This is a genomic window from Glaciimonas immobilis (assembly GCF_011947285.1).
Classification (GTDB): domain Bacteria; phylum Pseudomonadota; class Gammaproteobacteria; order Burkholderiales; family Burkholderiaceae_D; genus Glaciimonas; species Glaciimonas immobilis.
On record NZ_JAAOZT010000012.1, the window covers coordinates 1 to 57,671 of the forward strand.

Annotated in this window: 51 protein-coding genes, 2 tRNA genes and 1 pseudogene (1 of these 54 running past the window's edge); 13 read left to right on the top strand and 41 right to left on the bottom strand. The window is 50.3% G+C overall.

Translation table 11 applies throughout. The features are described 5' to 3' along the window. Positions 1-156: 156 nt before the first annotated feature. Positions 157-233: transfer RNA gene (locus HAV38_RS17125), tRNA-Met, on the bottom strand. Between the two features lie 172 nt (positions 234-405). Further along, positions 406-482 (bottom strand) — tRNA-Met (locus HAV38_RS17130). Between the two features lie 222 nt (positions 483-704). Here HAV38_RS17130 and HAV38_RS17135 point away from each other — a divergent pair. Then, positions 705-1,277, top strand: coding sequence for an NUDIX hydrolase (locus tag HAV38_RS17135; protein ID WP_168056616.1), 573 nt, complete (start codon positions 705-707; stop codon positions 1,275-1,277). Positions 1,278-1,432: 155 nt separating this feature from the next. On the opposite strand, the gene HAV38_RS17140 is transcribed toward HAV38_RS17135, so the two are convergent. Further along, positions 1,433-3,748 carry a putative bifunctional diguanylate cyclase/phosphodiesterase gene (locus tag HAV38_RS17140; RefSeq protein ID WP_168056617.1) on the bottom strand — a complete coding sequence of 772 codons (2,316 nt, stop codon included), beginning with the start codon at positions 3,746-3,748 and terminating at the stop codon, positions 1,433-1,435. A 623-nt stretch (positions 3,749-4,371) separates the two neighbouring features. On the opposite strand from HAV38_RS17140, the gene aat reads away from it, so the two are divergent. The 3 genes from aat to HAV38_RS17155 all read left to right on the top strand — a co-directional run bounded on the left by aat (position 4,372) and on the right by HAV38_RS17155 (position 7,288). Beyond that, positions 4,372-5,097 (top strand): leucyl/phenylalanyl-tRNA--protein transferase, encoded by a 726-nt coding sequence (gene aat, locus HAV38_RS17145; RefSeq protein WP_168056618.1) that lies wholly within the window; start codon positions 4,372-4,374, stop codon positions 5,095-5,097. A gap of 161 nt (positions 5,098-5,258) precedes the next feature. Beyond that, a complete protein-coding gene (locus tag HAV38_RS17150; RefSeq protein WP_168056619.1) occupies positions 5,259-5,984 on the top strand; it encodes an arginyltransferase in 726 nt (241 codons plus the stop codon). A gap of 254 nt (positions 5,985-6,238) precedes the next feature. Then, the gene (locus HAV38_RS17155; protein ID WP_168056620.1) at positions 6,239-7,288 is read left to right on the top strand and encodes a quinone-dependent dihydroorotate dehydrogenase; all 1,050 of its coding nucleotides are present in this window, start codon (positions 6,239-6,241) and stop codon (positions 7,286-7,288) included. A gap of 96 nt (positions 7,289-7,384) precedes the next feature. Here the strand turns inward: HAV38_RS17155 and phnE are convergent, their stop codons facing one another. The 6 genes from phnE to mnmH all read right to left on the bottom strand — a co-directional run bounded on the left by phnE (position 7,385) and on the right by mnmH (position 13,232). Continuing rightward, entirely contained in the window at positions 7,385-8,203 is an 819-nt protein-coding gene (gene phnE, locus HAV38_RS17160) for a phosphonate ABC transporter, permease protein PhnE (protein WP_168056925.1), read from the bottom strand. A 29-nt stretch (positions 8,204-8,232) separates the two neighbouring features. Then, the gene (locus HAV38_RS17165; RefSeq protein WP_245182416.1) at positions 8,233-9,087 is read right to left on the bottom strand and encodes a PhnE/PtxC family ABC transporter permease; all 855 of its coding nucleotides are present in this window, start codon (positions 9,085-9,087) and stop codon (positions 8,233-8,235) included. Positions 9,088-9,090: 3 nt separating this feature from the next. After that, positions 9,091-9,981: a phosphonate ABC transporter ATP-binding protein gene (locus tag HAV38_RS17170; protein ID WP_168056621.1), complete on the bottom strand. Its 891-nt coding sequence runs from the start codon at positions 9,979-9,981 to the stop codon at positions 9,091-9,093. Between the two features lie 25 nt (positions 9,982-10,006). After that, the gene (locus HAV38_RS17175) at positions 10,007-10,885 is read right to left on the bottom strand and encodes a putative selenate ABC transporter substrate-binding protein (protein ID WP_168056622.1); all 879 of its coding nucleotides are present in this window, start codon (positions 10,883-10,885) and stop codon (positions 10,007-10,009) included. A 103-nt stretch (positions 10,886-10,988) separates the two neighbouring features. Beyond that, a complete protein-coding gene (gene selD, locus HAV38_RS17180) occupies positions 10,989-12,101 on the bottom strand; it encodes a selenide, water dikinase SelD (RefSeq protein ID WP_168056623.1) in 1,113 nt (370 codons plus the stop codon). A gap of 69 nt (positions 12,102-12,170) precedes the next feature. Then, entirely contained in the window at positions 12,171-13,232 is a 1,062-nt protein-coding gene (gene mnmH, locus HAV38_RS17185) for a tRNA 2-selenouridine(34) synthase MnmH (protein ID WP_168056624.1), read from the bottom strand. 521 nt (positions 13,233-13,753) lie between these two features. Here mnmH and HAV38_RS17190 point away from each other — a divergent pair. Further along, entirely contained in the window at positions 13,754-14,314 is a 561-nt protein-coding gene (locus tag HAV38_RS17190; protein ID WP_245182418.1) for a DUF1439 domain-containing protein, read from the top strand. A gap of 203 nt (positions 14,315-14,517) precedes the next feature. Beyond that, positions 14,518-15,165: a DsbA family oxidoreductase gene (locus tag HAV38_RS17195; RefSeq protein ID WP_168056626.1), complete on the top strand. Its 648-nt coding sequence runs from the start codon at positions 14,518-14,520 to the stop codon at positions 15,163-15,165. 172 nt (positions 15,166-15,337) lie between these two features. Here HAV38_RS17195 and HAV38_RS17200 read toward each other — a convergent pair whose 3' ends face one another. From HAV38_RS17200 to HAV38_RS17210, 3 genes are all read right to left on the bottom strand, one after another. Further along, positions 15,338-16,753, bottom strand: coding sequence for an efflux transporter outer membrane subunit (locus tag HAV38_RS17200; RefSeq protein WP_168056627.1), 1,416 nt, complete (start codon positions 16,751-16,753; stop codon positions 15,338-15,340). Next, positions 16,753-19,929, bottom strand: a complete 3,177-nt coding sequence (locus HAV38_RS17205) for an efflux RND transporter permease subunit (protein ID WP_168056628.1) — start codon at positions 19,927-19,929, stop codon at positions 16,753-16,755. The genes HAV38_RS17200 and HAV38_RS17205 overlap by 1 nt, the downstream gene beginning before the upstream one ends. A 297-nt stretch (positions 19,930-20,226) precedes the next feature. Next, positions 20,227-21,432 carry an efflux RND transporter periplasmic adaptor subunit gene (locus tag HAV38_RS17210; protein WP_245182419.1) on the bottom strand — a complete coding sequence of 402 codons (1,206 nt, stop codon included), beginning with the start codon at positions 21,430-21,432 and terminating at the stop codon, positions 20,227-20,229. 383 nt (positions 21,433-21,815) lie between these two features. Here HAV38_RS17210 and HAV38_RS17215 point away from each other — a divergent pair, with 383 nt between their 5' ends. Then, complete coding sequence (locus tag HAV38_RS17215; RefSeq protein WP_168056630.1) at positions 21,816-23,252, top strand: ATP-binding protein; 1,437 nt, start codon at positions 21,816-21,818, stop codon at positions 23,250-23,252. 6 nt (positions 23,253-23,258) lie between these two features. After that, complete coding sequence (locus HAV38_RS17220) at positions 23,259-24,014, top strand: response regulator (protein WP_209216791.1); 756 nt, start codon at positions 23,259-23,261, stop codon at positions 24,012-24,014. A gap of 301 nt (positions 24,015-24,315) precedes the next feature. On the opposite strand, the gene HAV38_RS17225 is transcribed toward HAV38_RS17220, so the two are convergent. Both HAV38_RS17225 and HAV38_RS17230 read right to left on the bottom strand, forming a co-directional pair. Then, positions 24,316-24,786, bottom strand: a complete 471-nt coding sequence (locus tag HAV38_RS17225; RefSeq protein WP_245182420.1) for a ProQ/FINO family protein — start codon at positions 24,784-24,786, stop codon at positions 24,316-24,318. Positions 24,787-24,872: 86 nt separating this feature from the next. Continuing rightward, complete coding sequence (locus HAV38_RS17230) at positions 24,873-25,475, bottom strand: 3'-5' exonuclease (protein WP_168056632.1); 603 nt, start codon at positions 25,473-25,475, stop codon at positions 24,873-24,875. A 1,069-nt stretch (positions 25,476-26,544) separates the two neighbouring features. On the opposite strand from HAV38_RS17230, the gene HAV38_RS17235 reads away from it, so the two are divergent. Beyond that, complete coding sequence (locus tag HAV38_RS17235; RefSeq protein WP_168056633.1) at positions 26,545-27,636, top strand: glycosyltransferase family 4 protein; 1,092 nt, start codon at positions 26,545-26,547, stop codon at positions 27,634-27,636. A 160-nt stretch (positions 27,637-27,796) separates the two neighbouring features. Here the strand turns inward: HAV38_RS17235 and HAV38_RS17240 are convergent, their stop codons facing one another. The 3 genes and pseudogenes from HAV38_RS17240 to HAV38_RS22330 form a co-directional block, all read right to left on the bottom strand. Continuing rightward, positions 27,797-27,994: a hypothetical protein gene (locus HAV38_RS17240; RefSeq protein WP_168056634.1), complete on the bottom strand. Its 198-nt coding sequence runs from the start codon at positions 27,992-27,994 to the stop codon at positions 27,797-27,799. A 175-nt stretch (positions 27,995-28,169) separates the two neighbouring features. Next, positions 28,170-29,192, bottom strand: coding sequence for an MFS transporter (locus HAV38_RS17245; protein WP_425338702.1), 1,023 nt, complete (start codon positions 29,190-29,192; stop codon positions 28,170-28,172). Continuing rightward, positions 29,193-29,689: pseudogene (locus tag HAV38_RS22330) on the bottom strand (MFS transporter); the annotation flags it as partial. Positions 29,690-29,810: 121 nt separating this feature from the next. On the opposite strand from HAV38_RS22330, the gene HAV38_RS17255 reads away from it, so the two are divergent. Then, positions 29,811-30,056 carry a sensor histidine kinase gene (locus HAV38_RS17255; RefSeq protein ID WP_168056637.1) on the top strand — a complete coding sequence of 82 codons (246 nt, stop codon included), beginning with the start codon at positions 29,811-29,813 and terminating at the stop codon, positions 30,054-30,056. A 508-nt stretch (positions 30,057-30,564) separates the two neighbouring features. Here HAV38_RS17255 and HAV38_RS17260 read toward each other — a convergent pair. The 4 genes from HAV38_RS17260 to cysT form a co-directional block, all read right to left on the bottom strand. After that, positions 30,565-31,497, bottom strand: a complete 933-nt coding sequence (locus HAV38_RS17260) for a CysB family HTH-type transcriptional regulator (RefSeq protein ID WP_168056638.1) — start codon at positions 31,495-31,497, stop codon at positions 30,565-30,567. Continuing rightward, the gene (locus HAV38_RS17265) at positions 31,494-32,582 is read right to left on the bottom strand and encodes a sulfate/molybdate ABC transporter ATP-binding protein (RefSeq protein ID WP_168056639.1); all 1,089 of its coding nucleotides are present in this window, start codon (positions 32,580-32,582) and stop codon (positions 31,494-31,496) included. The genes HAV38_RS17260 and HAV38_RS17265 overlap by 4 nt, the downstream gene beginning before the upstream one ends. 27 nt (positions 32,583-32,609) lie before the next feature. Continuing rightward, positions 32,610-33,536 carry a sulfate ABC transporter permease subunit CysW gene (gene cysW, locus HAV38_RS17270; RefSeq protein WP_168056640.1) on the bottom strand — a complete coding sequence of 309 codons (927 nt, stop codon included), beginning with the start codon at positions 33,534-33,536 and terminating at the stop codon, positions 32,610-32,612. Positions 33,537-33,617: 81 nt separating this feature from the next. Next, a complete protein-coding gene (gene cysT / locus HAV38_RS17275) occupies positions 33,618-34,493 on the bottom strand; it encodes a sulfate ABC transporter permease subunit CysT (protein ID WP_168056641.1) in 876 nt (291 codons plus the stop codon). A 115-nt stretch (positions 34,494-34,608) separates the two neighbouring features. Between cysT and HAV38_RS17280 the strand changes: the two genes are divergently transcribed. Next, a complete protein-coding gene (locus HAV38_RS17280; RefSeq protein ID WP_168056642.1) occupies positions 34,609-34,836 on the top strand; it encodes a hypothetical protein in 228 nt (75 codons plus the stop codon). Here HAV38_RS17280 and HAV38_RS17285 read toward each other — a convergent pair. The 13 genes from HAV38_RS17285 to HAV38_RS17345 all read right to left on the bottom strand — a co-directional run bounded on the left by HAV38_RS17285 (position 34,817) and on the right by HAV38_RS17345 (position 46,553). Beyond that, positions 34,817-35,431, bottom strand: a complete 615-nt coding sequence (locus tag HAV38_RS17285; protein WP_168056643.1) for an RBBP9/YdeN family alpha/beta hydrolase — start codon at positions 35,429-35,431, stop codon at positions 34,817-34,819. The genes HAV38_RS17280 and HAV38_RS17285 overlap by 20 nt on opposite strands. 12 nt (positions 35,432-35,443) lie before the next feature. Further along, entirely contained in the window at positions 35,444-36,487 is a 1,044-nt protein-coding gene (locus HAV38_RS17290; protein ID WP_168056644.1) for an EAL domain-containing protein, read from the bottom strand. 30 nt (positions 36,488-36,517) lie between these two features. Then, positions 36,518-36,733 carry a TOBE domain-containing protein gene (locus HAV38_RS17295; protein ID WP_108442330.1) on the bottom strand — a complete coding sequence of 72 codons (216 nt, stop codon included), beginning with the start codon at positions 36,731-36,733 and terminating at the stop codon, positions 36,518-36,520. A 120-nt stretch (positions 36,734-36,853) separates the two neighbouring features. Next, the gene (locus tag HAV38_RS17300; protein ID WP_168056645.1) at positions 36,854-37,072 is read right to left on the bottom strand and encodes a TOBE domain-containing protein; all 219 of its coding nucleotides are present in this window, start codon (positions 37,070-37,072) and stop codon (positions 36,854-36,856) included. A 70-nt stretch (positions 37,073-37,142) separates the two neighbouring features. After that, positions 37,143-38,021 carry an ATP-binding cassette domain-containing protein gene (locus HAV38_RS17305; RefSeq protein WP_168056928.1) on the bottom strand — a complete coding sequence of 293 codons (879 nt, stop codon included), beginning with the start codon at positions 38,019-38,021 and terminating at the stop codon, positions 37,143-37,145. Between the two features lie 56 nt (positions 38,022-38,077). Beyond that, positions 38,078-38,956, bottom strand: a complete 879-nt coding sequence (gene ssuC / locus HAV38_RS17310) for an aliphatic sulfonate ABC transporter permease SsuC (protein ID WP_168056646.1) — start codon at positions 38,954-38,956, stop codon at positions 38,078-38,080. Positions 38,957-39,022: 66 nt separating this feature from the next. After that, entirely contained in the window at positions 39,023-40,171 is a 1,149-nt protein-coding gene (gene ssuD, locus HAV38_RS17315) for an FMNH2-dependent alkanesulfonate monooxygenase (protein WP_168056647.1), read from the bottom strand. 74 nt (positions 40,172-40,245) lie between these two features. Next, positions 40,246-41,238 (bottom strand): sulfonate ABC transporter substrate-binding protein, encoded by a 993-nt coding sequence (locus tag HAV38_RS17320; RefSeq protein WP_168056648.1) that lies wholly within the window; start codon positions 41,236-41,238, stop codon positions 40,246-40,248. Positions 41,239-41,386: 148 nt separating this feature from the next. Further along, positions 41,387-41,977: an NADPH-dependent FMN reductase gene (gene ssuE, locus HAV38_RS17325; RefSeq protein WP_168056649.1), complete on the bottom strand. Its 591-nt coding sequence runs from the start codon at positions 41,975-41,977 to the stop codon at positions 41,387-41,389. A 107-nt stretch (positions 41,978-42,084) separates the two neighbouring features. Next, the gene (locus HAV38_RS17330; RefSeq protein ID WP_168056650.1) at positions 42,085-43,110 is read right to left on the bottom strand and encodes a sulfate ABC transporter substrate-binding protein; all 1,026 of its coding nucleotides are present in this window, start codon (positions 43,108-43,110) and stop codon (positions 42,085-42,087) included. A 141-nt stretch (positions 43,111-43,251) separates the two neighbouring features. Continuing rightward, complete coding sequence (locus HAV38_RS17335; RefSeq protein ID WP_245182449.1) at positions 43,252-43,653, bottom strand: diacylglycerol kinase; 402 nt, start codon at positions 43,651-43,653, stop codon at positions 43,252-43,254. A gap of 288 nt (positions 43,654-43,941) precedes the next feature. After that, positions 43,942-44,691, bottom strand: a complete 750-nt coding sequence (locus tag HAV38_RS17340; protein ID WP_168056652.1) for an ROK family protein — start codon at positions 44,689-44,691, stop codon at positions 43,942-43,944. Between the two features lie 38 nt (positions 44,692-44,729). Beyond that, on the bottom strand, positions 44,730-46,553 hold the full coding sequence (locus HAV38_RS17345; RefSeq protein WP_168056653.1) for a glycoside hydrolase family 15 protein: 1,824 nt from the start codon (positions 46,551-46,553) through the stop codon (positions 44,730-44,732). A 463-nt stretch (positions 46,554-47,016) separates the two neighbouring features. On the opposite strand from HAV38_RS17345, the gene HAV38_RS17350 reads away from it, so the two are divergent. Continuing rightward, the gene (locus HAV38_RS17350) at positions 47,017-47,811 is read left to right on the top strand and encodes an IclR family transcriptional regulator (protein WP_168056929.1); all 795 of its coding nucleotides are present in this window, start codon (positions 47,017-47,019) and stop codon (positions 47,809-47,811) included. A 30-nt stretch (positions 47,812-47,841) separates the two neighbouring features. On the opposite strand, the gene HAV38_RS17355 is transcribed toward HAV38_RS17350, so the two are convergent. From HAV38_RS17355 to HAV38_RS17375, 5 genes are all read right to left on the bottom strand, one after another. Then, entirely contained in the window at positions 47,842-49,605 is a 1,764-nt protein-coding gene (locus HAV38_RS17355; RefSeq protein WP_168056654.1) for a cation:proton antiporter, read from the bottom strand. A gap of 315 nt (positions 49,606-49,920) precedes the next feature. Continuing rightward, a complete protein-coding gene (locus tag HAV38_RS17360; RefSeq protein WP_168056930.1) occupies positions 49,921-51,213 on the bottom strand; it encodes a cation:proton antiporter in 1,293 nt (430 codons plus the stop codon). 459 nt (positions 51,214-51,672) lie between these two features. After that, entirely contained in the window at positions 51,673-53,079 is a 1,407-nt protein-coding gene (locus HAV38_RS17365; RefSeq protein WP_260326440.1) for an MFS transporter, read from the bottom strand. Positions 53,080-53,289: 210 nt separating this feature from the next. Next, the gene (gene pbpG, locus HAV38_RS17370) at positions 53,290-54,495 is read right to left on the bottom strand and encodes a D-alanyl-D-alanine endopeptidase (RefSeq protein ID WP_168056655.1); all 1,206 of its coding nucleotides are present in this window, start codon (positions 54,493-54,495) and stop codon (positions 53,290-53,292) included. Positions 54,496-54,684: 189 nt separating this feature from the next. Then, positions 54,685-55,488, bottom strand: coding sequence for a class I SAM-dependent methyltransferase (locus HAV38_RS17375; RefSeq protein ID WP_168056656.1), 804 nt, complete (start codon positions 55,486-55,488; stop codon positions 54,685-54,687). A gap of 200 nt (positions 55,489-55,688) precedes the next feature. Here HAV38_RS17375 and HAV38_RS17380 point away from each other — a divergent pair, with 200 nt between their 5' ends. Then, a complete protein-coding gene (locus tag HAV38_RS17380; RefSeq protein ID WP_168056657.1) occupies positions 55,689-56,471 on the top strand; it encodes a helix-turn-helix transcriptional regulator in 783 nt (260 codons plus the stop codon). Between the two features lie 94 nt (positions 56,472-56,565). On the opposite strand, the gene HAV38_RS17385 is transcribed toward HAV38_RS17380, so the two are convergent. Together HAV38_RS17385 and HAV38_RS17390 are read right to left on the bottom strand one after the other, a co-directional pair. Beyond that, entirely contained in the window at positions 56,566-57,537 is a 972-nt protein-coding gene (locus HAV38_RS17385) for a DMT family transporter (RefSeq protein WP_446423269.1), read from the bottom strand. 11 nt (positions 57,538-57,548) lie between these two features. Beyond that, on the bottom strand, positions 57,549-57,671 hold the 3' portion of the coding sequence (locus HAV38_RS17390; RefSeq protein ID WP_245182422.1) for a histone deacetylase family protein. Its footprint extends 834 nt past the window's final position; 123 of the gene's 957 nt are visible here — the last part of the coding sequence; the start codon falls outside the window, past its right edge; it ends in the stop codon at positions 57,549-57,551.

A 57,671-nucleotide genomic window follows, 5' to 3' on the forward strand; every position in this document is an offset into this window, starting at 1 on the left:
TTACGTCGACTCCCCAGCGACATTGTGCGTTACTACCACCCTTACACTGCCTGGTAAATGCGTATTGCATTTCTAGGTAGGTTAGATGCGCCCGATGCTGAGACAAATTTTCGTAAATCCTGACAACATCAGGATATTTTCTGATATTTTTGCTACTGGTTGCGGGGGCAGGATTTGAACCTACGACCTTCGGGTTATGAGCCCGACGAGCTGCCAGACTGCTCCACCCCGCGTCTGTATTTTTTAGAACTTACGTCGACTCCCCAGCGACATTGTGCGTTACTACCACCCTTACACTGCCTGGTAAATGCGTGTTGCATTTCTAGGTAGGTTAGACGCGCCCGATGCTGGGAAAAATTTTCGTGAATCGCTACAACATCAGGATATTCTCTGATATTTTAAATCTGGTTGCGGGGGCAGGATTTGAACCTACGACCTTCGGGTTATGAGCCCGACGAGCTGCCAGACTGCTCCACCCCGCGTCTGAGGAAAAAGAGTATATAGCGGATTAATTAAAAAAGCAACCGGTATGGATGAAAAGCGCATTTACATTGCGCAGTGATACACTTCACTCTCATGTAGAATCGTCTATCAAACGAAGATATTCTGTTTCAGTACTAATTCTATAATACCAGTTCCCTTCAACCTTTCATGCGCGATGGTGTGCTTTCAAAACGTTGCGCTCAGACCTTAATTCACCGCCTATGAAATACTGCTCCGAATGCGCCCACCCCGTGGCTTTGCAAATCCCCGCGGACGACACGCGCCAACGCTTTGTCTGTGACAATTGTGGAACAATTCACTATCAAAATCCCAAGATGGTGGTTGGCTCTATCCCCGTATGGGAGCATCAGGGCGAAGTCAGCATCTTGCTCTGCAAACGTGCAATAGAGCCTCGTCTTGGCTTCTGGACGCTACCGGCTGGCTTCATGGAAAACGATGAAACCACGGAGGACGCCGCACGCCGCGAGACCGAGGAGGAAGCTGGCGCCAAAATAAAATTACATACGCTATTTTCCATGATCAATGTGCCGCACGTGCATCAGGTACACTTGTTTTATCGTGCGACGCTGCTTGATCTCGATTACGTGGCCGGTATCGAAAGTCTTGAGGTGGAGATGTTCACTGAAGCGCAAATACCGTGGGAAGATATTGCGTTTCCAACGGTTACCTACACGCTAAAATCTTTTTTTGCAGACCTCAAACGAGTGCAAAAAGAGGGTGGCCAGTTTTCACTGCACACCAACGATATTTACAAGCCGATGCGCAGCAAATAAGTTGTAATGAAATTTTATCGGGTGTGGCGAACTGAAAAGCTAGCAACAGCCACCTTTACTCTCTGCTAACTTTTTAATGATGGCAGGAGAAATATATACATGAACAATCCCATCAACGTATCATGCCGCAATGGGGTCCCCCTCCGATTTAGCCGCTACTCCAGCGGATTGTAGCTAGCAATCAATACATCCAGCGGCACTGGGCGACTCAAGATAAAACCCTGAATAAGACTACAACCGTGTTGCCGCAAAAAGGTTAGTTGCTCCTCGGTTTCCACGCCCTCGGCAATGACGCTTAAGTTCATATGACGCCCAAGCTCAATCATTGCACGCACGATCGCCCTGTCCTCGGTCAAGTCCGGCAAACCGTGAACAAAAGAGCGGTCGATTTTGATCGACGAAATAGGTAACCTTTTGAGGCGCGCCAGCGACGAATAACCGACGCCGAAATCGTCCAGACTGATCCCTACACCAAGCTCACGCAAAGCGCGCATCACAGGAATCACTTTATCCGGTTGATGCATTAACATGCCCTCTGTGAGTTCCAGGCAAAGATGATGGGTCGCGATGCCAAACTCGTCTAGAACGACGCTTAACTCATCCGGCAAATCGGTGCTGGTAAATTCCGGCGCGGCCATGTTCACATGCATCTGGAGGTCGCTAAAACCGGCCCGATGCAAGTGAGCAAGATCGTGACAAGCCTGGCGCAACACCCAGCGCCCGATATTAACAATGAGCGCACTTTGCTCTGCAATTGGAATGAAAATATCGGGCCGCACCACCTCACCGCTGGCGCGGCGCCACCGAATAAGCGCTTCAACCGATTGCATGTGGTGCTCGTCACCTTGGAATATAGGCTGGTATTCAAGAAAGAAAGCATTGTCGACAAGCGCCTGACGCAACTCTGCCTCCATCGTCATGCGCTGTGCGACATCGGACTGCTGCGCCGCAAGCGTGTGCGACGTACTGTTCGAAAAAAAACTGAGCGCATTTCGCCCACTTTTTTTAATACGATACATAGCCGCGTCCGCGCTACGTAACAACTCCGGACTGCTCACGCCATTATCGGGGAACACACTGATGCCTACGCTGGCCGACACCGTCATATCGTTGCCATCGAATTTAAACGGCGTACGCGCCGCGGTCAGCACGTCCCCCGCCACCGTCGACAACATGTCTCCAAGCGGCAGCGTCGACAGCCCCGGGATTAGCAAAATCGCAAACTCGTCACCACCGAGTCGACCAACGTAACTTCCAGCTGGCACCAGCGCCTGCAAGCGTTGTGCAAATTCATGCAGCACGACATTACCCGCCTCATGACCAAATGCATCATTGACGGGTTTGAAGCGATCCAGATCAATAAATATCAGACCAAAAGATTTACCGGCTACGGTGGATTCTTCACATGTATTATCGAGCAGGCGATAAAAATACGTTCGGTTGGCTAACTCGGTCAAACCATCAATCTGCGCTAAATGCCGGATGGTTTCTTCCTGTTCCAGGCGTTGTGCGGTCTGGGCAATCAGGACGCCGATTGTTGCAGAGAGAAAAGGTAACTGCGCTTCGCGCTGACGTGCAAGTTTGCTATAAAATTCCAGTACCCCGGGGCTATGCCGTTGACCGCCCTCCGTCACATAAACGACTGGAAAAACATAACCTGACTGCAACCCGGATTTGGCAGCATCTTTGGACCGGAGAAATCCTGGCGTGGCCTCCATATTTTCAATCCAGCTGGCTTCGCCATTTTGCCACACTTTACCAATCGCACCCACGCCGGCCTCCATCCTCTCCCGACAACTTTCTTCTGTGAACGCATCAAGAGGATATGCAGGATCATGCCAGTAATTTTTACAAATAAGCGCGGCAGATTGCGCCTGATCGGATTCCAGTCCCCAGTACGCTCCCCACTCCCATCCTAAATTTTCACAGACAAGCTTAATCACTTTTGTGACGGCTGTTCCGAGCGTATCCGTACTGAGCAAAAATTGGGTGGTCTCGAAGCTCAGGCGTTCACGGATAGCTGCATGCCTGGAGGCTGTCATCTCCATAAGCAAACCACTCCGCAATATTTGCTGTCCCGATAATTGAGGTGACGACAACAGCCGAAACCAGCGCATCCCGTCGATTTTGCGTATGACGCGAAACTCATTCTCAATCGACTGTCCGCCTGTAGTCGCGGCTTGCAACGCAGCGCGCAACAAAGGTAAGTCATCCGATAACACATGCACAAAACAGCTTTCTAACGCAGGATACCAGCCTGCTTCTACCCCGAGCATGATAGCGGCATTTGCGGAGAGGACCAATTGACCAGAATCGACGTGGAACCACCAACGTCCGAACGAGGCAGCCTGTTCGCTAAAATCTGTTGCAAGCGCCTGAACAAGGACCGGTTGCAATAATGGCGTGACTGGGTAATTCTGCGAACTGTCCACGAAATCGCTCGATAGGGCCGAGGGAGAGGAATCATGCATAAAGGCTCGTCTCAATGTCTTGGATAAAGTAAATGTAATGTTGCATTGCAACTTTGAGGCCACCGATAACTTCTCAAAAGCGAGAAATTTCGCCCTTGAATCGCATTAGATCGCTGAAAACGCACCTTCCTGGTGCGTCAGAAGTAATTTAATCCCGTTCTAGCGCAACTCAAATCTAAAACGTGCGCGCACGGTAAACGTCATTATTATGGCAAAATCGTCTTAGCCTTATTTACGATGCACCGGGCGAGCGCCAGTGGGTAAAAATAGCGCGGAGAAACCGGAATGGTCCTGAGACCATGAGGATTTTAGGACCCCCCTACCCACCCATCACGTCTTCGCAGCAAGAGCGTGAACGAATTCTCGGGAAGTTACTCCCCGTTTCGCATCTCTGCCGACTAAATGTGGGTCGCTTAAAGCACTACCAACAGCTTGTATTTTTTTACGCCAAATTAACACACTATTAACATGACATCAACGCGCCACTACCCCTATATTACGACACAGGCTGGGAGCGCCTAGCACTGCAAACAATACAGATTAATTATGAGAAACATATCACAAAAGGCTCTCAAGCACACTAATATACGCGGTATTGAGGCGCGATCGACGAGGCTGTTGCAATGATTCCATGGTTAGAAATTGATACGCCATTTCCCGATGTATCGGAAGCGTTAAGCGAGGCTGACGGCGCCCCCGGGCTTTTGGCGGCGGGTGCAAATTTATCTCCCCAGCGTTTGCTGAATGCATATAGGCATGGGATATTTCCCTGGTTCTCTGAAAACCAGCCTATTTTATGGTGGAGTACAGATCCTCGTATGGTGCTGCAAACGGATCGGTTTAAGATATCCCCCAGTTTACGGAAGACCCTAAAAAAAATTCATCGCAGCACCTGCGAGCGGCGCTGGCAGATTCGCTTTGATTTTGCTTTTGAGCAGGTTATGCGCGCCTGCGCAGCGCCACGGCGCGACAGTCAGGGAACATGGATTTCAGAGCAAATCGTTGAGGGTTATCGCGCGCTTCATCATTTGGGATACGCTCACTCTGCCGAAGTATGGCTGGACGGCAAACTGGTCGGTGGTGCGTATGGCGTTAGTATTGGTCGTATGTTTTATGGCGAATCGATGTTCGCCCGCGTTCCCGACGCGTCTAAAATAGCATTGGCCTATCTCGTACATTTTCTACGCCAAAACGGTGTCAGGATGATTGACTGTCAGCAAGAAACCCCTCATCTTGCATCACTTGGCGCGACGCCGATTTCTCGCGACGCGTTCATGCATCATTTGCAGGAAGCAATCCAGTACCCGCAAATCCGTAACTGGCGGCCAATGAGTTTGTTCACTGATTAAAACGCTACCGAAAAGCAAACACAAACAATCCAAAAAGGAGCGTGTTTGGCAAAAGCTTAGTAAAATCGATCATACGATGAAAGAATTGGTGAGCTGGTTCATCTGGAGCAGCGTCGCCTTCACGGTGTAAATTAGCGTTATCGAAGAGGTCAGGATACGATATGACACACTTACAAGATTTGCCATTTTCAACCCTGCAATTTTATGCCACCGCGCCCTACGCCTGTAGTTATCTGGACGGTCGGCAGGCGCGTTCGCTGGTGGCGACACCATCTCATCTGATCAACGCAGATGTTTATTCCGAGCTGGTGAAAAATGGTTTTCGTCGCAGTGGTATTTTTACTTATCGCCCGTGTTGCGATGGCTGTCGTGCCTGCACGCCGGTGCGGACGCTGGTCAATACATTTACTCCCAATCGCAGCCAACGCCGCGCCTGGGAAAAGCATCGCCATCTGACCGGCCTGGTGACTAACCTCGCCTATGTGCACGAGCATTACGCGTTGTATCTGCGCTATCAAATTTCTCGCCATGCGGGCGGCGGGATGGATCAGGACAGCAGAGATCAATATGCACAGTTTTTGTTGCAAAGCAAAGTCAACACCCGTTTGGTTGAATTCAGAGAGCACGATGGTACCTTGCGAATGGTCAGTATCATCGACGTCCTTAATGATGGCCTGTCGTCGGTATACACGTTCTACGATCCTGATATTGCCGGTGCGTCATACGGTACTTACAACATTTTGTGGCAAATCAAACAGGCCCAACAACTGGCGATGCCTTACGTATATTTAGGCTATTGGATCAAGGACAGCCCCAAAATGGCTTACAAAATTAACTTCAGGCCATTGGAAGCGCTACAGGAAAACAAGTGGCGTGCGTTAGAATAGTCGATTACGCCAAATATTAAAATTTCCCCGCATAATTTACGCATAAGTCGGCTAATGAATTAGCCGTCGGTATCTGCGACTTTTAGCAACTACCAGGTTAGCGGAATGACCAAATAACTAAATAGGGCAATTATTGCCGCCTTCTGCAGTGCAGTTCCGCCGCTCTTTTTAGTTATGTGAGTGTTACTCTGTTACTCAAGTTACTCAACGCAGCCCTCCGACGCACACTACAAATTCCACACTACTCAACTATCGTGCCTTCAAAATTCCTGTATTCCCTTGCCCGTCCCGCCCTATTCTCCCTCGACGCCGAAGCAGCGCACCATCTGACCATGACCGGATTACGCCGCATTGACTCACTGGGATTCACCGCGCTGATAACAAAACCAGCCCCTGATCCAAGGATAGTGATGGGCATTACCTTCCCCAACCCGGTCGGATTAGCCGCTGGTCTTGACAAGGATGGCGCCTCTATTGATGCATTGGCGGCTTTGGGATTCGGTTCAATTGAAATCGGTACCGTGACCCCAAAAGGCCAGCCCGGCAATCCGCGTCCGCGCATGTTTCGGCTGCCAGCGGCCAATGCCATTATCAATCGTATGGGATTTAATAATGGCGGCGTTGATGCTTTTGTCAAAAACGTGCAATCGTCGAAATTCTATCAAGAAGGCACCGGCGTGCTCGGCCTGAATATCGGAAAAAATGCAGCAACGCCGATTGAAAATGCTGCAGACGATTATTTGCATTGCCTTGAAAAAGTCTATCCTTATGCAAGTTATGTCACCGTCAATATTTCTTCTCCCAACACCAAAAACCTGCGGCAATTACAAGGTGCGTCCGAGCTTGATGCGCTATTAGCGCAACTCAAGGACGCCCAGCAAAGATTGGCAGATCAGCATAAACGGTATGTCCCCGTGGCATTAAAAATCGCACCGGATATCGATGCAGAGCAAATTAAAACAATCGCCGCTGCCTTGTTGCGACACAAGATGGACGGCGTCATCGCGACCAACACCACCATCACGCGCGATGCTGTCAAGGGGCTGCCACATGAAAACGAAGCTGGCGGTTTGTCCGGTGCGCCGGTGTTTGAGTTATCCAATGCCGTAGTACGTCAACTGCGCGCAGAGCTAGGCGATAGCGTGCCGATCATTGGCGTCGGTGGCATTTTGAGCGGCGCAGATGCACAAACAAAAATGGCGGCTGGCGCAGCATTAGTCCAGCTTTATAGCGGACTAATCTATCGCGGACCGGCACTCATACGGGAATGCGCCAACGCGCTTCGGAAAAGACCACTGAGATAACAGGCGTCTCGGAATAAGGATAGGCATAATTTGCCATAAGGGTACCAAATTGGCACTAGAAGCGAACAAGTGTGCGTCATACATGCCGGGATGGGCCTATCGCGTCATAGCGCGCCGCAGGATGAAGCTGATGCCGTCGACCGCTGCGACCATGACCAGCATCGCAACAATAACGCTAGCGGCCTGATGCATCTGAAACAGGGACAGATGGTACTTCAGCATCTGTCCCAGACCGCCAGCACCAACGACGCCCAGTATCGCTGCAGCACGAATATTATTTTCCCACCGATACAATGTATACGACATCATTTGCGGCAACGTCTGCGGCAAAGTGGTATATAAAAACGCCGGCAAAGCGCGTACGCCATTGGTCCGCAACGTGGACTCGGGTAGCGGCGAAGTATTTTCATAGGCATCAGCGAACAACCGCCCCAACACGCCGGACGTATGCGCCGCTAACGCCATCGTGCCAGCGAATGGTCCCAGACCTGCCGCGATCAGCAGAATCGACGCCCACACCAGTTCAGGAATGGAGCGCAAGACATTCAGCAACGTTCTGGTGCCAGCCCGTGCAATAGTGCCGAAGCGACCACTGGCCACCAACCCTAGTGCGACACCGGCAAAGGCCGCCAGGACTGTCCCCAGCGCCGACATCGACAATGTTTCCGCCGTGCCCAGCGCGATCTTACGCAAAAAAGGCACACTGATATCCGGTGGCGCAAACCCGTGCAAAAATTCACCGGTCGTCCGTAGCGCCTCTTGCGTAAAAAACGCACTCCACATCAATGAAAGAGAAAGAAAACTTGCTGCAACCAAGCCCAGCAAGCCACACAACAATGCAACGGTTGAAAACCGCCAACGCGGTGCTAACGGTAACTGAGGTACTTGCGGCGGGTCAGGCAACCGGACCGACATAGAGGACGTAGATTGATCGATCGCTATTTTCACTCCAGCCTCCCGCGCAACATTTTACTGACCGCATCCGCACTCGCAACCAACAATACAAATACTAATAACATGGTCGACAACTCGGCGCCCGCCATCATCTTCATCGATTCGTCAATACGCTGACCGAGACCGCCCGCACCGACAAAGCCCATTACTACCGAGCCACGGATGGCGCATTCCCAGCGATAAACAGTGTACGACACCAATTCCGCTGCGCACTCCGGCAGCGCGCCATATACCAATGCGGTCAAACGCCCGCTGCCGTTCTTTAGCAAGGTGTCGGTCGCATGCGAATCGGATGACTCCAAAATTTCTGCATACACCTTCCCCAGCATCCCGCAATAAGTCAATGCGATGGCGATCACACCGGCGGTTGGGCCTAAACCAACGATCCGCACCATTAACAAAGCCCACACCAGTTCGGGCACGCTACGCAACAATACCAACAGCCAGCGCACTAGCTGTCGGACCGATTGGGCCAGCCAACCCATGCGGCCCGTGCCTATGCGAGATATCGATAAGTGCGCGGTGATCAGCACCGTCATGGGTATCGCCGCCAGCATCGCCAGCGTCATGCCGACCGTGGCCATGGCGACGGTTTCCCATGTGGCACTGGCAACCATTCTCAGGAAGGCGAGAGAGTGTGCAGGAGGAACAAAACTAGAGAGAAATGTGCCGGTCGCATTCAGACTTTGAGCGTCCAGCAAGGTCCAGGGTTTGAATTCGCTGAGGACCAACATCGGCCATAAAAGCAAAAGTGCGACGATGGTGAGCATGATCCGGCCACGCCAGGCAGGGTCCCGATATCGATCAGTATGCACTAAAGGTACCATCACGGAATGTGGGCGCATAACTTAGCAACGCGGAACTAATGCGCCCGGCACCAGCGCTGGTGCTGGTCTTGGTGCCGATGCATCACTTGGGTCCGTCGCAAAATATTCGTTATCCTGCGCAGCGCCGGTGTCGTTTGAATAATTTAAGTCATCGATCGTTCTATTGTGGTTGCGATACAGTGCATCAATCATGGCATCGGTCACATCATCGCGCGCAGCATCAAACATAATACGGCCGTCCCGCAGCCCTACAATCCGGGGAAAATGAGACCGTGCCAAAGTAACCTGATGCAAACTACAGATGAGCGTGGCGCCCCGCCCGGTGGCTTCCTGTTGCAGTACCGCCAAAGTGTGCAATGCCAACGCAGGATCCAGCGCAGAGAGCGGTTCATCCACCAACAACAAATCCGCCTGACTAATCAACAAGCGGGCGATCCCACAGCGCTGGCGCTCACCCCCGGATAAACGATCCACGCGCGCGTACAATTTATCCTGCAACTGGACTTTGGCCAGTGCATTGAAAGCGGCAACCGGGTCAACCGGCTTGACCAATGATTTTAACGCCTGCCAAAACCCCCACCCCGGTAATAACCCTGCCAGTACCGCGCTGACCACACGTTGGCGTGGCGGCAATGGTGGCGTTTGCGGTGCCAAAAAAAGCCGGGCGCGCATTGCATGCCGGGCGGCACTACTCAAATCCCACGGGTCGTTGTCAAATAAAGATATGCTGCCCTGATCGGGTTTCAGGGCGCAGGCCAGTGTGTGTAGCAATGTCGTCTTGCCCGCGCCGGATGGCCCGATCAGGGCGATTTGCTCTCCCTGATCAACGGTCAACGTCAAATCTCGCAACGCCAGCGCAGCATCAATAGCGCCGGGGTGACGGACGGACAGATTAAGTAAGGTAAGCGTCATGTTAAAAATGTTGACCGAGTACGGATTATCTCAACAAACCGGCATTGCGCGCCGCACTTTCAATCGAAGTATAGTTTTCCGCTTTGGTCGTGATAAACCGCGTGGTCCGCTGCAAATCGAGAATTTCTTTGTCTTGCGGATTATCTTTATTTAACGCCAAAAATGCGTCCGTGATCTTCTTGCGCAACACTGGATTCATATCCGAACGGACGCTCCAGTTATAGTCGTAATAACCCGGCGTGGTATAAAACACGCGCACGACTTTTGGATCAACCTTGCCTTCGGCAATCAGCTTTTCCCATACCGAGATATTCAAAGCACCAGCGTCCACTTTGCCCCCTGTGACGGCAGCGACGGTGGCATCGTGCGCGCCCGAAAAGGCGATACGCTTCATGTCGACGTCAGGATTAACGTGTGCGGCCAGCAAATAAAAGCGTGGCATCAAATGGCCGGATGTGGAGGATTCAGAGCCGAAAGTGAAATTTTTACCTTTCAAATCCTCCAGTTTGTTGATCGATTTATTGGTTGTAACAAACACTGACTCAAATTTTTGATCTTCTTCGCGCTGAACAATAGGAATGACTTTGCCGCCGCTACGCGCATTTGCCTGTACGAAGGTAAAGCCCCCAAACCAAACCATGTCCAGCTTGTTGTTGATCAGGCCTTCGACCGACGCGGCATAGTCGGTCACGGGCGTGAACTCAATTTTCATGTTCAGCTTTTTCTCAAGATAAGCGCCTAGCGGCTTAAACTTGCGCTGCAACTCGGTCGGTGCCTCGTCCGGAATCGCCGATACGCGCAACACTTGCTGTGCGTACACCAGACCGGTGGCGCTCAGCGAGAGTGCAGCCAACGCGGTTGCTAATAACGATTTCATACCGGACAGAGAATAAAGTCGAGTCATAATGCGGCCTTAGGCTGTAAAGTAATGTTTATATAAAACAGTGAAAACAATCAGGTATTTTATTCAGCAACTTTGCGAGGGTGCGCTGCACCGGGTGCCAAAGTCACGGCATTACGTTTATACCGATAACGTTTGCTTGCGCGTCGTCCTTTTCACCCATTTCGCCCACCACTGCAGCAGCGGCAAAACCTTCGCGCTGGAATAGTGCCAACACTGCATCAACCGTATCAGGTGCGCAGGCAACCAATAATCCGCCGGATGTTTGCGGGTCCGACAATAGCGCTTTTTGCACCGCAGTGATGCCTTCAGTTAACGCCACTTCATGACCGTAGCCATCCCAGTTGCGTCCTGAAGCACCCGTGATATAACCTTGTTCAGCCAGACGCTGCACATCAGGCAGCAAAGGAATCTGTTGCATGTTCAGCGTTGCGGTCAGTTTGGCGGCACGCGCCAGTTCCAGCAAGTGTCCCAATAACCCAAACCCGGTGACATCGGTCAGCGCGTGAACGCCATCCAGCTCCGCCAGCAGTTTACCCGGCTTATTCAGTTTGGTGGTGTTCTCGATCAGCGCCGCGTAACCTTGAGCATCCAACGCGTCTTTTTTTAGGGCCGCTGACAAGATCCCGACACCAATGGGTTTGCCCAGAATAATCTTGTCACCCGCCTTGGCCCCGGCATTGCGTTTAATTTTGGATGGGTGCACCAATCCCAGTACCACCAGGCCATAAATCGGCTCTACCGAGTCAATCGTGTGGCCGCCAGCAATAGGGATGCCAGCCTCGGCACAAATCGACTCGCCGCCTTTAAGAATGCGCCCGATCACTTCTATCGGCAATTTATCAATCGGCATGCCGACCAATGCCAGCGCCATAATAGGCGTCCCGCCCATCGCATACACGTCGGAAATTGCATTAGTGGCCGCGATACGTCCAAAATCATAAGGATCATCCACGATCGGCATAAAAAAATCAGTGGTTGCAATCAACGCTTGCTGGTCGTTCAATTTGTAGACCGCAGCATCGTCGGCGGTTTCAATGCCGACCATTAACTCCTTCGGCACCGCAAACCCCGTAGAATTTTTCAAAATCTCCGCGAGTACGCCAGGTGCAATCTTGCACCCACAACCGCCGCCGTGGGAGAAAGAGGTCAACTTGACCGGCGACGTGGTCGTGGGTCCACTGCTCGGGGCGGCGCTATCAACAATTTGATCGGTCATGTCAATCCTCCAATAAAGTAACTAAGTAAATATAGATGGATTTGCTGCAACGTGTCCGCAAAGGGATCGTCATACCGGACGATGCAACGCGCGCGCCGCTGCCTCAAACGCCTCATCGGAAATATCGGGTAACTCCAGCACTTGCGCATCACCGAATTGCGCGAAATTACGTTTGATCGACTGCAAGTAGGCCGGATCATAGTGCTTAACCAATAACGCCTCAACCAATTCTTCCATATTGCCATCAAGCGCCATTTTTTGCCAACGCGCTATCGTATCCCGCCCGTGTAGCGCAGTCAGACAACTTAACTGCGTATTTAACAAAGCTGGGTCGGTGACAAAATGCAGATAGTCGTCCATCAGCAATTGAACCCGATCCGGCTGTGCCAGCGCAAGCGCAATGCAGGACGAACCGCGCATATTATTCATCAACGCGTCTGGAACCCGCAGATTGCCAACCTTTTTACTTTCCGACTCCGCAAAAACAGGATAGGCCGGATCAAAATGTTGCAATAAGTGCCAAATACTACTCTCAAAAGCTTTTTGCGAGGGTTGTGATGTCGTCGGCAGGTTGCCGAGCACCGAACCACGATGTGCAGCTAATTGCTCCAGATCAAGTACCTGCGCGCCTTGCGACGCCAGCACCTGCAACAAACGGCTTTTCCCGCTGCCGGTGGGACCACACACCACGTTATAGGTAAAACGTGCCGCGTGCTCCGCCAGACTTGCGCTGACATGACGGCGGTACTCCTTATATCCGCCGTCCAACTGGACCACCGGCCAACCGATTTTTGCGAGAATATGCGCCATCGCACCACTTCTGTTACCGCCACGCCAGCAATAAATCAACGGCTTCCAATCCTTGGGCTTATCAATAAATAACGTCTCAATGTGCGTAGCGATGTTGCGGGCAATCAATGCAGCACCTAATTTTTTGGCCTCAAAGACATTTACCTGCTTGTACATGGTACCCACTTGCACTCTTTCGGCATCAGTCAGCACCGGACAATTAACAGCGCCGGGAATGTGATCCTCGGCAAATTCGCCCGGGCTGCGGGCATCAATAATTGCATCGAAATCCTCCAGTTGCGGCAGGATATCGGCAAAAGACAGTAGCGCTGGATACTTCATGTTGCGGCTTTTTCGGAAAGCGAGGATCGGGAGTTAAAATTATCTGGCATGGCTTGGTGTGAGAACAAATCGTCACTAAAAATAAATAAACTATTGCACAATTGCAACGACTAGCATGATTGTATTATGTAACAGCTTTATGTCCGCTGCGCAAAGCCTGCAGTATATATAAAATTAGTTGCATAAAATTAGTTGCATAAAATTAGTTGCATGAGATTAGTTGCATAGAATTAGTTGCCTGAACTTTACTGGCATAAACGCATGAGGCTCTCTGGTAGGAAGTGGTTTTCCAGTACAAGTCTATCAATGATCATTTGCGGGGAGGCATTAAATACTGAACTGGCAGACGACGTTGATTGTCTATAACTTGCCGAACGGCCAAAGAGCAAAGAGTCCGCTGGCCATATTAATGCAACGCACAGATTACCTAATAATAGATTGCGCAATTACCAACCAGTCTCAAAAATCATCCCGAAAGCGACATCGCCATGCAATCAAGACGACGTAGACTGATTAAAGCCATGCTATCCACATGCCTTACCGGCGTGACGCTCATCAGTCTGACAGCCAGCAAAACCGCGGCGAGCGCGGGATATAACGTATGGACTAACGACTACACATTACCATTGCCGGTTTTACAACGGGCGATAGAACAGCAATTTCCTGCGACCTTACAATACGCGCAGATATTTGAAATTTACTTGAGCCATCCACGTTTGGCGATGAATGTTGCCGAGAATCGCATCGTGACGGTCCTTAATTTAAAGGTTATCAGCAATCTTCTGCTGGCGACACCTATCACTGGCACGCTAACACTCAGCAGTCGCCTCAAATACGATCCGCCAACCCGCGCAATTCGACTGGACGCACCGCGCGTAGATCGGGTGGACGTCGGCAGCGTCGGCGCACAATATTCGCAACAATTAAATGCCATCGGCGCAGTCGTGGCCGAGCAAGTGTTAAACAATTATCCAATCTACACGTTCAAGCCCGACGAGTTGCGTTTAGGCCAAAAAACCTTTGAACCCGGAACCATCACCATGCAGGCAGACAGCATTGTAGTGCAGGTCAAAGAAACCTGAGCGCTGCAACTTCAAGCGACATTTCAATCGGACCCATCTATTGCATTCCATAAAAATGGCACCCATATAAACTGGTAAAGAGGTAAAAGCGACGGTGGGGACGGCCAATCCGGACGGCCAGTTTGGACAGCCAACATGGCTAGCATCAATATTAGCGATCTACGCACCGCGCAAAACGACACCTATAACTCAAGGAGCGCGATATGACAACACCAATGAAAATAGACTTTGTATCCGATGTTTCGTGCCCATGGTGCGTGATCGGATTGAATTCTCTGCAAGAAGCGCTGACCAGCATCGGGCCCGAGATCGCCGCCGAACTGCATTTTCAGCCTTTCGAGCTAAATCCGGACATGCCACCCGAAGGCCAGGACATAGGCGAGCACCTATCCGAAAAATACGGTTCAACCCCGGAGCAACGGGAGCAAAGCGGCAATATGATCCGCGAGCGCGGGGCAAAAGGCGGCTTTGTCTTTAATATGGACAAGCGTAGTCGCATCTACAACACCTTCGATGCGCATCGTTTACTGCACTGGGCCGAGTTGGAAGGAAAGCAAATCGCCCTCAAGCGTGCGCTGTTTGATGCCTATTTTACCGAAGGAAAAAATCCGGGCGATCATCACGTCCTGATAGCGCTAGCGGAATCAGTGGGACTCGATAGCAATAAAGCCAGAGAAATTTTATCGTCCGATACGTTCGCGAAAGAAGTCCGGGCCCAGGAGCGCCGTTATCTCGACAGCGGGATCCACTCTGTACCGGCGGTGATTATCAATGACCGCTTCCTGATTCAAGGCGGGCAGCCAACAGAAGAGTTTGAACGGGTGTTACGAGAAATCGCCGCTACCGTGTGATTTTTGGGCATGGCGGAAATAGACTTGCTTGAGAACCGGAGCGAGCGCCGTGAAGACAAGGCGCACGGAGCGCAGCAACCGGCATGTACTTTAGACCATGAGGATTGCGAGCACCGCAGAATTGAAATTCTGCGGCAGTATTCATGCCGCGCAGTAGGTTCTGAAGGAAGTCTCATTGCCACCCGCCTCCCATTGCCCGATACAAAGTAACCCGGTTGACTTGTTCAATCAGTCGCAACGCAATCAGATCCAGCTGCGCGCTGTATAACGAACGCTGTGATACCAACGTATTCAGGTAGCTGTCAATGCCGTTGCGATAGCGTGCATCTGACAGTTGATAGCTTTTGGTGCTGGCATCGGTGAGCCGCTGTTGCGCTGCTAGTCGGCCTAGCAACGTGCCGCGTTCGGTCAGTGCATCATCGACATCCTTGAATGCCGCCTGAATAGTTTTTTCATAGTTAGCAACATCAATATCGCGCATAATTTCCGCAACCGCCAAGCTTGCTTTGTTACTGCCTGCATTGAAAATTGGCAACGTGATCGCTGGCATAAACAACCAGCTACCGCTTCCGGCCGCAAACAATCCGGAAAGACTACTACTAATGGTGCCGCCTTGCGCGGTCAGTGAAATACTAGGAAAAAATGCCGCCCTTGCCGCGCCGATATTGGCGTTAGCGGCGATCAGCGTGTGTTCCGCCGCCAGCACATCTGGCCGACGCAGGAGAAGATTAGAGGGTAATTCTGCGGGCGAGGATAACAGCATCGTTGCGCTATCGGGAATAGTATCCGGTAATAACGTAGCCGACACCGATGCGCCGACCAGCAGGTTCAAACGGCTGGCATCCTGTGCGACCAAATTGATATAGGCCCACTCGGCAGCTAACGCGGCCTCTACGCTGGTATGCGCCTCTGCCAAATCCAGCCCTGAGCGCACCCCAATAGCGTGGCTGCCTTTGATTAACGCGTAGGAGCGCTGCTGATTTTTGAGCGTAGCACGGGTCAATGCCAACCGTTCATTATCGGCGGCGAGTGTTAACCAGGCATTAGCTACTTCTGCCACCAAACTAATCTGCGTGCTGCGCCGGGTTTCGATATTGTACTGATAGGTTTCAAGCGCTGCCGTGCTTAAATTCTGCAGACGTCCGAAAAAATCCAACTCGTAACTACTGATACCTACATTAACATTATGTTCGCGTGCAATTGTAGGACTACCTTTGCGCGCAACAGTGCTACCGACATTACTAGTCAACGCGGGATAGCGCTCAGCATCCTCAAGCTGATATTGGGCACGTGCTTTCTGGATGTTCAATGCCGCGATCCGCAGATCCCGATTATTTTCTAACGCCAGCGCGAGCACTTCCTGCAAACGCTTATCCAGAAAGAATTGTTGCCACTCTACGCTGCTAGCCATATCTTGTAGCGCTGATTTCTGGCCGTCATCCACCAGAACGGCATGCGACCAGACAGGTGAAACCGGCGCAACTGGCTGCGCATAATCCGGGGCCAAATTGACGCAGGCTCCCAGAGACAATGCCAGCACGATGGGCAAGACCCTGAATGCGATTGGGGATGTGGGAGTGCTGGACATCAAATACCTTCCTGTTGCATTATGGATTCGGTTTCGTGCTGATTTGTGCGCCGCTTTTGGTTCCAACCCGCGTATTGATGAGCGGCTTTACTAATCAGAAAATAAAACAGTGGAACGAAGAAAATACCAAAGATAGTTGCGGCAATCATGCCACCCAACACGCCCGTGCCAATTGCACGACGACTGGCAGAACCGGCACCACTGGCAATTGCTAGCGGCAGTACGCCAAACATAAAGGCTAAGGATGTCATTAAAATTGGACGCAAACGCAAATACACCGCCTCCAGCGTCGCTTCTAATAAAGACTTACCGGCTTCATGTAATTGCTTGGCAAACTCAACAATCAAAATCGCATTCTTAGCGGACAAGCCCACCGTTGTCAGTAAGCCCACCTGAAAATACACATCATTGGACAGGCCCAGAAATCCAGTGAACCATACCGTGCCCGCCACGCCTAACGGCACCACCATAATCACCGCAAACGGTACGGTCCAGCTTTCATATAGCGCCGCTAAACAAAGGAAGACAAACAAGATCGACAGTGCGTACAACAACGGGGCCTGTGCGCCCGACATTCGCTCTTGATAAGATGCGCCGGTCCACTCGATGGAAATGCCGGCTGGCATTTTCTTCATGATATTGTCGACTTCCTGCATCGCTGCGCCGGAACTGACACCCTCCGCAGGCTGACCGATGATTTCAAATGATGACACGCCGTTATAGCGTTCCAATAACGATGGACCATGGGTCCAGCGACTGCTGGCAAATGACGAAAACGGCACCATCTGACCCATCGCATTACGCACATACCAATGACTCAGGTCAGCTGGTTGCATACGGAATGGCGCGTCGCCTTGCACATACACGCGCTTGACGCGACCGTTATTAAGAAAGTCATTAACGTAAGTCCCGCCCATCGCGGTCGATAGCGTGCTGTTAATATCGTCGACGTTGAGATTCAATGCATTGGCTTTACTATCGTCGATATCGATCCGAAATTGTGGCGTATCGTCCAACCCGTTGGTACGAACACCGGTAATTTGATTGCTGGTTTGGGCCATGCTAATGAATTGATTGCGCGCCGCTATCAACGCATCATGGCCGACGCCGCCCACATCTTTTAATACAAAATTGAAACCGGAACTTTGCCCTAACCCACGCACAGCAGCCGGTGACACGACAAAAATGTTCGCTTCACGGATTTTTTTCAAATCGATATTAGCGCGCTCAGCAATCGCCGCCGCGCTGCGCGAAGTGGCGGTGCGTTTGTCCCAGTCTTGCAGTTTGATAAAAGCGCGGGCGCTATTTTGGCTATTACCACCGGATCCGGCACCGTTGATGGTCAATAGCGATTCAATTACTTCCGGCTGTTTAAGAAAATACTGTTGCACGGTGCGCATGACAGCGGCAGTCTGCTGGTCCGTAGCGCCAACCGGCAGCTTTATCTGCGCCATCAATACACCTTGATCTTCGTTGGGTAAAAATGAAGTAGGCAAACGCAGAAAGCACACCGCCATGACACCGACGATCAGAATATATAACAATAAACTGCGACGACCGCGTGACAAGAAACCGGCTACACCGGATTGATAGCGCCTGGCATTGCGTTCAAAAAAGCGATTGAACCAACCAAAGAAACCGCGCTGGCGCTCCTGATCTGTTGTTGGTGTATGCGGTTTCAGCAAAGTGGCACACAACGCTGGCGTCAACGTCAATGCGACCAGCACGGACAAACCCATCGCAGAAATAATCGTGATCGAAAATTGACGGTAAATAACGCCTGTAGAACCGCTAAAGAAAGCCATCGGAATAAATACCCCGGATAAAACAATCGCAATCCCTACCAGCGCACCAGTGATTTCGGTCATCGATTTGCGGGTCGCTTCACGTGGGCTAAGGTGCTCTTCCTGCATCAAGCGCTCGACGTTTTCCACCACCACAATCGCATCGTCAACTAACAAGCCGATTGCCAGTACCAGGCCGAACATCGTCAGCGTGTTAATGGAATAACCAAACAACGACAAAATGCCGAAAGTACCAAGCAGCACTACCGGCACCGTAACTGCCGGAATAAACGTTGCACGTATACTCTGCAAGAACAGATACATAATCAACACCACCAGAACGATCGCCTCCAGCAACGTCTTGATGACTTCCCTGATGGATACTTTGATAAAAGGCGTCGTATCGTAACTGATCGCGCTTTTAAGCTTCAAAGCAGCCGGAAAGTATGGCTCCAATTCCTTTATCTTGGAAAGTACCGCCTCGGATGTCGCCACCGCATTTGCGCCTGAAGCCAGTTGTATCGCGATCGCTGCTGACGGCTTTCCATTTTGCTGGGAAGTGATGTTATAGCTTTCACCCCCGAGTTCCACGCGTGCGACATCAGCAAGCGTTACCACCGCGCCGTCGCTGGCAGACTTCACTATCACCTGACGGAATTGTTCGACCGTACTCAGCTTGCTGCGTGCGGTGATGGTGGCGTTAAGTTCTTGTCCTGGTACCGCAGGCAAATTCCCCAACTGCCCTGCCGAGACTTCTGTGTTCTGCGCCCGCAAGGCGCTCGTAACGTCGGAAGGCATGAGTGCATATTTTTGCAGTTTGGCCGGATCCAGCCAAATCCGCATTGCATAGCTCGTGCCGTAGGTGGTGACATCGCCCACCCCTTCAACCCGACTGATCTGGTCTTCCAAGGTGCTGCGGATGTAATCCCCGATATCCATACCGCGTACTGTGGGATCATCTGAGACCAGCGATACAATCATTAAAATATCAGTCGATGACCGCGTCACCGTCACGCCAGTGTTTTGCACTGCTTGCGGCAAACGTGAACTGGCTTGCTGCAATTTATTTTGTACCTGCATTTGCGCCACATCGGGATCGGTACCGGCTTTAAAGCTTAGCGAGATAGTGCTGGCGCCAGCCGAACTACTGGTCGCCGACATGTATTCCAAATTATCCAAGCCCTTCATTTGCTGTTCGATCACCTGCGTGACAGAATCTTCCAGCGTCTGCGCCGAAGCACCGTTATAAGTTGCGCGGATATTTACTTTAGGCGGTGCGATGTCTGGATATTGTTCCAGCGACAGCGTATTAATTGCCAGCACCCCGGCAAGCATGATGACTATGGCCAGCACCCAGGCAAAGATGGGACGATCAATAAAAAAATGTGCCATTAAAAATCCCTTGATTTACTTAAAGCGTGACATATAAAGCTGGTATACGAAATTGGTAAAAAATCGATTCCGCCAAAAAGGCTATAGCTGCTGAAGCGATGGTGAACGTTGCAGTTGCAGGTGAATCGGCAGTTGACGTACCCGTCATAGGCGTTGCCGGTTATTTCGGTTGATCGATAGCTAAAATGATGAATGCTCCGTGGATGCTGGCCGGGAGTGGGCCGACTAGCCTCCACGGCGCGCCAACCGCGTTGATTATCGAAGACATAAAATCTATATCAACAAATATAAATCACGCTACCGACCAATACCACCACCAGATTGAGCAACCAATCCCGCTGCATCAGCCGACACATTAACCAAAATCTTAGTCATATCCACTCCCCGCGCAATATCTCCAACTTTCACATTCTGCAACCCGTCAACAATCACCCGATCCCCTACCTCCAAGCCGCCACCAATCAACCACTGATTCCCCACCGCACCAGCAATAACCAGCGTCCGCTGTGCCACTTCATTTTCACCATTCAGAATCAATGCCGTCGCATTCCCCGTTACATCCCGTGTCACCGCACGCTGCGGAATCAAAATAGCGTTATCGTTAAAACCCTCCTCGATCGCCGCCCGAACAAAAATCCCCGGTAATAAAACGCCCTCAGGATTAGGCACCTCTGCTCGCAGAGTGACCATTCCCGTCCCGGTATTGACACTAATTCCGCTAAAGGTAAGACGTCCCGGCAACGAATAAGCGGTCCCATCTTCAAGCGTAATATTGACCACTGCCGTATCCTTCCCGCTTTTCTTGATATTCCCTGCCGCGAGTTCTTTACGCAAACGTAGCAATTCAGTACTGGACTGCGTAACATCAACAAAGATCGGATCAATCTTTTGCACGGTGGTTAACGCCGCCGACTGTTGCGCCACCACCAATGTACCGGGCGTCACGACCGAGGTTTCAATCCGACCGGAGATCGGTGATTTTATTTTAGTAAAATCGAGATTAATACGCGCCGTTTTCACCGCAGCACGCGCCACTTCTACATTGGCTTTGTTCTCATTTAAGGCGTTTTGTACATCATCGTTGTCTTGCTGGCTTACAGCGTCAATTTTGAGTAATTCAACATATCGCTCAGCCTTAACCTGAGAGGCACGCAGCGTTGCCTCTACTCTGACCAATGCGGCACGGGCACCATCCCAGGCTGCCTGATAAGTTGCTGGATCAATCTGGTACAAAATGTCGCCTTGTCGGACGTCAGCGCCCTCTTTAAACAAACGACTCTCAATAATGCCGGTAATCTGAGGACGGATATCGGCTGTCAGAAATGCCGTGGTGCGACCCTGCAAGGTAGTAGAAATAGGCAAACGCTGCGGCGCAACGGTCACAAAACCGACTTCCGCCATTTTCTTTGCAGGAGCGGAATCCTCGGTTTTAGAACAGGCACCAAGTACTGTCATTGCCAGCAGGAGAGGGACCAGTTTGAAGCAGATAGACTTAAAAGGCATAGGTTGGAGATGGCGTGGGTTCATATTGGCTTTAGATTCGCTGCTACAACGGTGACCCGGCTGCACCTTTATCATCGCGATGATCTACAGACTAAAAATCCAGTATGAAAGAAGATTGTGGAGGAATAGTGAAGATCGACATTATTTGAAAAATATATCAATAGCCACACAAACTTTCAGTTCCTTGATACTCTGCAGCATGAACGGCTATGGCCTCATTGAAGATTTTTTGTAAAACAGGTAAATACTCTAGGAACTCTGTCGTTCGGCGAAGGCGGCGTTTCAATAATATCAACGCTTAGTGCCTACTCAAACCAGATCCCCATCGCACAAAAAATAGTCGTTTTCAATTGATTGTTGGAGAGCGTCTATCAGGAAAACACATGCATGACTTTATTTTAAAAATGAGTTTCAGACTAAAAATTTTTTCCGCCCTGCTAGCAATGGCGGTAGTAGTCGCCATTGCCATGGGCGCTGCATTGCGCTTTAGTTTTACCCATGATTTTCTGGGCTATCTGAATCAACAGGCACTTCAGCGCATGGAAGATCTCACGCCGAGTCTGGAGCAGGCCTATCACGACAACGGCAATTGGAACTTCATCAAAAATAATCCGAAGCAATGGCACGCAGTCATGCGGCAAATACTGATCGACGACGGGACGCCATCCGACGGTACGCCGCCCGGTTCGGTGAAAAGAAGTCCGCCAATCTCGGATCTTACCGGTGCGCATTTACGTATTAGTCTGCTTGACGCGGATCGCCACTATGTAGTCGGTTATCAGAATGCAAGTTCGGATGCGATCCTGCGTCCGCTGATGGGACATAATAAAATTATCGGCTGGATGGCACTAACACCATTTGAAAGCGTGATTACCGCGGTCGATTTACGCTTTCAGCAAACGCAGAAGGCGGCACAACTGATCATCGGCCTGCTGTCGATTCTGGGTGCTGGTTTTGTGGCCGCACGAATTTCCAGCGTGTTATTGTCACCCTTGACGCGCTTGGCCCGCGCCACCCACCAATTAGCGGGCGGCGACTATACCACGCGGGTTGGATTAACCTCACATGATGAAATCGGCAGACTGGCGCAAGATTTCAATCAATTGGCGCATACGCTGGAACGCAATGAACGTATGCGACGCGATTTCATGGCTGACGTTTCGCATGAGTTACGCACGCCGCTTGGTATATTAAATGGGCAATTAGAAGCAATTGAAGATGGTCTGCTTAAACCGGATGGAGATGCATTACAGTCGTTGCAAGCAGAAGTGCATAAAATGAGTAAGCTGGTCGATGATCTGTATGACCTGTCTCTGGCGGATGTCGGCGCGCTGACTTACCGCAAGGTCGATGTCGATTTGCAAAAAATAATGCAAACATGCCTGAACAACTATGAAGATATCTACGCAAAAAATGTGCTGAAGCTTGTAGTTGACAGGCCGGATTACGCAATGAGTGTGTATGCTGACGCGGGACGACTGGAGCAGTTATTTAATAATATTTTTGAAAATACGCTGCGGTACACCAGTTCAAACGGTCGCTTGCAAGTAACGCTGGCACGTCAGCAAGAGAGCTGGCTGCTACAATTCGATGACAGTGCTCCGGGGGTTGATGAAGCTGCGATGCCACGCTTATTTGAACGGTTCTTTCGGGCGGAAGCATCGCGCAACCGCGCCACCGGTGGCGCTGGATTGGGCCTGGCTATCTGCGAACGCATCGTTGAAGCACATCACGGCAGTATCAGCGCATCGGCATCACCGCTGGGCGGCTTGCGTCTGACCATTTCACTACCAAAAATCGTCACCAGAGATTATTCCTGAGTTGCCATGACCAGCACACACTTTGAATATATGCCACCCGCCAATGCAGACATTTTGGTGGTTGAGGATGAGCCGAAGATGGCGGAATTGTTGCAAACCTATTTGACCGCAGCAGGTTATGGCTCGCGCTGGATTAGCGATGGGCGGGAAGCATTACCTGAAGTCAGAAAAAAATTGCCTGACCTGATTTTACTGGACATTATGTTACCTGGCTGCGACGGCTGGGAAATTTGTCAGTCGTTGCGACGTTTTTCAGCCGTCCCGATTTTGATGCTTAGTGCGCGCGTAGAACAAGAGGATCGCCTGAGAGGTCTGGAATTAGGTGCCGACGATTATATTTGCAAAACACCGTTTAGCCCCCGCGAAATCGTTGCCAGAGTCAAGGCGATGTTACGTCGCAGTCAAAGCGATAGCTTTAGCGCCGATCCTAACTTCAGCATCGATGGCAATTCCGGTCAAAAAACACAAGGGATCGTAATAGATGAAGATCGCCACCAAGCCAGCGTCAATGGCATCGTCCTCAACCTGACACCATTGGAATTCAGGCTGATCGCCATATTTAACGCCGCACCGGGGCGTGTGTTTTCACGCGACCAATTGCTCAATCATCTGCATGACGAATACCGCTCAGTCACCGACCGAGCCATCGACAGCCATATCAAAAATCTACGGCGGAAGTTTGAACCCTTCTTTCCGGATAAAAGCATCATTCATGCAATTTACGGAACTGGATATAAATTTGTAGTGCTTGATTCGGATTAAACGACAATTTACGAATATCGAAAAAAGGAGAAAATCAGTCTTTAAAGCGCCGGTGTGATAAAGATTTACCTCTCCATCAGATCGGGCAACCCCACCTTTGGGCAAGGCTTTAATGCAGGCTTGGTGTCGGCTTAGTGCGGCTTAGTGCGGCTTAGTGTCAGCTCAATCTCAGCTCAATCTCAGCTCAATGTCAGTTCACGGAGGAACTAAGGCATTTTATGGGTGCCGCTCAAACGTTTGTCTACCTGTAAACGTTTGATGTGCCACCCATGTCATCCACCAACCAGGCAAATCAAAGCAATCAGCCCTTACGTGAAAACTTGGCCGTAAGCTGATTGAGCTTCTCGGCACGTTGAAGCGCCTCGATTTCCGCTACGCGTGCCGCTTCCTCTGCGATACGCTGCGCCTTACGATGATCAGCATTTTTCTTAAAGCGTTCACGCAAGATTTCGGAAGCGTGGGTGCGATGGACGTCCGTTACCGCATCCGAGATATTGCCATCCAGATCAAATCTGACTGTCGCTTTTTCCATCCCTTTAAGATAGCGCAACGAATTAACGTGCATTCCCAAGGCCATTCGCATAACTTTGCGGTTCAGTTCAGGACAGCGTGCGATGAGTTGTTTGTCGATACCAATCGCCAATGGCATGAATTCGCGAAAAGCGGCAAATTTTTCCTGCAAATCCTTTAGCAAAATGCGCGCATTTTGAGCAGGAGCAAGCGTGGCAGGAATAGTTGTATCGGGGGTAGTACTAGGAACAAGACTTGGCATATTACTTGGCATATTCATTGACAGCAAAAAGACATTTATATTTACAAGCGGAGAAGCATATCACGAGAAGCGTTTTGATCCCGAATTCAGACACTTTTCTGCCAAAGACGGTATATCCGTAAAGCAACCTGTGCATCATCCGCAGCGTAAAGAATCTGGCGTTCGGTCAGCGGAAATTGCGCCCAGTTACTGGTAGAGGTTTTCTTGGATTTTCTTAAGCGCTGACCAAAAAACCGCGCGACTGCCGACTTGGCACCGACATCGTTACGGCTATCTTGCCGCAAAGCCCGCGATAAATCTACTACCTGGACTAAATCGATCCCTAATTTCTTGGCCAAACGCTTAAGGTCATCACTGAGACCGAAACCAACCTTCAAAATCCGCGGTGACTCAAGCACCGTCCTCAAGACCGCAAGCGACGCCAGTTGTCCGACGAACCGGCCTACCGGAAACAGGAATACGACATCATCCGCAGCCAGCTGAATCAAATGCGGCCCATCCGATAGCTCACCCTTATTAAAGGTCGGCTTGGATTCGGTATCGAACCCGATGACATCGGTCGCCATCAACACCGCCAGCGCCTGTTGCGCTTCAGCGGCAAACCGGACAACGCGCACTGACGCTGCAGTAATTCCTTCGTAGGGGGGCAATACTTCTTCAATCACCTCGGATACGGGGGCGGTCGTCATGCAACCATCATTTGCGCGTAATTTGCCATATGGTAAGGGTTCCGATAAATCGTTGATTGTCATTAATTCCTATTATACGGGCGGCTTGCCACAATTTTTTTATAACGATTTGGTGGCTATATCTGTGAATGTAAAATGAAGATAAGAAACGTTCCCACAAAGTCGTTTTCAAGAGGACGGCCCCCGGGTAATTGACAAGAATAATGTCGCGTCAAGACATGCTGCGTTCTTAATTGCTTCTGGCTGATTTTGTTCGGGATTTAGCCAAAAAACCTCGTTCTTTATGTCCACTCCCGCGTAGCACCTGACCAACGTTCCGGGTGTCGCTTCTTGCAGCTTCATAGCTTGCTCACAGTGCTTGGACTCGCTGCATCCCGGCCATTATAGCGCTGTGCCGGTCTAACGAATTTCACCTCGCTGTCCTCATGTAAAACGACACGGGTTAATGCACAATATTTATCGGTCTTACCGCTTTATTTAAAAAATGTTTATATATACCAATTACTTATTTTTGATTAAATAATTTGCGCCATATCATATGAGCAACCAGCAGGTGATTAAAGATATCGTCTCTTCTTCCCAATATTTTGGTTCTTAGGGTCGATAATACAGCGCGTGTTCATTATGAATTGAAATTGCCTGTTCAACACAATAATCGCGAGACTGGAATGGTGTAGCCAATGTCTTGCATAAATGCTGTCCAATTGCCGTTTCATTATAGATGCTGAAGCTAATCCATCGATTCGATAAGACGTATTGGAAAAAGACCGCCTGTCCCAATACCTGGCAAAACAGGCCAAAGAAACTTGCGCCTGTTGCAAGCCCAATCAAAATGCTATCGGCGGAAGTCCCACCATCATAACGCGGCAAGACCAGAATAATTACGACAGCAAGAAACTCGCGGTTTAGTTGTTTAGCCCTCTCAGCAGTTCATAATTTCAATGGTACCCACCATATCTGTTGAATCTTGCAGGGCCGACTTTAAAATTTACAGGGCATACTGCAGTAACCCGATGATATCCATTCTATCAGACTCTATTTCATCTATTTCATAGAAAGTAATTCTGTCATGAAACTTGTCCTGGTAAGTCCTTTTAATCCATACGACATTAAAATTTTTTCTGGAACACTCTATTTTATGACTAGAGCTTTAAGGGAGAGATTTGATATCGTAGCTGAGTATATGGAAATTGAAGGAGACGAAATGTTAAATAAGTATTTATCAAAAGATAATATTAAGGCAGATTACATTATATTCATGGTGTGTTTTAAACCAATAAAATCATATAATTATAATATTCCTGCAGTATATTGGCATGATAGCACCTGGCACACCTATTTACATGGATATGAAAATAGAGACAATTTTTCAAATTTTAAATTAAAAAATCGAGAGCTCTATCTATATGACAAGATGGCTGCCGCCAAATTTGATTTATTGGTGTACTCATCAAATTATGTTGCAGAGGCATGCGTCAGAGATTATAAAGTTAATAGCGAAAAAGTTAAGGTGATACCATTTGGTGCGAACATTTTCGCTCCCCCTCCCATCAATGCCTTAATAAAATTTCTTTCCGAAAGAATGAATAGCGACACCTTAAATTTGCTGTTTTTAGGCTGTGATTGGGAAAGAAAGGGATTGGGTAGTGCAGTGCAGCTAGCTGCTAATTTAAACTCTATGGGTATCAAAACAATTCTCAACGTTGTTGGTTGTGAGCTTACTCACGAGACCTATAACTTTCCCTATGTAATTAAATGGGGTTTTCTTAATAAGGCAGATAGTGATCAACTTGGTGTTTTATTAAAAATATTTCAGAAATCCCATTTCATCGTTCATCCTGCTCTTTCTGAACCATTTGGTATAGCGTTATGTGAAGCTAATGCTTACGGAATACCGATTATAGGAACGGACGTAGAGGGTTTAAAAACGATCGTAAAACACGGGAAGAATGGGTACTTGTTTAGTAGGGAGAGCTTCGTAGAGGATGCATCAAGTCTTGTAAAGGGTATTTTCCTTGACATGGCCAAAAATTATATTCCGCTTTTTGACAATTCATTACTTGAGTACAACTCTAGACTCAATTGGGCATCGAGTACAAAAAAACTTGAGGAGGAATTAATGAAAATGACGATGGAACGCACGTTTCCCGCGCTGTCTTAAACGCGCAGCCTGAGATACCAAGCCATAATTCCTGCGCAAAACAGCCGCTTATTCGTAAAAGTACCCCAGTAATTTGGATATCTGGCTATTCTGGTCGGCGCTCTGCCGCGTTGCACTTTGCGACGCAACGCACGGCCTTGCAGTGCATCCGCCAAGTTCGTCATGGCCCGCCAAGATCTGGTGCCGTCGCAAATTTTCTGATGATATGCCACAAGCATGCTTTGATACAGTAGATTCCGCCTTTATCCAGATTGGCGATAAGTGGCAGTTTAGGACTCCCCAGCGCAGAAAGCACGGATAACCTGCGCTGCACCAGATATTGGTCAAGCGCTGTACGCGCCATAGGCGGTAAGGGCATCCTTGGCTGCCTTACTTCCTTTTCCGACTAAGTACAACCAGTGATCGTCGTGTTCGTCTGTCTGAATGTTACCCAATGTTTTTTACAGGCCCATTCTGAGGCGGACCATGATCGGCCTTATGTTCCACTTCGTATAAGGCCGAACTCCTGCCAACCTTCAAGTATCCATTTAAATTTATCCGCCGAGTTTTTCATGCAACGATGACCGGGGAAATCCGATGCAAGCAAAGAAAAATCCGACTGCAGCAAAGGCGACGACTGTCCACATTCCCCACCCTAAAGCGTAGGCATAGCCGTTGGCTGCTGCTGATCGCAGCATAACCATCTCCGAGTTGTCCATGCCAGGTGTTGTCGCCATCTTGAGCAAAAATGACGAATCCATCTGCGGTAGCAAATTAGCGTAATTTGCGCTTAAATCGTTACTGGCGTTAAAGTAAAAGCGCTGCGCTGCAGAAACTGCTGTGCCAACCACCGCAAAACAAAGTGCTGCTCCAAGATTTCTCATCGTGTTAAGGGTTCCTGAAGCCATTCCCGCCATATGGCCAGGGACAGCGATCAGAACAGCTTTAATACCAGGCGAAATCACCAGTGGGGCTCCAACGCCATAGAGCAACATACCGACGAGACTCAGGGCGTAATTATTCATCGGTATTGTGACACTCATCCATATTGCAGATAACAGGCACAATCCACACCCTAGTTTTATTGGCGCTCCAACCCCGGAGGAATCCGCCCACTTTCCCGCAAATCTTCCCATGTATATGATAGGCAAACCGGTCGGCAGAAGCCGTAGTCCCGCTTCTAACGGGGTATAACTCATGGATACTTGCAACCAGATCGCCCAAAAAGCGATCACCATCACACTCACTTGCGCCGTCAGAAGCACAACGTTTGCGCAAAGATAGTCCAATTTTTTGAACAGGCGTAAATCAACAAGTGGTTGTCGCACTGTCAGTTCAGTCACGACAAAAACTATCAGCAGAACGATGGCTAACAGCGCCCCATAAATCGTATAAGGACTATTCCATCCCCATATCTGTGACTGCATGAGCGTAATAACTAAAGTGCCGAACCCGAACAAAAAGGTAAAGAAACCCATGTAATCAAAATGCTGATCAACCGTCAACTCTACGGCATTGTCTGCTGGAATCGCGCGAAGAACCGCTCTCCACACAAAGAAAGAAATAGGAACATTCATCCAGAAGATGACACGCCATGATAAATATTCAGCCAAAACGCCACCAATGAATGGTCCTGCTGCCAGGAAAAAAGCGGCAATGGCGGCACTGGTCCCAAGCGCATAACCTTGTTCGTTACTTGGAAACACACGGCCAAGAAGGACAGCATAAGTTGCAAACATACAACTAGCTCCAAATCCCTGAACTACCCTTGCAGCCACAATCATTTCCACGTTGCTGGCAATTGCAGCGCCAATTGAACCGGCTACAAACCCGGCAAGCCCAATAAAAATATTTTGCGGTGGCCCAACATATCAGACACGCGACCGGCGCCAAGTACGAATACCGCAAGCGAAACGAAAAAACTACTCATTACCCACTGAACACCCGTTTCAGTAAGATGTAAATCACTCTGAATAGATGAGAGTGTCACTGCCACCCCTGTCTCATCAATGAATGTCAGAGACAGAAAAAGTGACATGACAAGTATTGCAAGTTGTTTTATATTTAAACGCATAATCCTTCTTCGATAGATGTTTATAAGAATGCTGTGTAAGTTACTTAATAAGTAATGTGGCGTATTTGGTTTTATGTTCGAAGCTCATCTCCATCAACTTAATGAAGCCGGAGGTTTAGTAATGTCGAATGTCGTTAAACATGCCAATGCCACACAATGCACTGTGCATGTTACCTGCCCTGCAGATAAACAGGTTATCGATATTGAGATCGCTGACAACGGGCAAGGATTTGATCCAGTAGCGGCAGTATCAGGCATCGGCTTGCTTGGCATGAAAGAGCGCGTGCATGGCGCTGCTGGTCAACTGACCATAAAGAGTCAACCAGGCAACGGCACACGCATCTTGATTCGCCTGCTGAGAAACTGAACTAGATTTCACCCGCTTCTACGTGTGCACCTTATCGCGTTAAACTATCTCGGATATTTTTGACTAAAATCCCGAAAAGTGAATAACCCTGTTAACTGATGCAGAAAAAGATTGAGAGCCGGAACGCTCAGAAGTTCTGATCGGCTATTTCTCCACCACCGTTACCGTTTCTTGTCGCTCCCTTTAAGGCCGTAATTTGTAAGCATCCGGCGCAGCCGTCTTGACGTAAGCGTTCTTCCTCGAAGGCAGCAATTCATCCAAGCGTGAGAGGGGTAATCTTCTCATTTTTATGATGGGTAGATTCAAGCAGTTAACGTAACGCATCATGCAATATCTGAGTAAGTGGTGCATGTGCTTTTTCTGCCGCCGGTTCGGATGAAGAATGCCTAAATCGGCAACTTACCACCTACCTTAACACAGAGGGTGCTTATGGAGCTAAAGCACAAAGCCGCTTAGCAGACGTGCATATAACTGAAAACAATATTCATCTCCATTATCCAAATATTGATCAATGCGCCTCAGCCTGCAACGCCTCAAGAATATCCGCCCGCTTCAATTGCGGCGCAAACTGCAAAATAAAATCCATCGTATAGGACCGCAAATAAGCACCGCGCCGGACTGCAAGTCGGGTCACATTGGAGGCAAACAAATGTGACACTTCCAACGTTTGCAAGCCGTTTTGACGGGTATGTTCTGCCGCCATCGCTGCAACAATACCGACCCCCAACTCCAACGAAACATATTGCTGAATCACATCCGAGTCCATCGCAGTCAGCACGATATCGGGATTAATACCGGCCGCTCTGAACGCCGCGTCAATATGACCACGACCAGTAAAACCGACATCGTAAGTAATTAATGGATAGGCCGCCAGATCACTCAGGCTGATTGGGCGCTCCACTAACAATAACGGATGGTGTTGCGGCACCACGACGACATGACTCCATTCATAGCAGGGGAAAGAGATTAGTTCCTTAAACTGCGACAAGCCTTCGGTGGCAATACCGACATCGGCTTTACCCGAGATCACCCATTCAGCGATATGTTCTGGCGAACTCTGTTGCAACGCTATGCGGACATCGGGGAAGCGTGCGCGAAAGCCCTGCACCACGCGGGGTAAGGCGTAGCGCGCCTGCGTATGGGTTGCAGCGATGGATAGGGTTCCGGTAGTCTCGCCGGTGTATTCCTTACTGGCCTGACGTAAATTTTCTGCCTCTTGCAAGAGTTTCTCTACGATTTGCAAAATGCCTTTGCCGGGATCGGTCAATCCGATCAGGCGCTTGCCATTGCGGACAAAAATATCGACGCCCAGTTCTTCTTCCAGTTCACGAATCTGTCGGCTTACCCCCGGCTGCGACGTGAACAATACGTTGGCTACTTCGGTCAGGTTAAAGCCGCAGCGTGCCGCTTCTCGTATCGATCTTAACTGTTGAAAATTCATCGCGCATCCTGGTTATGGTGAGATGGTTGGTCCACGAACACGTGTAAGCGACGCGGACGCACCACGAGCGTTTCGCCCTCTTTTAAATCTAGCTGTTTAAAACGTTCTGCAGAAATCACCGCTTCAATCAACTCTGCATTGTCGTCGCGCGCTAACTCCAGTTGCGCCAGCGGTCCAATCGCATGCGCTCTGATGAGTTGCACCACGATACCTTCTGCGCCTTTGGCGTAACGTTCGATATCCAGATCATGCGGCCTTACATAGCCGATACCGGCAACGTCCTCGGCCTCCGCATGGCCCGGCACATCCAAACGCATGCCGCCAGTATCCAGAACGCCCTGATGCACACGACCATGGAACAGATTAACGTTACCCAAAAATCCATACACAAAAGGTGAGGTCGGATGCTCATACACTTCTTGCGGTGAACCCGTTTGTTCGACGTTACCTTTATTCATCAGCACGATCTGATCGGCAACTTCCAGCGCCTCTTCCTGATCATGCGTCACAAAAATACTCGTCACATGCAACTCATCATGCAGACGGCGTAACCAGCGCCGCAGTTCTTTACGTACCTTGGCGTCCAGGGCACCAAACGGTTCATCCAGTAGTAACACACGTGGCTCTACGGCTAGAGCGCGTGCCAATGCTATCCGCTGGCGCTGTCCGCCCGACAATTGCGGAGGAAACCTGTCTGCCAACCAGTCCAGTTGCACTAGTTCGAGCAATTCCGTCACCTTCTCGCGGATGACGCTCTCCGATGGTCGCGACGCGCGTGGCTTAACGCGTAAGCCAAACGCGATGTTCTCAAACACGGTCATGTGCTTAAACAATGCGTAATGCTGAAATACAAAACCGACCTGACGTTCACGCACATGGCGTGATGAGGCATCTTCGCCATCAAGCAATACTTGCCCTGAATCTTGCCCTTCCAGTCCCGCAATAATTCGCAACAACGTGGTTTTTCCACAACCAGATGGCCCTAATAACGCGGTCAACTCACCCGTAGGAAAATCGAGCGAGACGTTATTCAGTGCAGTGAATTGGCCAAATTTTTTATTGATATTATTTACTGCGATGCCCATGGCATTCTCCTGAGTGGGTCGTCGGCATTATGATTGGAGCGTATGAAGTGATCCATGGGACTTGCCGCCGCTAGTTTCATCGCGCAGACGCCACGCAATAAACGATTTAAGGGCCAGCGTTACCAATGCCAGAAATGCCAGCAATGAAGCCACTGCAAACGCTGCCTGAAAGTTATATTCGTTATATAAAATTTCGACCTGTAAAGGAATCGTATTGGTCTCGCCGCGAATGTGTCCGGACACTACCGACACTGCGCCAAACTCACCCATGGCGCGAGCGTTACATAGAATGACGCCGTACAAAAGGCCCCATTTAATGTTCGGCAAAGTCACGTACCAGAAGGTCTTCCAGCCCGACGCTCCCAGTACCAGCGCCGCTTCTTCTTCCTCGCTGCCCTGGGCCTGCATTAACGGAATCAATTCACGTGCAACAAACGGAAACGTTACAAATACGGTCGCCAGAACAATGCCCGGCACCCCGAACAAAATCTTGATATCGTGCTCGCGTAACCATGGCCCAAACCAGCCTTGCGCACCAAACAGCAATACGTAAATCAAACCGGATATTACCGGCGAAACTGAAAATGGCAGATCGATCAATGTCAATAAAATGTTCTTGCCCCGGAAATCGAACTTAGCGATTACCCACGATGCCGCAACCCCGAATACCAAATTTAGCGGAACCGCAATCGCTGCCGTCAACAACGTCAGCTTGATAGCACTGACCGCATCCGGCTCTATGATGGCGGCAATATAAGCCCCCCATCCTTTTTTAAAAGCCTCGACAAACACCGACACTAGCGGTACTACCAAAAAGAGGGTGAGGAACAATAACGCCACAGTGATTAACAGCGCCCTCACCCAAAACGGCTCTTGCGTTGCATGCGGAACGTTGACCGGTTCAAAGCGTGCATGTAGGGTCACAGAACCTGTGATGGGAAAGGGAGAGGACATTACAGAATTCGACCCCAATGATGCGAGCGTAGACGAATTCTCATTAAATGGGAAATTACTCATGGCGGGCAGAACCTTGTTTTAGATTTTTTCCGACTGTCCGCGCTTACGGGTCCAGGCTTGCAAAACGTTGATCGTCAATAACAACAAAAACGAGGCGGTCAACATAACGACAGCAATTGCCGTGGCACCGGTATAGTCGTATTGCTCAAGTTTGGTGATAATAAATAACGGCGTGATTTCTGAGACCATCGGCATGTTACCGGCGATAAAAATGACCGATCCATATTCACCGGTAGCGCGCGCAAACGCTAACGCGAATCCGGTCATCAAGGCTGGCATCACGGTCGGAAAAATGACCCGGACAAAGGTTTGCCAGTTGCTGGCACCAAGACTGGCGGCAGCCTCCTCCAACTCTCGTTCGGCATCTTCAAGCACCGGTTGCACGGTACGCACCACAAACGGTAGGCCGATAAATGTCAGCGCCACCAATATCCCCAAAGGCGTAAAGGCGACCTTGATTCCTAGCGGTTCAAGGTAACGACCAAACCAGCCATTTGCAGAATACAGCGCCGTCAGCGCGATACCGGCGACTGCGGTCGGTAAGGCAAACGGCAAATCTACCAATGCATCGATCAATTTCTTGGCAGGAAATGTATACCGCACCAGAACCCACGCGACGATGCCGCCGAACACCACATTTAATAACGCTGCCAGCAACGACACCCCAAACGTCAAACGATAAGACGCCATCACGCGCGGCGATGTCACGGCAATCACAAAATCGGCCCAGCTCATCGTGAACGTTTTGAGAAATACCGCCGATAACGGGATCAGCACGATCAACGCTAAATAAAACAAAGTAAAACCGAGCGATAAGCGAAAGCCCGGCATTACCCGAAATGGGCTAGCAGACTTGACCGAATACCCAGCAGATAAAGTGGCCTGACCAGCCATAAAGCGTCCCCTTATTACAAATACACCTAACAAGCGACGATAATCGCACTCGACTGTTATAAAGAGAACTAACTTTTTTGCATGACGATAGATTTATTTCGTATATGCAACCAAAGTGGGCGTTATTGTCGTCCCGTTGCTTGAGATCGAAGAGTATTGCTACCCGCATGCGTTCGGTAAATTGGGATATTTAAGAGATAGTCAGGAACCTGAAGGCAGCATTGCTCTCGGTGAGCGCAGACTCTGCAGCAATAGATTTGCACAGCCCGGCACGCGTCGCGGTGTATTTCAGGACGGCAAAACTTGCTCGCTATTTGGTTATATCAACAGGCAGGATTATTAAGCTTCACCTTCTGCACTAACCGCTCCAGCAGCGATTGCCCATAGAACCAGTCGCCAAGTTGCGACTCCGCATTGATATGACCGAGGGCACCGGCATCTATGTATTCCGCTCCCCACAATCTGGCCCACTTGACCGATTGGCTGGCTTCCATCCACGGATCGTTAATACTTCCTACTAAAATCGATGGAAAGGGTAGAGGCGCACGCAGGTCAGCGCTGACGCCGAATTTATTAGGATCGGCGGGCGCCACCAGCAAAGCGCCAGCTATGGAGTCGGTCGCCAGTGCAGCTTGCACCAAGGCGCAATGCACGGTCGTCAGGCAACCAAAACTATGCGCGACCAATAATATCGGTTTGTCCGCAGCGCCCGGCACCTGCGATTTTTTTTGCAACGTTTTTTGCAAGCGCTGCGACCAGCGCGACAGCACCGGCATATCCCATTGATCCTGCTCAACCCGCTCAATATTGGGATACAGCGCTTGCCAGCGCGACTGCCAGTGCTGGGGTCCGCTGTTATTCAAACCAGGCACGACCAACACCCGAAAATCTGACAAAAAACGATAAGTTGAGAGGTTACGCAATGGTGAGGTATCCATGATAGCGCAGCCTTAATCCGTTACCGACGCGGTCGATCGCCGATCCACCACTCCTGCGGAGGGTGCAAACGTCGTCAGCGTCGCCTGCGGCAAATCCCAAAAAAAGCCTTGCGCAAAAATTCGTGCGCCACTAGCAGAAAACACTACTTGAGCGATTTCTTGTACGCTTTCAAAGTCGCGCAGCTTTTCAAGGCGCTTAAAAATAATCTGGATGCTACGGTCTTGGGCGATGTCGAGCAAGCGTCTGGTCTCAGCATCGTTGGCCATACCGCGCCCATCAATCTTCAACACGTCAGGCCGTACGCGTTCCAGCAAATCATGCGCCTGACCAATCGAGTCCGCGTTGACCGCTAGCCGGAAATGATTGCGTCGGTAATTATCCAGCACATAGTTTAACAGCCAGCTTTGTGTTGCCGTGACGGGCGGCAATTGCAACACGATATCTTCCTGGGGCAATCCCAGCAACGTCAGAATACGCCGAAATGCCGTACCGTGATTGCTATCGACCGCCGCCAACAAGCGCGCATGGACACTCAAAAAAAGTTGAGGTTGCTGGACTGATTGCTGATTTGTTGGGTCGGCCTGTTGCGCCTGGCGAAAAAAGTTAATCGAATGCAGCATGCGGCACAAACGATCAAGCTCAATCGACTCATCGTCACTGGCCGCGGGGTCAAGTAACCGCCATAAGTACAACCCATTATCATTGGCCGAATAGCTATGCGCGAAGCCTTCGTAACCAATGATCGGGTTAGGGTTGTCGCTACCGCACACGCCCTCTGATCCGGCGCTACCTGTTGATGCAGTGGCAAAGGGTGCCACCGGTGCCACCATTGCCACCGAGTCATTGACAGCAATCTGGCGTATTGGCTGGAAGACGCTGGTAAGGGTGATATTAAAGTAACTTCCCTGCACCCGACCATCAGCATTGAGCCACACCCGGTTTTGATCGATAGGTGTGCTGGACTCAGACTCGCCAGATGAATTTGAGGGCTGCGCCTGGTTGGGCACCTTGTCATGTAAGCGAGCCAGATATTGGTCTAGAGCGGGATAGGACATGAGTATCTACGCTTTTAAAAACTTAGAATATTATATCTTGGCGATAGAAACTTCGGTCGCCTTTACCAATGCGACGACTTCAGTCCCAATGACCAGCCCCAAATCTTTTACCGAGCGCGTGGTGATGACCGAGGTGACTATTCCCGCTGGCGTTTCCACATCGATTTCTGAGACGACGGTGCCTTCGATGATTGCTTTGATACGACCCTTGAATTGATTGCGTACATTGATGGCTTGAATCGACATGATGTGTCCTTGAAATAAAAATGAAGAAATAAAAGTTACTACTAAACAATTATTGGAGCGCAACCTTCGGAGCGTTCTAAAACCGTTTTACACCCTGATTCGCTTTACTCAACTAAGCGATCAGGACAATTTACCAATCGATACCTCAGTCGCCTTGATCAGCGCCACGACTTCTGATCCGATGACTAATCCCATATCTTTGACCGAGCGGGAAGTAATGACCGACGACACAATACCGATCGGGGTTTCAATATCAAGACCGGAGAGCACCTCATCCTCAACGATGCTGGTAATTTTTCCTCTGAATTGATTACGAACATTGATAGCCTGAATACTCATGACGTCTCCTTAATAGTGATAGCGCGGTGTAAGTCGAAGGTAGTGATATAACTTCTGTTTTGTGTCAGGGTCAAATAGCCCAACTGACTTGGGATACAGTTCGCAATAGCGAAATATCGCCCAACGTCGTATTATTTTCTGGCGCTGGATGTTGCAGTACACGCGCCAGAATTTTTTCTTCCAGTTGTGCAAATACCGCATTTCCAAGTGCGCGCGGTCGGGGCAAATCGATGCGCTCATCCAAGGTGACCTCGCCCTCTTCAATCAACAGAATACGATCTGCTAACGCAATCGCTTCCTGGACGTCGTGGGTCACAAGTACCGCCGTAAATTTACTAGCTTGCCATAGCGTCTCAATCAACTGCTGCATTTCGATGCGCGTCAATGCATCGAGCGCACCCAGCGGTTCATCGAGCAACAGCAATTGAGGATCGTGTACCAACGCACGCGCTAACGCCACACGCTGACGTTGACCGCCGGATAAAACGGCCGGCCACTCGTGAGCACGATCCTCAAGCCCCACTTGGCGCAACACGTTGCCCGCCGTGACAGCGGACGATTTGGACGGCAAGCCGAGCGCGACGTTGTTGACTACTTTCTTCCATGGCAGCAGACGCGAATCCTGGAACATGATGCGGATTTCGGGTGCTTGTTCAGGCTTGGGTCCCGAACCAAAATGAATCGCACCGGCGCTCTCATGTTCCAGACCGGCAATCAGTCGCAATAACGTACTTTTACCGCAACCGCTGCGCCCCACAATGGCAACGAATTCGCCGGGCTCTATGTCAACATTCAGCGCTTTTAAAACTTCACGACCGGCGTAAGATTTCGATACCGATTGAATAGAGATACCAATCCCCCGACCTGACCTCGCCGCGTCGGTTGCGACCTTTGTTGCCACATCTGTTGCCGCCTTGATGTGGGCATTTTCAATAGGATCAATTTGCATATTCATGTCCATTACTCTTGATTAAATTATCTAGCTTCAATGCTGGATAGTCATGATCATTGATAACCCGGGTGCCACCGTAGCCAGTAGCGCTCTAATCCGCGGGCCAGCATGTCCGCTAGCTTGCCCAGCAATGCGTATAAAAGAATCCCCACCAACACCACATCTGTTTGTAAAAACTCACGTGCGTTCATTGTCATATAACCGATACCGGCCTGCGCCGAAATAGTTTCCGCGACGATCAACAACACCCATACCAGCCCGAGAGAAAATCGCACGCCGACCAGAATAGATGGCAATGCGCCCGGCAAGATGACATCCCGATATAAAGGCCAGCCCGTTAAGCCATAACTTTTCGCCATCTCGATCAAGCGCTTATCCACCGAGCGGATACCATGAAAAGTATTCAGATATATCGGAAAAAATACGCCGATTGATACCAAAAATAATTTAGACGACTCATCAATTCCGAACCACAAAATAACCAACGGAATCAACGCCAGTGCGGGAATATTCCGGATCATCTGAATCGTCGTATCCAGCAATGTCTCGGCGGTTTTAAAGGTGCCAGTAAGCAGTCCGAGCAACAATCCGCATCCACCACCAACAACAAAACCAGAGATGGCGCGCCAGGCGCTAACCGATACGTGCTTCCACAACTCGCCCGACAACGTTAATGACCACGCAGCGCGCGCTACTGCAAAAGGTTCCGGCAAGATACGGCTTGAGAGCCAGCCAACCCGCGCCGCCAGTTCCCACACCGCGATGAGCAAGAACGGGACTAACCATGGTAATAGTCCCTGGCGCCACGCAGCAGCCCTGGCGTTGACCGGAATGCGGCGCGGCTTCTTGCTGGCCGCAGAAGCACTGAATTTGTGGCCGACAGACGGGACATCTGCCTGACTAAGGGGGGCGTGACTCACAATGGTCGTCATATTTATTTCCTTCACACTAGCAATTTCTAAGTACTACTTTATGCGAGTAAAGCAATACTTTATCGGTCAGGCTGGGACTGCCTGCGGTAACAAATTATTTGCCATCACTTCGCCAAACGGACCGCTCAGAGCATGCGCGCCCTCAACCACGTGTCCTTTGCCCAATAGAGGAAATACCAGCTCGGCAAACCGATAGGACTCTTCCAGATGCGGATAACCGGACATGATGAAGGTATCGATTCCCATAGCTTCATATTCACGCATGCGCTCAACTACGGTCGCGGCATCGCCCACCAGTGCCGTCCCTGCGCCGCCGCGTACCAATCCCACACCCGCCCATAAATTTGGTGACACCTCAAGCTTGTCGCGCTTGCCACTGTGCAGCGCCGCCATCCGACGTTGACCTACAGAATCCATCTTGGAGAACGCATTTTGCGCACGGGCGATGATGTCATCGTCAACGTAACTAATCAGTTCTTCCGCGGCTTTCCACGCGGCATCATTGGTCTCGCGGACAATTACATGTAGTCGAATACCGAAGCGCACCGTGCGGCCATATTTGGCAGCCCGCGCACGCATGTCTGCGATTTTTTCTGCGACTGCCGCAGGTGGCTCACCCCACGTCAAATAGACATCGACCTGCTCTGCCGCTAACGCATGCGCGGATGGCGATGAGCCACCGAAATACAATGGCGGATAAGGTTTTTGCAATGGTGGATATAACGTCTTTGCGCCTTTGACAGTGATGTGCTTGCCGCTAAAACTGTAACCGGCATCACCGCCCTCACCCGCCATCGTCGCACGCCACACGCGCAAAAACTCGTCTGAAATCTCGTATCGTTCGCTGTGCTCTGCGAACACGCCATCTGCTTCTAACTCACCCTGATCGCCACCGGTCACAATATTGATCAGCAGACGACCATTGGATAATCTGTCAAAGGTTGAAGCCATCCGCACAGCCAGTCCCGGACTACTCAGACCCGGACGAATCGCGACCAGAAATTTAAGCTTTTGGGTCGCGCCAATAAGACTGGAGGCAACTACCCACGCATCTTCGCAAGAGCGTCCGGTTGGCAGCAGTACGCCGTCGTAGCCCAGCGTGTCGGCGGCGACCGCGACCTGCTTCATGTAGTCGTAATTAACCGGCCGAGCGCCTTGGAAGGTGCCGAGGTAACGACTGTCACCGTGCGTTGGTATAAACCAGAAAACGTTCATTGTAAATTCCGTATGGTAAAGGCGACTATGCGGTTATAAATCTTCGGCGCAACTGGGCTGCAGGTGCGTATCACCTAGACTCGGTTCGTTGAAACGGCCAGCACCGCATCACGCGTAATAATTTTTTTGGGAATCAATTTCAACGCATAAAAAGTATCTGCAATCCGTTGTTGTTCATCCAGTACTTTGCTATCGATCGGCTTGTAGATATGGGCGTAGTTCTTAAGGCCAACTTGAATCACCTCTTTATCCAAACCCTGTATCGGTGCCAACTGCAAGGACGCGTCTTGTAGATTGGTACGAATCCACTGCCCTTGTTTGCTCACTTCATCCAGAATCGCGCTGATGATTGCCGGATTTTTCTCTGCATACTTGCGGGCGCTTAAAAAGAACTGATGATGACTGACGGCACCGTTGCCATTTGCCAGAACGCGTGCATTGAGTTGCTTGATGGCCGCAGTTTGAAACGGGTCCCAAATAGCCCACGCATCAACCGCGCCGCGCTCGAACGCAGCGCGTGCATCCGCAGGCGCTAAATAGATTGGCTGGAATTCACTGTACGCAATGCCTGATTTTTTCAGCTGGCTGATCACCAGCCAGTGCACATCCGAGCCTTTATTAAAGGCGATCTTTTTGCCCTTTAATTCCGCAACCGTTTTAATCGGCGAATCGTGTTGGACGAGGATACTTTCCGCCAGCGGTGTCGGAATTTCGTAACCGCTATATACAAAATCTGCACCCGCCGCTTGCGCGATGATGGGCGGTGCTTCGCCGACATACCCAAAATCGACAGAACCAACATTTAGCGCCTCCAGCAATTGTGGACCGGCAGAAAACTCTGCCCATCTAACGTCAATGCCTTGCGGAGCCAAACGCTTTTCCAGGGTGCCGTGCGCTTTCAACAATACCAGCGTACTCGCGGCTTTTTGATACCCAATCCGGAGAACCTGCTTATCTTGTGCAAATGTTAATCGCGGTACCATCCCGGTCAACGTCCCGGCAACCGTAGCAGACAACATTGCCAGTGCATGGCGGCGAGTAACAATTTTTTTCTTCATTTCGGTCATGACTATGCCCTGGTATCTATATTTTAAGTAAGCGCTCCCCACCGCGAATATTTCGCGTTCTTTTGCACCGTCCTGGGAGAGCGACTCGAGAAAACCTGGTGTAATGTGAATGTGAGATCACATGTTCGACGAACATGTGACACTACAGTTACACGCTACATCGAATCTGGGAAAACGGAATCTCAGTAAAACTATTCATGCTTGATTTCTGTAGTGCTACCAGACCACTGGATAGCTGATCAACGCCCTCATTGATGCGTCCGATTATTTCGTCTGCTAATACCAGACCGCCGTCCTCTGACCAGAGCACCTGCGCTTCAATGGCATAAATACTTTTCAATACGTGCTTCGGCCCCAGCGATGACAGCACTGGCCTTAACGCATAATCCAACGCCAGCATATGTGACTGTCCACCGCCCGTTGCCAGTGGCAACACCAATTTATCCTGCAAGCCAAACTGCGGTAGCAAATCCAGAAACGCCTTTAACGCGCCGCTGTAAGCTGCCTTGTACACTGGCGTAGAAATAACGACTGCCGTCGCTGCGGCGACCTGTGCCAGCGCAGCCTGAATCTCCACATTGCTAAAATCGGCGCGGAGGACTGCGTCACCCGGCAAATCACGTACGTCCAGTTTGGTATAACGGTGTCCCAGCAATGCCAGTTTTTCACCGATGTGATGCAAGATCCGGGTAGAGCGAGATGGTGCCGATGGGCTGCCAGCTAATAACAGGATAGTCATAGGATAGTCATTCCGTACGTGCTTTTTAAACGATGTTCTGCGAAAAAAAATGCTATGGAGCGCATACCTTAGCCCAGGGCGCGTCACCATGCAGATGAAAGAAATACTTACTTCGCTCCAGGCTGGTAAATTTGATCAAATACGCCGCCGTCGCTAAAGTGCGTTTTTTGCGCTTTTTGCCAACCGCCGAAAACTGTATCGATCGTAAATAAATTTAACTTCGGAAATCTGGATGCATATTTAGCGGCGACCTTAGGATCGGTAGGACGATAGTAATTATGGGCCGCAATTTCCTGACCTTCTGGCGAATATAAATATTGCAGATAAGCCTCGGCGATTTTGCGGGTGCCGCGTTTGTCTATGACCTTATCCACCACGGCGACCGGCGGTTCTGCCAAAATACTGGACGATGGGAACACAACATCGAACTTATCTTTACCGAACTCTGCCTGCACCAGATAGGCCTCGTTTTCCCAGGACAGCAAGACATCCCCAACGCCACGCTCAGCAAAGGTAACGGTTGAACCGCGGGCACCAGAATCTAGCACCGGAACGTTTTTATACACGCGACTGATAAAGGCACGTGCCTTGGCATCATCATTGTTGTTGTGTTTAAGTGCATAGCCGTAAGCAGCTAAGTAAGCCCAGCGCGCGCCACCGGAAGTTTTAGGGTTAGCGACGATGACCGAGACGCCGGGCTTGGCAATATCATCCCAATCCTTGATACCCTTTGGATTGCCCTTACGCACCAGCAAGACGATGGTCGAGGTGTAAGGCGTGCTGTGGTGGGCTAGTCGGGTCTGCCAGTTGGCAGGCAAAAGTCCGGCTTTGGCAGAAATTTCATCAATGTCATACGCCAGTGCCAACGTTACAACGTCTGCATCCAGTCCGTCAATTACTGACCGTCCCTGTTTGCCAGAGCCGCCATGGGAGGCTTTTATGGTGACGTTATCGCCGGTCTTTTCTTTCCAGTATTTAGCGAATGTTTTGTTGTATTCCTGATAGAGCTCGCGCGTCGGATCGTAGGAAACATTGAGTATCGAGAAGTCTGCTGCGTGCACAATAGGTGCGATAACGCCGACTTGCGCAAACAGCGCAATGGCGATGAGTGACCTGGCGATTTGTTTCAACATGATCTGCTTCCCTGAACTTTTTTTGTTTTGGAGAAGACAGATTAATTTGAGTGGAAAGAAAAAAGAACGAATTCTTTCTTCTCTCGTTATGCGAAAAACAGATAAGCACCAACAAGCCCACTGAATAAGGGGCCGCCAATTTCACCAAAAGTGAAATAAAGGATATAAAATCACGCCCCATGTCGCCACCGCCAACAAACAGGTCAGCAGCACGGCGGCGCTGCCAAAATCCTTGGCGTTTTTTGATAGCGGATTCCGCTCTAACGATACCCGATCAACCACCGCTTCAATGGCGGAATTAATGAGTTCAATGATAATGATCCAGACCAGGACCGCAATCAGAAGCAATTTTTGAGTCGGTGAAACCGGTAAAAAAAACGCAACGATGATGCCAGGAATCACCACCACCAGTTCTTGGCGGAACGCGTTCTCATTTTTCCAGGCGGATTTAAAGCCGTCGATCGAATAAAAAAACGCCGAAAATATGCGTCTAAGGCCACGCGTACTCTTGAATTGACTGATCGGTTGCTCAGGATTGGGCAATGAATCTTGTTGCGCTGGCGATGCGGTTTTACGGGTCCTTGATTCCGATGATCGTGCACTATGTGGTTTTTGATTCATGCTGAACTTCGCTTCAAATTTGATTTTTTAGTAGGGGCGCTCGTCATGAGTGCCCGCTCGAAAGTTTTGGCGTCATGACAGATTAACCAATTTTAACAGTCAAATATGACAGGACTTACGGTGTACAACCGAAACTCTGGTGACCACGCAAAAAAAGGCACCTGTCTTATCAGAGGTGTTGATTTTGGCTAACCTTAATTTACTTTGGATCTACTTTACATTAGCGGGATGGATCGGCAGCGGATCGTGCCAATTACCTTCATCAGCAACGGTCCAGCCAGATTGCACTTTACTCGCGACAGGTTGATCCTTGCGCTCCCATAATTTAAAACCGCCCAGAAATGCATAGGCGTTGTCGCCACGACGGGTGTGTGGCGGTAAACGCTTAAGATGCTCCACGTTGCCGCCGCCAAGTACCACGTAGTCAGGTAATAACGCCTTGCGAAAACCCTCTACGACGTCGCCGACCATACGCCGCCATTTTTTATTTCCCAACTTCTCGCGGCCTGCCTCGCCTAAATAATCCTCATAAGTCTTTCCATCGGTATAGGGCAAATGTCCCAGTTCCATAGCCGCTATCACCCCATCGACAATAAAGGCCGAACCAAGACCGGTGCCAAGACCCAGAAAAAGCATCTTTCCACCCTCATAGCCACCTAGCGCCTGCATCGCAGCATCGTTGATGACTTTTACCGGCAATCCGAAAGCTGCCTGAAAATCAAACCCCACCCAAAGTGGACCAAGATTCTCCGGTTCGCGCACAATCCTGCCCCGGCGAACCACGCCGGGATAACCCATCGATACCGCCTCGAATTCCCATCCTTCGGTGATTCTCAGGATATTTTTGACCATTTGTTCGGGCGTCATTTTAGGCCCGGATTCAAAACGAACGGGGCTTTTGTTGTCGCTTGAGACGCATTTAACGTGAGAGCCACCGACATCAATAACGAGTACTTTCATCGCTTTGTCCTCCTTTTTCTTTGATCGCTTCTGGTTGCTCATGATGCCCGTGTGACAGCGGCGGGTCGTTCTGCCGTCTCATGAACACAGGTGGCTTGTTGGATCGGTATTGACAGCAATCGGGCGGTGTTGATCAAGGCCATGTGCGTTAGTGCCTGCGGGAAATTGCCTAACATGTGGTGCCCCCGCACATCATATTCCTCCGATAACAATCCTACATCGTTGCGTAACGCCAGCAAGCGTTCGAACAATGCCTCGCCCTCTTCACGACGCCCCATTAGCGCCATGCAATCAGCCAGCCAAAAAGAACAGGGCAGAAACACGCCTTCGCCCGGTGGCAGCGCATCTACATTGGTCCCGGTGGAGTAGCGCAAAACCAATCCGTCTACGACCAGCTGGCGCTCTATCGCCGCGACCGTGCCGCGCATACGGGGATCGTCGGCAGGCAAAAAGCCGACCTGGGGAATCAATAGCAGGCTGGCATCAAGATCGGCGGAGCCATAAGATTGTACGAACGTATTATTTTTAGCATCGTATCCTTCCGTGCAAACCTGTGCGTGAATCGCGTCGCGCAGTTGCCGCCAGCGCTCGACCGGACCCTCCAGACCAAACACTTCAACATCCTTGATGGCACGATCAAATGCGACCCATGCCATTACCTTCGAATGGGTAAAATGCCGGCGCGGCCCGCGAATTTCCCAGATTCCCTCGTCCGGCAGATGCCAGTTAGATTCAAGAAAGTGTAACAAAGCAACCTGAATCCCCCAAGCGGCGAGATCAGACTCCATACCAACCGATCGTGCCAGATGCAAGGTGTCCATCACTTCACCGTAGACATCAAGCTGAAATTGTTTTGATGCCGCATTACCGATGCGGACCGGAGCCGCGTTACCGTAACCAGGCAGCCAATCCAGCGTCAGTTCCTCAAGACGCCGTTCCCCAGTGACGCTATACAATATTTGCAGATCCTCGGGACTGCCGGCGGCGGCGCGTAATAGCCACTCGCGCCAGGCGGTAGCTTCTTCATGGTAACCGGCGAGCAAGAGCGCATTCAGGGTGAAAGTAGCATCGCGCAACCAGCAATACCGATAATCCCAGTTGCGTACGCCGCCCAATTGCTCAGGCAGCGACGTCGTCGGGGCCGCGATAATGCCGCCCGTAGGTGCATAGGTCAGCGCTTTAAGCGTAATAAGGGATCGTGCGACAGCGTCGCTCCAGCGCCCGTTGTAAGTGCTGCGCCCGGACCACTCGCGCCATCCGGCCTCGGTCACCTTTAATGCCTGCTCCGGATCCGTGTCTCCACGACAGGCCTCATAAGACGGCCTGTAGTTTAGCGAAAACGGAATCCGCTGGCCCGCGCTGACGGAAAATTCGGCGATGCTTTTCATATTTTCGCCATACACCGGCACTTCAGTGCGTAATTCCAGGGTGTGCGGCCCGGCAGTTGCCAGTAACGTATCGCCTGCGTCTTGCACCCATGGCACGATGGAACCGTAATCAAAGCGAATGATGAGCTCCATGCGCATGGTCACGTCGCCGCTGACGCCCTCTACAATTCGCAATACATCCCAACGTTCATCGGAAACCGGCATGCAGTCGATGATGCGGACAACGCCCTCTTCTGTTTCAAATTCTGTTTCTAAAATCATCGTACCTTCGCGGTACTTGCGGCAGGTACTACGAATTTTAGCTTTCGGTGCAAGTAGCCAGCGACCATGCTCCGGATGGCCTAGCAGCGCCGCAAAGCAGGCGCCAGAATCAAAACGGGGCAAACATAGCCAATCAATGGAACCGTCGCGACCGACTAAGGCCGCTGTATGGCAGTCGCCGATCAAAGCATATTCTTGTATGGGTAAGGGCATCTGCACACCTCAGGATGGTTGAGCCGTCGTTGGCTGGCTGACTACATTTTTTGCACCCCGCTTACGATCTGCAACCAGCGGCCGGTCAATGGTGATAAATGGGGCGGTAAAACTTGAGCGGTCTTGAGTGCGTCCGAGGGTTGACCACCACGCGGATCAAGTGGCGTTCGACCAGTTAACTGCTTAACAGATTCTTGGACCGGCTTTTGTGACCGGCTTTCACGTCGCTCCAAGTAGTTGCCATGTAGCTATACGGGACGTATATGAACATTGTAGGTGAGGGTCGTTCCCGCCCTGGATCCGATCAAATACGGGCAGCCACGGGCACACCGGATGCATATTAGTTTAATGATACGCCCGATATTGTTGCATGATTTAAATTGGGGAATAGCGCTCTCAATTTTTCACATTGTGATATAAGATATCATTCGTGAACCAAAACTATTCCAAAATTGAAATTCTGATGAAACCAGCCGCCCCAAACGACCTTGCCAAAACTTCAATTCAAGTCATTGAGCGGATGATTTCGTTGCTAGACACGCTGGCGCTCTATCCTGATCCGGTCAGTCTAAAAGAACTTTCTGCCGCCACCAGTCTGCATCCGTCCACCGCGCATCGGATTTTGAATGACTTAGTACTGAAGCGCTTTGTAGACCGCTCCGAGCCGGGTACTTATCGGCTTGGGATGCGTTTGCTAGAGCTGGGCAACGTTGTCAAAAGTCGCCTTAATGTACGCGAAGCGGCGCTAGATTTCATGCGGACGCTGCATCGTAAAACTAATCAAACAGTCAATCTTTCGGTCCGTCAAAGCGACGAGATTGTGTATATCGACCGTGCCTTTTCCGAGCGTTCCGGGATGCAAGTTGTGCGCGCTATCGGTGGTCGTGCACCCTTGCATCTGACCTCGACCGGTAAGCTGTTTCTATCCATTGATGATCCAAAACTGGTACGCGCCTACGCTACACGTACCGGTCTGGCAGGTCACAATAAAAACTCGATTACCGACCTGACTAAACTGGAACGTGAATTAAGTCTGGTGCGCGCACTCGGCTATGCTCGCGATAACGAAGAGCTGGAACTGGGAGTGCGCTGTATGGCCGCTGGCATCCGGGACGACTCGGGCAAGCTGGTCGCCGGACTTTCAATCTCCGCGCCCGCAGATCGTTTGCAGGAGGAGTGGGTCGAGGATCTGGTGACCACGGCGCATCAAATTTCTGCCGTTTTAGGATACGCGGCCAATACGCAAGAAGCGCGCTAAGGTACGCTGTCGCGCTCTTCCGATCCACGCTCAATGCTTTTCCTCCGGTTGCTCGTTCAGCGTCTCAAACAGTGCGATCTGTAGTTTTGAGTGCAGCTTTACAAAACGATGCCACAACAAAAAAGCTAGTCCAGCCGCTGCTACCAGCACAAGAATGAGCAAATTGGTGGGCGGCAAAATACGACTACTGAGAATAACGATCAATAACATGATGCCGACGATCGAAAATGCCGGGATCACCTCAGCGATGACGCGCCGGACTGCAGATGTGTGCAATCCGGCGTGCTCTGGCCGCACCGCCATTTCCGCCAGCAACATACTAAGCGCCTGTAACTTCCGATACGTCGCAATCAGGAACGGTAACGAGACCAGCAAAGCACCGCCCCAGACTAACGCCTTCTGCACCTGTTCATCGGTGATCCACGCCGACAAATACTCACCTAACATATCGGCAAAATAACCTCCGATAATAAAGATCGCAGCGACCATCGCCAAATTAACCGTGACCTGCAATAAAATGCGTCGAATAATTTTTGACAATGCCGCACGATCGCCTTGCGGTTGCAAACTTTCCAGCCATGTGGAATACATGCGGAAAACCGCAGATAACTTTACCGGCATCGACTTAGCCAGATACATAGATAAAGGATCGGCGAGTTTAATCAAATATGGCGTTAGTAGCGTCGTCATGACAGATACTGCCACAACCGTTGGGTATAAAAAATCGCTGGTCACCTTAAGACTGACGCCAAGCGCCGCAATAATGAACGAGAACTCGCCAATTTGCGCCAGACCCATCCCCACGCGCATAGAGGTACGGCCATTGTGACCCGATAAAAAAGTCGCAATGCCGCAGCTAACCAGCTTACCCAAGACCACGGCAACAGTGATAACCAGAATCGGCAACCAGTACTTTACCAATACCGTTGGATTAACTAACAGCCCGATGGCGACGAAAAAAATCGCGCTAAACATGTCGCGAATCGGCTCAATCAGGCGCTCGATCTGAGGCAAATGGCGAGACTCGGCCATTACGGCACCGATGATAAAGGCACCCAAAGCCACGCTGTAGTTAAGCTTCATTACCAGCAGGCAAAAGCCGAAACACAGGCCCAGCACGGTGACCAGAAAAACTTCTTTATTTTTAAATTGCGCGACATAAGCCAGTAAGCGCGGCACGATCAAAATACCCAAAACCAGTGCCACGATCATGAACAACAGAAGACGCCCTACTGTCCCGGCCACATCGACAGCATTTACTGAACCAGTTGCGGCGATACCTGACAACAGGGCAATCATACCGATGGCAAGAATATCCTCAATAATCAGAATCCCGAAGATCAACTGCGCGAATTTTTCCTCTTTCATCTTAAGTTCAGTCAAGGCCTTGACGATGATAGTCGTAGAAGAGACCGCCAGCATAGCGCCCAGAAAAACGGCATCCATGGTCTTCCAGCCGAAAAATATTCCGATCTCGTAACCGACCCATAACATCAAACTGATTTCTGCCAACGCCACCAAAAATGCCGTTGCACCGACCTTTCCCAGCTTTTTAAGACTGAACTCAAGCCCTAAAGAAAACAATAAAAAAATCACACCGAGCTCAGACAGAATATGAATTGTGTGCTCATCCTGGATTAACTGAAAAGGCGGCGTATAAGGCCCGATAATGACACCCGCGACAATATAGCCCAGCACCACCGGTTGTTTGAAGCGGTTGAATACAACCGTCACCACACCAGCGATCAACATGATCACTGCCAAATCCTGAATGAACAATTCCACTGCCGGCATCGTTGATTTCCTTATGAGAAGGTAGAAAGTAAAATTATTGCAGAGATATTTACGATAACAATAAGCTATCGAACACTGAATGATAGTAAAACAACCGGTCACGTTATGTGCCAGCGAATGGCCTGATTGATAGACTCGAGGGAATCACTGCAGATACGAACGCCCGGCGAAATCCGCACGCCGAGTTATTAATCGTAATTTCTTGCAATCAACTAAGCGCCACCGCATGATAACGTATTTGACTAAGGCAGCTGCCTAACGCACTTGGGGAAATATTGCTGGCGGGTTTAACGCCTGACGTAACCCTGGCTAGAATTAACTTTGACGCCGTCGTCTGCGCTGGTACATTTCCATCAACGGCCTGGCAGAAATACCGTGTATCACAATTGACATGGCGACTACCGTTAACACGATGGAACTGATACGCGGTGCCAAGTCTTCCGCTTGATATCCTGGCGGAACAATCCATGTAAACTGCAGCGCAAACACCAGATAATAAAGCGATCCAATGCCTTTAATACCAAACCAGGCCATCAATCGCCGTTGTAACGACGTGACTCTGGCGCCGGTCATTGCCACCGCCACTGACAGCGGTCGAATCACAAAGAAAAGAAGTACGCCGAGCCATGCGCCCATCATCGAAAAGCCGATATGCGACAACAGCACGCCAGTCAGTATGACCATAAAAAATTCAGCAAAATTTTCAAGTTGCTGATTAAAGTCCAGAACCGTTTCGGTCATATAGGCGGACGCTTTTGCCGGATGGGTGGCAAGCTCTTCGTTGCCTTGGCCTAATGCGCGGTTAAGGGCTTCGCCGGGAACCCGATCCGCACTTAATTGACCGCTATTGGTGGCTTCAATACGTCGCATAGCCAGCCCCGCGGCGAACACGGCCAAAAAGCCGATGCCATGCATCAGCTCGGAAGCACCGTAGGCAAGTGCAATCAGACCGATCCCCAAAAATTCTTCCATTCCCAAGGCGATACGGAACCTGCGCCGCAAGCCGATGACTAATCGCCCCACCAGCCAACCCAGCGTCCAACCGGTGCCAAGGCCAGCGGCAATACCCCAGATTACCCGCGGCACGGTGAAAGCATCGGCAAATGATGCGGCAGAGGGCACGCCAAGCAGAGCCAGACCCAGCATGACAAACGGAAAAGCGGTACCGTCGTTGAGCCCCCCTTCGCCAGTCAGACTAAAACGAATCCGGTCCCGGTCTCCGATATCTTTTATCTGCACATCGGAGGCCAATACAGGATCTGTCGGTGCCAGGATCGCGCCCAGTAAAATCGCGGCACCCAATGGCAGATCGCATAAAAAGACCCCGACCAACGCGATTATCGGAATAGTGACCAGCATTGCCAGGAGGCCTAAACGTATTGGTAAGCGCCAAATGCCGTCGCGATAGGGGACGCGCAACTTCAGCCCAACGGTAAATAACGAGAGCAACAATGCAATTTTAGTGACCGAAGTCAGCAATGCCGCGTGCTCTGCCGGGACAATGTTGATCAGCCCGCTTCCCGCTGGGCCAAACGCATAACCGATGGGCAAATAGAACATTGCAGGGCTGAACGGAAGCCGTTCAAGGAGCGACGCCATCAGCCCCATTGAGAGTAGGAGGATGCCTACGATCAAATACCAGATAAGCGAATTATCGATCCCATTCCCCTAAAAGGACTTACGCAAAGTCGCCCCAGCTGCGTTGTGCTTTCCTAGTCACCAACGTGGCCCGGTACTCGCATACTGCCTTCGTCGGCACGCCTTGCTGGAACGACTTTGCGTAAGTCCTTTGATGTTTGAAAATTACCTTGCTGCGTCTTTGCCACTGCGTGGCGCGACTATCTTGGCCCCGATCCAACCATCCTAACTTTGCTGGCACGCCTTGATGGGACGACTTTGCGTAAGTCCTTTGATGTTTGAAAATTACCTTGCTGCGTCTTTGCCACTGCGTGACTCGACTATCGCATAAATACCATGTACGCGGAACTAGAACGAAGGGTAGAGTCGATTTATCAGGTGAAGTTCAGCGGGCACCAAATCGTATTTGGAAAAAGAATATTTGGATATTTAGAGCGGCTTGACTGGAATATGGCCGGTCAAGGCCGATCCGGCGTCGGGAGGCAGGCGGCGTGCCAGCGGAATCGAGGCTAGCGAGAACAGGCCTATGACAATAAATGCTGGCCAGAAATCGGCGGCGACCACCGTCGCATGCCCTTGGAGTCGACTGGAAAAAATAATTACCAGGCCGCCTATTGTGACGCCAAGGCCCAATGAAATCTGCTGCACCACGCTGGACAGGCTCGTGGCGCGGCTGACGTCCGCACTATCGAGATCTGCGTAAGCCATGGAATTAAAGCAGGTAAATTGCATCGACGGGAAAAACCCACCGAGCAATACGACAGCGATCATGACAATATACGGCGTAGTTGCCGTGAATAATCCGTAAGACGCCAACGCAATTGCAGCCAATAATGCGTTCCAGATTAACACTGAGCGGAAGCCAAACCGCCGCAGTACGGATGAACCTATAGCCTTCATGAATATTGCGCCAAAAGCCGAGGCGCAGGTAATGCTACCGGCGTGAAAAGCCGACATTCCCAACCCAATCTGCAATGACAGCGGCAACAAAAATGGCGCAGCACCGAGCCCGATCCGAAATAACGAACCGGCCATCACGCTGACCCTAAAAGTTGGAATTCGCAGCAAGCTCAAATCTAAAAGAGGAAACGGTGCCGTACGCGCATACCGGATATAAAAAATGAGAAAAAGCACGCCAATCGCACACATGCCCGCAGCCAGCTTTGCCGATATCAATTCTCCATCGATCAACGATAGCCCCAGCATCAGCAAAGTACTACCGATGGCAGACAAAACGAAACCTGCTACATCAAGCGGATAGCGCTCTTCTACCTTAAAATTATCAATAAAACGACCGGCCAGATAAATGCCAAGAATGCTGATCGGCACGTTAATAATAAAAATCCAGCGCCAGTGAAAGTAGGTCGTTATGAATCCGCCTAATGGTGGCCCGATGACCGGACCTAATAGCGACGGTATCGTCAGATAACTGATTGCAGTCACTAAATCGGAGCGCGGCACCGAGCGAAAAATAACAATCCGTCCCACCGGCACCATCATTGCCCCACCGATTCCCTGAAGAAAGCGCGCAGCAACAAAAGCCAGCAACGAACTTGACGCAGCGCACAATAGCGACCCGGCCATAAACACGCCAATCGCTGCACGAAAGACCGTGCGCGCGCCGAAGCGGTCTGCGACCCAGCCGCAAACGGGAATGAAGACCCCCAACCCTACGACGTAAGCGGTCAGCGCAAGCTTCAGGGTAATAGGTTGCTGTCCCAGATCGTGGGCGAGTACGGGCAAAGACGTCGTGATTACGGTTGCATCCATGTTCTCCATGAACAAAGCGCAAGCTACGATAAGGGGAATCAGAAACGTACGGCTAACTGCAGTCAATGGGAGAAGTTGCTAATCAAGAATATTATTGAAGGAACAAACTACAGTTAATGACGGCATCTAGTTCTTAACAAAAAGTCTTAACAAAGAATTTTTCATTACTTGATATCAACCTGTATTGTCGTTGGCAGAAAAGTGAATTAGAACTGGGCGCATACATAAAAAAAGCGTTCTACCCCAAAGAAGAACGCTTTTTTATGAAAAATCGGTTTAGCTCTGACCCGACGCGATTTTTGCGCCAGTATTGGTAGGTAACACCGAAGTATTTTCGGCCAACCATTTTTTCATGCGGTCCGCATCGCCTTGACGAGAGTATTTTCCGCGAGAATCAAGAAACACCATCACCACGCCACGTCCGTCCACATTGGTTTGCATCACCATGCAACGTCCCGCTTCGTTAATATAACCGGTTTTTTGCAGACCGATTTGCCATCCCGGATTTTCCACAAGATGATTGGAGGTGTTGTATTGCAATGGTCGGCCACCTGGCTCAACCAAATATTTGGAGTCGGTAGAATACTGGCGAATGATCGGATGTTGATACGCAGCGATTACCAGTTTTGCCAAATCACGTGCGCTGGCGACGTTCAAATGAGATAACCCGGTCGAATCCACATAATGTGCGCCCGTCATCCCGAGTGATTTAGCCTTGGCGTTCATCGCTACAACAAATGCGGGCAATCCGCCCGGGTAATTGCGGCCTAAGGCGGACGCTGCGCGATTTTCTGAGCTCATCAATGCGATATGCAACATATCCGTCCGGCTTAATTGGGAACCAACCCGTAAGCGGGAACTGCTATGCTTTTCGCGATCAATATCATCGTCGGTCACGCTCAACACTTCGTTCATGTCTTGATGCGCTTCGACTACGACCATGCTGGTCATCAGCTTGGTTAAGGAAGCGATCGGCAAAGACACTTGTGAATTTTTATCAAACAACACCTGACCGGTAGTTTGATCCAATACCAGCGCAACATTGGATTTTAGCTCCAAGGGATCGCGCGTTAAATTCAGGCCAGCGATCTCGCCCGCAGACAAAACTGCCGGTACGATCACTGCAGGCGCGACATACGCGGTGCGCTGGAATACAACCTTGCGACGACCATGGACGTAAACAACTTTTCTTACCACACCTTCGCGCTGCTCCAGCGATGCAAGATTGTTTTGACGCGAAGACTTTTTACCGACAACGCGCTCGCGTTTACCTGGAGCGCTGGCGATTGCGCCTTTAGTATTTTTTGCATGGCGCGAGCGGACTGCGACCGTTTTTTTTCCGGCGCCAGTTTTGCTCTTAACGGTTTTTGAAGTAGTCGCTTTGCCAGCATGTGCTTTGTTAGTATCCTCACCTGGCGCCGCAGATGCTGTCGCAACAACAAAAAATAGTGACAAAATTATAACTAGCGCAGTTTTGGCCATGTTTGGCTCCTGATTCAACAAACAAATAATCTGTCAAAGTGTAGGCAAATAGAGGAAAAATCGCAAGATAATTAGGGAGTTAGCCGATATATTTAAACGATTTTCTCTAGCGCTGCGAACAACTTCGATTAAATCCTTCCACAAGTTATCAAAATAGTCACTTCCTATTACTATATTAGCCAAAAACGATTATTTTTCAATCACAATCATTACAGAATCTATCGCGAATGAATAGTCCGATTCCAAGGCAAAATAGTCGCGCACTTCGGTCGGCGCGCTATCCCACAATGACTTAATCGCCACTACCCGGTCAGATGGCGTGCGCATTCTGGCAATCCAGCTGTCGAATTGCAGAGGAAGTTTCCAGCCTTTATCGCTGACCATAGTCAAACCGGCATTTGTCGCCAACGCATGCCACGCAGTGAGGCTGCGATTGCGCACATGTGATGCATCGCGCAACAGTTCGATTGACTGTAAATAAGTGTCCGCGAGTATATCTTCCGGTGACGCGGTATCAATCACGATACATTTGCCGCCGGGCTTTAAAACACGCGCCATCTCCTTTAATGCCTGCGGCAAGTTTTTCCAGTGATGTGCGCTGTAGCGCGTGCATACCAGATCAAAAGTCGCGTCGGCAAACGGCAGCTGGTCCGCGCTACCCTGCTGCACCTCCAGATTTGTGAGGCCACGCTCCTTGGCGGCGCCGTCAACGACGCACAGCATTTCGTCTGACAAGTCGTAAGCAATTACTTTGGCGACATGCGGTGCCAGCGCAAAACTGACATGTCCGCCGCCGCAACCTACATCAAGGGCGACAGCAGCATGGAATTTTTTGGCATAGTCGGCGATATCCTGTAAATCCGCGCCTTCGGCATGGACACTACTGGTTAAATACGCCGCAGCAGTGCTACCAAATTGTTCGGTCACGACCTGGTTATGGTTACGTGGCGTCGGTATCGCTGCGGGCGTACCGTTAATGTCAGCTTTTGTCATTTGCTCGTCCTGTGAAAAGTAACTGGGTTAACCTTTAGAGAGTTTAGCGGTTATTTATCCTGTTACAAGATGGGTACTTATACTATTATAATTACCAATAGGTTGATATCTTTTAAGCCTGCTCGCCATCTGGCCCACCTATGCAATTTAATGGATGGATGAAAAGCCGGGCTGAAAAGTCTCACTATAGGAAAAGTTGAATGGATGAATTAAGTAAGCGCAAAGCGTTAGGTGACTTTATCAAAAGCCAACGCTCGCAGATCGCTCCCATGCAACTAGCCATCGGCACGACCACGCGCCGTCGTACCCCCGGCTTGCGGCGAGAAGAAGTCGCGCAGTTGTGCGATATCAGCGTGACCTGGTACACCTGGATTGAACAAGGCCGGACGGTGTCGGTGTCGCCGCAAGCATTGGCACGGATTGCGGACGCGTTACGCTTGCCTGCGGCTAAGCGTAGCTACCTGTTTAAACTCTCCGGAAAAGAAGATCCTCAATTGCCGGGCATCGTAGACGACCAGATTCCTACGGATGTCATTGCGCTCTTACGCAAAATAAAAAGCCCCGCTTATTTATTGGATCGCTACTGGGACGTCGTAGCCTGGAATCGGTCTGCGCAGACATTATTTAGCGGCTGGCTCGATCAAAAATCTCAATCGAAAAATATATTGCTTTACACTTTTTGCGAACCGGCAGCGCTGACGTTTATTAGCGATTGGGAATTGCGGGCACCGCGTTTGGTAGCAGAATTTAGAGCGGATTGCGGGATGCGGCTCGATGAACCCAAAATTATGGCACTGGTAGAACGTATGTGCGCAGGGAGCAGCGCTTTTAAGCGTGCATGGAATATTCAGGATGTCACCGAGAAGGAAGGCGGCGAGCGGCGCTTCAACCATCCAACTTTGGGTACACTTAGTTATCAGCAAGTGAATTTGCGCGTCGCTAACCGGCCAGAACTGAAGCTGGTGGTTTTGTTGCAGGGATAGAGCGGTAGCCAAAAAAAGCGATAAATTACCGCCGAGGCAGCACACTTCGGATGGCAGACTAATCCGAAGTGATAATGGCGCTCACTTTTTGCGGTTATTTCCTGACGACAAAAATAACCCCCGCAATCGCCACCAGCATGCCAATTATTCCCAGTAAATTAAACGCCTCACCAAACATCAGCCAAGCCATCACAGCCGTGGTTGGAGGAGTCAGGTACAACAAACTGGTAACACTGGTTGCCGCACTTTTTCGAATCAAAGTAAAAAGTAAAAAGATAGCGCCTATCGATAATGCCAAGATAGACCACAATAAAGCGCCAATAAAATGCGGCGTCCATTGCACGGTCGAGAGTGTCGGCGAAAGATGCTCGTAAATAATCGCAAAGGGCAGAATGACGACGAAGGAAGCACTAAATTGAATGATGGTGCCGGTCCGCAAATCAAAATGCGGACAATGATGTTTCTGATAGAGCGTTCCCAACGTAATGGAGATAAGCGCCATTGCAGAAAGTCCGATACTGGCCCACGACAATCCCACCAAATTTATTTTGGCCACGACCACTAAAGCCACTCCACCCAAACCGAGTATTAAACCGATCCATTGGCGCGGACTGACCGACTCGCCTATCCATCGTGCCGCGACCGCCGTCAAGATCGGCTGCATGCCAACGATCAACGCAGACAGCCCCGCGGGCATGCCCAACTTGATCGCGCACCACACCCCCGCCAGGTAACCGGCTTGCAGCAGCACCCCCGCAACCGCTATGTGGCGGATATGTCCGACCGGCCAAGGCGCTTTCAGCAAAATTACCAGTGGCACCAGGATGATTAACACGCCTGAAAACCGCATGAGTAAAAAGGTCAGCGGCGGCGCGTAAGGCAGTCCAAATTTAGCAACAATGAAACCTGTGCTCCACAGCAGGACAAATAACATCGGCATCGCCAAAAGCAAGCCCGAAAGCAATGCAGACAGCGGGAGCGACGACCGGCCCGTCCCGCGCGTACCGACCGCTTTTAATTCGGCCGCTGCGGGCAGCGATGATGAGGAGGTTTTAACTGAACGCATAAAAAGTTATTTTATCCTGTGGTGGAGGGCGCACTATCGCCAGAGCCTGCAGCAAAATAGGTAATCTGACGACTTGCATGCCGGGCCGCCAAAGCAATTGTTTGTAAGTGGACCGCGACTGTGTCCTGTATATT

Excerpts from the sequence above, each read along its gene's own strand:
- cysT (WP_168056641.1), bottom strand. The coding sequence starts at position 34,493 with ATGGCTGGTCAGGCCACTTTATCTGCTGGGTATTCGGTCAAGTCTGCT.
- HAV38_RS17380 (WP_168056657.1), top strand. The coding sequence starts at position 55,689 with ATGGATGAATTAAGTAAGCGCAAAGCGTTAGGTGACTTTATCAAAAGC.
- HAV38_RS17375 (WP_168056656.1), bottom strand. The coding sequence starts at position 55,488 with ATGACAAAAGCTGACATTAACGGTACGCCCGCAGCGATACCGACGCCA.
- HAV38_RS17350 (WP_168056929.1), top strand. The coding sequence starts at position 47,017 with ATGAAACCAGCCGCCCCAAACGACCTTGCCAAAACTTCAATTCAAGTC.
- HAV38_RS17255 (WP_168056637.1), top strand. The coding sequence starts at position 29,811 with ATGTCGAATGTCGTTAAACATGCCAATGCCACACAATGCACTGTGCAT.
- HAV38_RS17135 (WP_168056616.1), top strand. The coding sequence starts at position 705 with ATGAAATACTGCTCCGAATGCGCCCACCCCGTGGCTTTGCAAATCCCC.
- HAV38_RS17140 (WP_168056617.1), bottom strand. The coding sequence starts at position 3,748 with ATGCATGATTCCTCTCCCTCGGCCCTATCGAGCGATTTCGTGGACAGT.
- HAV38_RS17245 (WP_425338702.1), bottom strand. The coding sequence starts at position 29,192 with ATGAATGTTCCTATTTCTTTCTTTGTGTGGAGAGCGGTTCTTCGCGCG.
- HAV38_RS17195 (WP_168056626.1), top strand. The coding sequence starts at position 14,518 with ATGACAACACCAATGAAAATAGACTTTGTATCCGATGTTTCGTGCCCA.
- ssuC (WP_168056646.1), bottom strand. The coding sequence starts at position 38,956 with ATGACGACCATTGTGAGTCACGCCCCCCTTAGTCAGGCAGATGTCCCG.
- selD (WP_168056623.1), bottom strand. The coding sequence starts at position 12,101 with ATGACCGATCAAATTGTTGATAGCGCCGCCCCGAGCAGTGGACCCACG.
- HAV38_RS17305 (WP_168056928.1), bottom strand. The coding sequence starts at position 38,021 with ATGCAAATTGATCCTATTGAAAATGCCCACATCAAGGCGGCAACAGAT.
- aat (WP_168056618.1), top strand. The coding sequence starts at position 4,372 with ATGATTCCATGGTTAGAAATTGATACGCCATTTCCCGATGTATCGGAA.
- HAV38_RS17220 (WP_209216791.1), top strand. The coding sequence starts at position 23,259 with ATGACCAGCACACACTTTGAATATATGCCACCCGCCAATGCAGACATT.
- pbpG (WP_168056655.1), bottom strand. The coding sequence starts at position 54,495 with ATGGCCAAAACTGCGCTAGTTATAATTTTGTCACTATTTTTTGTTGTT.
- ssuD (WP_168056647.1), bottom strand. The coding sequence starts at position 40,171 with ATGAACGTTTTCTGGTTTATACCAACGCACGGTGACAGTCGTTACCTC.
- HAV38_RS17265 (WP_168056639.1), bottom strand. The coding sequence starts at position 32,582 with ATGGGCATCGCAGTAAATAATATCAATAAAAAATTTGGCCAATTCACT.
- HAV38_RS17235 (WP_168056633.1), top strand. The coding sequence starts at position 26,545 with ATGAAACTTGTCCTGGTAAGTCCTTTTAATCCATACGACATTAAAATT.
- HAV38_RS17190 (WP_245182418.1), top strand. The coding sequence starts at position 13,754 with ATGCTATCCACATGCCTTACCGGCGTGACGCTCATCAGTCTGACAGCC.
- HAV38_RS17240 (WP_168056634.1), bottom strand. The coding sequence starts at position 27,994 with ATGCCCTTACCGCCTATGGCGCGTACAGCGCTTGACCAATATCTGGTG.
- HAV38_RS17170 (WP_168056621.1), bottom strand. The coding sequence starts at position 9,981 with ATGACGCTTACCTTACTTAATCTGTCCGTCCGTCACCCCGGCGCTATT.
- HAV38_RS17360 (WP_168056930.1), bottom strand. The coding sequence starts at position 51,213 with ATGGGGCTGATGGCGTCGCTCCTTGAACGGCTTCCGTTCAGCCCTGCA.
- HAV38_RS17330 (WP_168056650.1), bottom strand. The coding sequence starts at position 43,110 with ATGTTGAAACAAATCGCCAGGTCACTCATCGCCATTGCGCTGTTTGCG.
- HAV38_RS17215 (WP_168056630.1), top strand. The coding sequence starts at position 21,816 with ATGCATGACTTTATTTTAAAAATGAGTTTCAGACTAAAAATTTTTTCC.
- ssuE (WP_168056649.1), bottom strand. The coding sequence starts at position 41,977 with ATGACTATCCTGTTATTAGCTGGCAGCCCATCGGCACCATCTCGCTCT.
- HAV38_RS17320 (WP_168056648.1), bottom strand. The coding sequence starts at position 41,238 with ATGACCGAAATGAAGAAAAAAATTGTTACTCGCCGCCATGCACTGGCA.
- HAV38_RS17295 (WP_108442330.1), bottom strand. The coding sequence starts at position 36,733 with ATGTCGATTCAAGCCATCAATGTACGCAATCAATTCAAGGGTCGTATC.
- HAV38_RS17300 (WP_168056645.1), bottom strand. The coding sequence starts at position 37,072 with ATGAGTATTCAGGCTATCAATGTTCGTAATCAATTCAGAGGAAAAATT.
- HAV38_RS17260 (WP_168056638.1), bottom strand. The coding sequence starts at position 31,497 with ATGAATTTTCAACAGTTAAGATCGATACGAGAAGCGGCACGCTGCGGC.
- HAV38_RS17355 (WP_168056654.1), bottom strand. The coding sequence starts at position 49,605 with ATGCCGGCAGTGGAATTGTTCATTCAGGATTTGGCAGTGATCATGTTG.
- HAV38_RS17165 (WP_245182416.1), bottom strand. The coding sequence starts at position 9,087 with ATGCGCCCACATTCCGTGATGGTACCTTTAGTGCATACTGATCGATAT.
- HAV38_RS17385 (WP_446423269.1), bottom strand. The coding sequence starts at position 57,537 with ATGCGTTCAGTTAAAACCTCCTCATCATCGCTGCCCGCAGCGGCCGAA.
- cysW (WP_168056640.1), bottom strand. The coding sequence starts at position 33,536 with ATGTCCTCTCCCTTTCCCATCACAGGTTCTGTGACCCTACATGCACGC.
- phnE (WP_168056925.1), bottom strand. The coding sequence starts at position 8,203 with ATGTCGGTCCGGTTGCCTGACCCGCCGCAAGTACCTCAGTTACCGTTA.
- HAV38_RS17175 (WP_168056622.1), bottom strand. The coding sequence starts at position 10,885 with ATGACTCGACTTTATTCTCTGTCCGGTATGAAATCGTTATTAGCAACC.
- HAV38_RS17340 (WP_168056652.1), bottom strand. The coding sequence starts at position 44,691 with ATGAAAGTACTCGTTATTGATGTCGGTGGCTCTCACGTTAAATGCGTC.
- HAV38_RS17200 (WP_168056627.1), bottom strand. The coding sequence starts at position 16,753 with ATGTCCAGCACTCCCACATCCCCAATCGCATTCAGGGTCTTGCCCATC.
- HAV38_RS17230 (WP_168056632.1), bottom strand. The coding sequence starts at position 25,475 with ATGACGACCGCCCCCGTATCCGAGGTGATTGAAGAAGTATTGCCCCCC.
- HAV38_RS17345 (WP_168056653.1), bottom strand. The coding sequence starts at position 46,553 with ATGCCCTTACCCATACAAGAATATGCTTTGATCGGCGACTGCCATACA.
- mnmH (WP_168056624.1), bottom strand. The coding sequence starts at position 13,232 with ATGAAGTATCCAGCGCTACTGTCTTTTGCCGATATCCTGCCGCAACTG.
- HAV38_RS17225 (WP_245182420.1), bottom strand. The coding sequence starts at position 24,786 with ATGCCAAGTCTTGTTCCTAGTACTACCCCCGATACAACTATTCCTGCC.
- HAV38_RS17285 (WP_168056643.1), bottom strand. The coding sequence starts at position 35,431 with ATGGATACCTCACCATTGCGTAACCTCTCAACTTATCGTTTTTTGTCA.
- HAV38_RS17290 (WP_168056644.1), bottom strand. The coding sequence starts at position 36,487 with ATGTCCTATCCCGCTCTAGACCAATATCTGGCTCGCTTACATGACAAG.
- HAV38_RS17205 (WP_168056628.1), bottom strand. The coding sequence starts at position 19,929 with ATGGCACATTTTTTTATTGATCGTCCCATCTTTGCCTGGGTGCTGGCC.
- HAV38_RS17150 (WP_168056619.1), top strand. The coding sequence starts at position 5,259 with ATGACACACTTACAAGATTTGCCATTTTCAACCCTGCAATTTTATGCC.
- HAV38_RS17210 (WP_245182419.1), bottom strand. The coding sequence starts at position 21,432 with ATGCCTTTTAAGTCTATCTGCTTCAAACTGGTCCCTCTCCTGCTGGCA.